This window comes from Streptomyces sp. NPDC111744 (genome assembly GCF_055634995.1).
In genome coordinates, this window is record NZ_JBVKCG010000012.1 from 56,792 (window position 1) to 114,462 (window position 57,671).

A 57,671-nucleotide genomic window follows, 5' to 3' on the forward strand; every position below is an offset into this window, starting at 1 on the left:
CGACTTCTTCCCGAGGAATCGTGCAAAAACGCCCATATCCACTCCATACGTTACTCGTGCGAGCGAAATCCCGCGTGACCCGGTGCGTCCGTCTGCGCCACCCCCGGTCACCGCCTCTCTCAGGCGACAGGAACCTCGCAACGGGCAACGAAGCCGGACACGGACTGTCACGTAACTCGTTCGAGACCCGCCTGCGAGGTTTGCGAGACTGGTGCGGTGAGCAGCGCATCCTTCGCCCCCCGTGTCATCGCCGTCGTCGGCCCCACCGCGGCCGGAAAGTCCGACCTCGGCGTCTTCCTGGCCCAACGGCTCGGCGGCGAGGTCGTCAACGCCGACTCCATGCAGCTGTACCGGGGGATGGACATCGGCACCGCCAAGCTGACGCCCCAGGAGCGCGCCGAGGTCCCGCACCACCTGCTCGACATCTGGGACGTGACCGTCACGGCCTCCGTCGCCGAGTACCAGCGGCTCGCCCGCGCCCGTATCGACGCCCTGCTCGCCGACGGCCGCTGGCCGATCCTGGTCGGCGGCTCCGGGCTCTACATCCGCGGTGCCGTCGACAACCTGGAGTTCCCCGGCACCGACCCCGAGGTCAGGGCCCGCCTGGAGGAGGAACTCGCGCTGCGCGGTTCCGGCGCCCTGCACGCCCGGCTGTGCGCCGCCGACCCCGAGGCCGGACGCGCCATCCTGCCCAGCAACGGACGCCGTATCGTCAGGGCCCTGGAGGTGATAGAGATCACCGGCCAGCCCTTCACCGCCAACCTCCCGGGCCACGACTCCGTCTACGACACCGTCCAGATCGGCGTCGACGTGGGCCGCCCCGAGCTCGACGAGCGCATCGCGCTGCGCGTCGACCGGATGTGGGAGGCCGGGCTCGTCGACGAGGTGCGCGCGCTGGAGGCGCACGGGCTGCGCGAGGGCCGTACGGCGTCGCGTGCGCTCGGCTACCAGCAGGTCCTCGGGGCGCTCGCCGGGGAGTGCACGGAAGCGGAAGCGCGGGCCGAGACCGTCCGTGCCACCAAGCGCTTCGCACGCCGCCAGGATTCATGGTTCAGGCGCGACCCCCGGGTGCACTGGTTGAGTGGGGCCGCGGCGGACCGCGAGGAACTTCCGCGGCTGGCCCTGGCGTTGCTCGAACGACCGGTCACAGCCTGATCACGTCATGGCATCGGGATGCGCCACCGGTCATCGAGGCCTCCGGCGCCGTGCCATCATCGAGCTTCGATCGCAAGTGGAGTCCTAGTTGGGAGGGCGCGTGGCGATGGAGGCCGGCCCTCGCGACACCGCACAAGACACCGAGCACGTCGCCGTGGAACCGGGTGATCCGGAAGACGGCGAGGACCGCCTGACATCGGACGGTCCGGACGACACGGTGGGTGGCGGCGTGACCGCAGACGGCCCCGAGCCGGAAGAGATGTTCACCAGCGGCCCCGAGGTCGAGGTCGAACTCCGCCCGCAGCGCCGCCTGCGCCTGTGGCAGCTGGCCCCGATCGTGGGCCTGGCCGCGGTGGGCTCCCTGATGTTCGCTTTCCCGCTGGCCTTCGACTTCGGCGACAGCGGCGCGGTGATCGCGATGCTGGGTCTGCTGATCTGCTCCTGTGCGGCGGGCTGGGGCATGATGGCGGCCCGTAGGGTGGGCTACACCCTGCCGGGCTTGCCGGCAAAGGGCTCGGGCCGCAGGCCCGACTGGCGGGTCGTGATCGGCTACGTGCTGCTGGTGGCGGTCGTGGTCGTCCTGGCTGTGTGGCGAGTGGCGCGACTGCGCTAGCAGGCGCCGCCGACCGGGGGCGAGGCCGACGCCGAAGGACCACACACCCCTCCTTTACCCTCGAAGAATGAGCATCCCCTTCCTCAAGGGCCACGGCACCGAGAACGACTTCGTGATCGTCCCGGACCCGGACAACGCCCTGGACCTCACCCCGGCCGCCGTAGCCGCCCTCTGCGACCGCCGGGCCGGCCTCGGCGCGGACGGCGTGCTGCACGTCGTCCGGTCCGCGGCGCACCCCGAGGCCAAGGGGATGGCCGCCGACGCGGAGTGGTTCATGGACTACCGCAACGGCGACGGCTCGATCGCCGAGATGTGCGGCAACGGCGTCCGTGTCTTCGCCCGCTACCTCCAGCACGCCGGCCATGTCACGGAGGGCGATCTCGCCGTCGCCACCCGTGGGGGAGTGAAGACCGTCCACATCGCCAAGGACGGCGACATCACGGTCGGTATGGGCAGCGCCCGCCTCCCCGAGGGCGAGGTGACCGTGAGCGTCGGCGACCGCACCTGGCCCGCTCGGAACGTGAACATGGGCAATCCGCACGCCGTCGCCTTCGTCGCGGACCTCGCGCACGCCGGCGACCTCTACAGCCCGCCCCCGTTCAGCCCGCCCTCGGCCTACCCCGAAGGGGTCAACGTCGAGTTCGTCGTCGACCGCGGCCCCCGCCACGTCGCGATGCGCGTGCACGAGCGCGGCTCCGGCGAGACCCGCTCCTGCGGCACCGGCGCCTGCGCGGTCGCCGTGGCCACCGCCCGCCGTGACGGCGCCGACCCCGCCGTCACCGGCACCCCGGCGACGTACACCGTGGACGTGCCCGGCGGACGGCTGGTCATCACCGAACGACCCGGCGGCGAGATCGAGATGACCGGCCCCGCCGTGATCGTGGCCGAGGGCGAGATCGACGCCGAATGGCTGGAAAACGCCGCCCGCTGAACCGGCCGAACGTCGCGAACCGTGGTCCGGGACGCCGTACAACACCCGGATCCGCGGCCCGCGTTGCCCCCGGTGGCGAGAAACGGCGGCCACCCCCCGAACAGGTGGCGCAAAAGCGTAAACCTCCAATTCGTCGCTCGAATGGGTGATCCGTTTCACGCTCGGCGAGAGGCGGTCAGTCGGGCCTGTTGGGCTCGATAGCATCAAGCACCGGCACGGACGGGGGAATGTCACCAATCCCTGAGCCGCGTATGCCCTGGGGCCCCGTCCGCCGGTCCACGAGCCGGAGGTGCCCATGAGTGCGGAGGCCACGAACCCTGCGACGCCCGGACCTGTAGCGCCCACAGCGGCCCGCAGGAAGGCCCGCGCCCGCATCGACCTGCGCCGGCTGGGCCGGGCCGCGCTGCTCGGCAACGCCGCCCGCGGCAGACTCCCCGACGCCATCGGCCATGTCGTGGAGGCGCACCGCGCCCACTACCCCGACGCCGACCTCGAACCCCTGCGCCGCGCCTACGTACTGGCCGAGTCCTCGCACCGCGGCCAGATGCGCAAGAGTGGCGAGCCGTACATCACCCACCCCCTCGCGGTCACCCTGATCCTCGCCGAACTCGGCGCCGAGACCACGACCCTGACGGCCTCTCTGCTCCACGACACCGTCGAGGACACCGACGTGACCCTCGACCAGGTGCGGGAACAGTTCGGCGAGGAGGTCCGTTACCTGGTCGACGGGGTGACGAAACTCGAGAAGGTCGACTACGGGGCCGCCGCCGAACCCGAGACGTTCCGGAAGATGCTCGTCGCCACCGGCAGCGACGTCCGGGTGATGTCGATCAAGCTCGCCGACCGTCTCCACAACATGCGCACCCTCGGCGTGATGCGCCCCGAGAAACAGGAGCGCATCGCCAAGGTCACCCGCGACGTCCTCATCCCGCTCGCCGAACGGCTCGGTGTGCAGGCCCTGAAGACCGAGCTGGAGGACCTGGTCTTCGCGATCCTGCACCCCGAGGAGTACGAGCACACACGGGAGTTGATCGCCGAGAACGCGGCCCGCGCGGACGACCCCCTCGCCGAGATCTCCGACGAGGTGCGCGGGGTGCTGCGCGAGGCCGACATCCCCGCCGAAGTCCTCATCCGGCCACGCCACTTCGTCTCCGTCCACCGCGTCAGCCGCAAACGCGGCGAGCTGCGCGGCGCCGACTTCGGCCGGCTCCTTGTGCTGGTCAACGAGGACGCGGACTGTTACGCCGTCCTCGGCGAACTGCACACCTGTCTGACCCCGGTGGTCTCGGAGTTCAAGGACTTCATCGCCGTACCGAAGTTCAACCTGTACCAGTCGCTCCACACGGCGGTGGCCCGTGCCGACGGGCAGGTCGCCGAAGTCCTCATCCGCACCCACCAGATGCACAAGGTCGCCGAGGCCGGTGTCGTCGCCCTCGGCAACCCCTACGCCCCGGCCGCCGACGCGCCCGTCTCCGACGCCCCGGCCGACGGCGAGCGCGCCGACCCCACCCGCCCCGGCTGGCTCTCCCGCCTCCTCGACTGGCAGAAGGCCGCGCCCGACACCGACACCTTCTGGTCCACCCTCCGGGAGGACCTCGCCCAGGACCGCGAGATCACCGTCTTCCGCCCCGACGGCGGCACCCTCGGCCTCCCCGAGGGCGCCACCTGCGTCGACGCCGCCTACGCCCAGTACGGCGAGGACGCGCACGCCTGCATCGGAGCCCGGGTCAACGGCCGCCTCGCCACCCTCAGTACCGTCCTCAAGGACGGCGACACCGTCCAGCTGCTGATGGGCCAGGACCCGGCCTCAGAACCCTCCCGGGAGTGGCTGGAGCACGCCCACACGCCCGCCGCGCGCATCGCCATCCAGCGCTGGCTCGCCACCCACCCGGACAGCACCGAGGAGCTCCACGCTCCCGTGGCCGTACCCACGCGCCCCGTCCCGGAGCCCCAGGCCCCCACCCCCCGCACCGCCAGCGCCGTGGTCGTCGACCGGCCCGACGCGACCGTACGGCTGGCCGGCTGCTGCACCCCCGTACCGCCCGACGAGGTCACCGGCTTCGCCGTGCGCGGGGGAGTGGTCACCGTGCACCGCGTGGCATGCGCCTCGGTGGCGCACATGAAGGGCACCGGGCGCCCCGAGGTCGCCGTGAACTGGGGCGACAGCACCGCCTGCCGGGTCACCCTGGTCGCCGAATCGTTCGGCCGCCCCCATCTGCTCGCCGACCTCACCGAGGCGATGGCCCTGGAAGGCGCCGAGATCGTCTCGGCGACCGTGGAACCGCCGAGCCAGCAGCGCGTCCGCCACACCTACACCGTCGAGCTCCCCGACGCGGCCCACCTGCCCGCCCTGATGCGCGCGATGCGCAACGTGGCCGGCGTGTACGACGTGGACCGAGCGCAACACCAGTGAGTTACTCGTTCGAGTGGATCGGACGCGCGTCGTCGCCGTGAGCCGGGAACGCGCTGGTAGCGGTGGTCCATGTCGCTCACCCTCCGCGCCCGTCGGCCCAGGCGCCGGCACGCCGCCCTTCTCGCCTCCGCCGTCTCCGTCGCCCTGCTCGGCGCGAGCGCCCCGCCGGTCCCGCTGGGGCTCGGCGACCGGATCTTCCCCTACCTGGGCAACCCGGGGTACGACGTGGCGTCGTACGACCTCTCCTTCACCTATCCCGGCAGCAACGACAAGCCGCTCCAGGCCGTCACCACCATCGACGCCTGGACCACCGCCGACCTGGACCGGGTCAACCTGGACTTCGCGCACGGCAAGGTCGAGTCCGTCGAGGTCGACGGGCGGTCCGCTTCCTTCGACAGCGCCGGTGAGGACCTGGTCGTCACCCCGGACCAGCCGCTGCGGCAGGGCAGCTGGACCCGGATCACCGTGAAGCACACCAGTGACCCGGTGGCCGCCAAGGGCCAGGACGGCGGCTGGGTGCGCACCACCGACGGGCTCGCCATGGCCAACCAGGCCGACGCCGCCCACCTGGTCTTCCCGTGCAACGACCACCCGTCCGACAAGGCGATGTTCACCTTCCACATCACCGCCCCGAACGGCTACGCCGTCGTCGCCAACGGGCTCCCCACCGACTCCGCCCGGGTCGGCCGCCAGACCACCTGGACGTACCGCACCCAGCACCCCATGGCCACCGAGCTCGCCCAGGTCTCCATCGGCCGCTCCGCCGTGCTGCACCGCACCGGACCGCACGGACTGCCCGTCCGGGACGTCGTCCCGAGCGCCGACGCCAAGAAGCTCGAACCCTGGCTGGCCAAGACCCCCGACCAGATCGCCTGGCTGGAGAGCAAGGTCGGGACGTACCCCTTCGAGACGTACGGCGTGCTCATGGCCCAGGCGTCCACCGGCTTCGAACTGGAGACCCAGACCCTCTCCCTCTTCGAGAAGAACCTCTTCACCGAGCCCGCGTACCCCAAGTGGTACCTGGAGTCGATCATGGTGCACGAGCTGTCCCACCAGTGGTTCGGCGACAGCGTCAGCCCGCGCGTCTGGTCGGACGTGTGGCTGAACGAAGGCCACGCCACCTGGTACGAGGCGCTGTACGCGGAGGAGAAGGGCCACAAGCCCATGATCGACCGGATGAAGGCGGCCTACGGCGCCTCCGACCGCTGGCGCGCCGCCGGCGGGCCGCCCGCTCTGCCCAAGGCCCCCGAGCCCGGCCAGAAGATCAGCATCTTCCGCCCCAACATCTACGACGGCGCCGCCCTGGCCCTCTACGCCCTGCGCCAGGAGATCGGCAAGCCCGCCTTCGAGCGCCTGGAGCGGATCTGGGTGCAGCGGCACAAGGACGCCACCGCCACCACCGCCGACTTCGTCCAGCTGGCCTCCGCCATCGCCGGCCGCGACCTCACCGGTTTCTTCGACGCCTGGCTGTACGGCGAGAAGACCCCGCCGATGCCCGGCCACCCGGACTGGAAGCAGGTCCCGGCCCCGGCCAAGCAAGCCAAGAGGTGACGGCGGGGCGGCCCACGGAATAACACGATGCCGGGAAGGGGCGTAGCGTGCGACCATCATGGGGTCGGCGTGGTACGGGTCACGGGGAATCTCCCGGGGTATTCGTACGTTGAGCCAATGAACGCCGATTTTCGGCATCCCATCGACGTAAGGACCCAATGACCTCCTCTTCTTCCCCTTCCCAGGACACCAGGCGCCTCGCGCAGGACTACCCCGACGGTCTTCGGGCCGATGCCCTGATGGAAGAGGACGTCGCCTGGAGCCACGAGATCGACGGAGAGCGGGACGGCGACCAGTTCGACCGCTCCGAGCGCGCGGCCCTGCGCCGCGTGGTGGGCCTCTCCACCGAGCTCGAGGACGTCACCGAGGTCGAGTACCGACAGCTCCGTCTGGAGCGGGTCGTGCTGGTCGGGGTGTGGACCACGGGCACCGTGCAGGACGCGGACAACTCCCTCGCGGAGCTGGCCGCCCTCGCCGAGACGGCGGGCGCGCTGGTGCTCGACGGTGTCATCCAGCGCCGCGACAAGCCCGACGCGGCCACCTACATCGGCTCCGGCAAGGCCCTGGAGCTGCGCGACATCGTCCTCGAAACGGGCGCGGACACCGTCATCTGCGACGGTGAGCTCAGCCCCGGCCAGCTGATCCAGCTGGAGGACGTCGTCAAGGTCAAGGTCATCGACCGCACCGCCCTGATCCTGGACATCTTCGCCCAGCACGCCAAGTCCCGAGAGGGCAAGGCGCAGGTCGCGCTCGCACAGATGCAGTACATGCTGCCGCGACTGCGAGGCTGGGGTCAGTCGCTGTCCCGGCAGATGGGTGGCGGTCGCGGTGGCCTGGCCACACGTGGTCCCGGTGAGACCAAGATCGAGACGGACCGGCGGCGGATCCGCGAGAAGATGGCGAAGATGCGCCGGGAGATCGCGGAGATGAAGACCGGCCGCGAGATCAAGCGCCAGGAGCGCCGCCGCAACAAGGTGCCGTCCGTCGCCATCGCGGGCTACACCAACGCCGGCAAGTCCTCCCTGCTCAACCGCCTCACCGGCGCCGGCGTCCTGGTCGAGAACGCCCTGTTCGCGACCCTGGACCCGACGGTCCGCCGTGCGGAGACCCCGAGCGGCCGTCTGTACACGCTGACGGACACGGTCGGGTTCGTGCGCCATCTGCCGCACCACCTGGTCGAGGCGTTCCGTTCCACCATGGAGGAGGTCGGCGACGCCGACCTGATCCTGCACGTGGTCGACGGCTCGCACCCGACCCCGGAGGAGCAGCTGGCCGCCGTCCGCGAGGTGATCAGGGACGTCGGTGCCACCGACGTACCCGAGATCGTGGTGATCAACAAGGCGGACGCGGCGGACCCGCTGGTCCTCCAGCGCCTGCTGCGCAACGAGAAGCGCTCCCTCGCGGTCTCGGCCCGCACCGGCCAGAGCATCCAGGAACTCCTCGCTCTGATCGACAACGAGCTGCCCCGCCCGTCGGTCGAGATCGAGGCCCTGGTCCCGTACACCCACGGCAAGCTGGTCGCCCGCGCCCACAACGAGGGCGAGGTCCTCTCGGAGGAGCACACCGCCGAGGGCACCCTCCTCAAGGTCCGGGTGCATGAGGAACTGGCGGCGGAACTCGCGCCGTACGTCCCGACTCCGGCTGCCTGACGACTGGTATGTGAAGGCCCGCCCCCTTTTTTTCAAGGGGGCGGGCCTTCACTTGCCCAGGGGCGACCGTCCCTACTGCCCCGCGAACTCCTTACTGACCCCCTCATACACACCCTTTGCCACGTCGCCCAACCGCGGCCCGGCCAGCCACCCCGAACTCACCGGCCCGATCGACGTGTTGGACACCAGCGCCGGCTTGCCGTCGGCGCCCGTCTCCACCCAGCCGCCACCCGACGCCCCACCGGTCATCGTGCAACCGATCCGGTACATTGTCGGCGCCGACGCGTCGACCGACAGCCGCCCCGGCTTGTCGGCGCACTGGTACAGCAGCGACCCGTCATACGGCTTCGCCGCCGGATACCCGGTGGCCGTGATGCTCGACACCTTCGGCACGGCCGGCGCGTCGAAGTTCACCGGAAGCGCCGAGCCGACCGTCTCCTCAAGGGACTTGCCGCCACTGCCCTGCTCCGGCGTCACATGGATCACGGCGTAGTCGTACGACGCACCGTCGCCGCCCGTCTCCCCGCCCTGGTCGATCCACTGCTGCGAGGTCTGCGCCCCGTCACCCCACCAGACGCCGTACGGCGCGACCTGGGAGCGCGTCGCCTGCGTGAGCGCCGTGCCCGTCAGCCCCCGGTCGTTGTACGACGGCACGAACGCGATGTTCCGGTACCAGCCGCCGCTCTTGCCGGCGTGCACACAGTGTCCCGCCGTCCACACCAGGTTGGACCTGCCCGGGTGCGCCGGGTCCTCGACCACCGTCGCCGAGCAGACCATCGTGCCCTCGGGGGAGTCGAAGAACACCTTCCCGGCGGTGGCCGCGTTGGCGTGGTACGCCGGCTGCACAGCCCTCGCCTCGACCGGGTCCGGCGTCGGGTCGGTCACCCCCTGGTCACCGGAGATGTCGTTGGCGTCGACACCCTTGTCCTTGTCCGGGTCGTTGGCGTCCCGCATCCGGTCCGGGTCCCACAGGCCCTTGATGATGGGGTTGACGAAGTCGTTGGCCTCTCGCAGCCAGTCGTCCCTGTCCCAGTTCTTCCAGGCGCCGTTCTTCCACTTGTCGATGTCGATCCCGTGCTCTTTGAGCTTGTTCTTGATGTCGTCCGGGATCTTGATCTTGCCGTCGCCGGTGTCGCCGGTGTCGGCGGTGGCGGACGCGGACGCCGGGCCGGCCGCGTTGTCGTCGCCGGAACTGTCGCAGGCTGTCGCGGTCAGCGCCAGCGCCGAGGCGAGGGCGACGGCCGCCAGCACCCGGGGCGCGCCCCTTCGCAGGGTGAACGACGGCCGGATGGATCGCATGGTGGTGACTCCCCCTGTCGGCAAGGAACTTCAGCGCCACACACTATGCGGTTGCTGTGCGGGACTTCCCGTGGAAGGGCAACGGTTTCGCTACGGGCCGTCCGCCCGGAAAACCCCGCTCAGCTGCCACTTCGGTCACAGCCGTCGTCGGTCTCGTGGGCGAGTTCGAGGAGCAGGGAAAGGGTGTGGCAAGGATCTTGAGGCAACCCGTAACTCCGTGGACGGTCCGGGGTTGGTAGCGGTGGGGGTCCCGCTGCCTGTGCCCGGTGCCGCCGATCAAGTCGCCTCTGGACAGCGGGGAGGACAGCGAGCCGTGGCCGTGACGGAGTCGGTGACCGGGGGGACGTTCGCAGGAGCGCGCGCGGCGCACGAGGGGATCCTCAGACGCCAGTCGGCGCGCGAGTCGCGGGCGCGGACCTACGCCCGCGCCCTCCCCATCGTGCCGGTGCGGGCCCGGGGCCTGACCATCGAGGGCGCCGACGGCCGCCGCTACCTGGACTGTCTCTCCGGCGCCGGCACCCTCGCGCTCGGCCACAACCACCCGGTCGTGCTGGAGGCGATCCGCAAGGTCCTCGACTCCGGCGCCCCGCTCTCCGTCCTCGACCTGGCGACCCCCGTCAAGGACGCCTTCACTACCGAACTGTTCCGCACCCTGCCGCCCGGCCTCGCGGACCGTGCCCGTGTCCAGTTCTGCGGGCCCGCCGGCACGGACGCCGTGGAAGCCGCCTTCAAACTCGTCCGAGCCGCGACCGGCCGCACCGGCATCCTCGCCTTCACCGGCGCCTACCACGGGATGACCAGCGGCGCGCTGGCCGCCTCCGGCGGAGCCGACCACGTCCGGGTCGCCCGGCTGCCCTACCCCCAGGACTACCGCTGCCCGTTCGGTGTCGGCGGCCCAGGCGGCGCCGAACTCGCCGCCCGCTGGACCGAGTCCGTCCTCGACGACCCCAAGTCCGGTGTTCCGCTGCCCGCCGGGATGATCCTCGAACCCGTTCAGGGCGAGGGAGGGGTGATTCCCGCACCGGACGACTGGCTCCGCCGCATGCGCCGACTCACCGCCGACCGGTCCATCCCCCTCATCGCGGACGAGATCCAGACCGGGGTGGGCAGAACCGGTGCCTTCTGGGCCGTCGAACACAGTGGCGTGACCCCCGACGTGATGGTCCTGTCCAAGGCCATCGGCGGCAGCCTCCCCCTTGCCGTCGTCGTCTACCGCGACGACCTCGACGTCTGGGAACCCGGCGCCCACGCCGGCACCTTCCGGGGCAACCAACTAGCCATGGCCGCCGGCACGGCCACCCTCACCCACGTCCGCGAAAACGGCCTCGCCGAACGCGCGGGCTTGCTCGGCTCCCGCATGCTCTCCCGACTGCGCAGACTCCAGGAGGAGTTCGCGTGCGTGGGTGATGTGCGGGGGCGGGGGCTGATGATCGGGGTGGAACTGGTGGACCCGGAGGGAGAGGACGAGGTCGGGAGCTCTGGCGAGGCCGGGGGCTCTGGCGAGGCCGGGGGCTCCGGCGAGGTCCGGGGCTCCGGTAGGGCGGTGGCGATGCAGGTCGGTTCCGTGGGCGCGGGTGACTGGGACGGCGGCGCGAGGAGTGGGTGGGACGGTGGTGCGGTGAGGGGGCGGGACGGTGGTGCGGTGAGCGGGTGGGACGGTGCGGCCCGGCCGCGCCCCGCCGCTCCCGAACTGGCCTCCGCCGTGCAGCGCGCATGCCTGGATCGCGGCCTGATCGTCGAACTCGGCGGCCGCCATGCCGGTGTCGTGCGACTCCTCCCGCCACTGACCATCACCGACGAACAGGCCGACGCCGTCCTGGACCGCCTCGCCGACGCCGTGGCGGCGGTGGCCCGCGACCCGGCCGCCCACGGCGTACGGTGCCGCCGACCCGATGGCCGCAAGGAGCCGGCCGGCTAGCCCACGCATCCGGAACGAGCCGACCAGCCGTCGTGCCCTGGGCGACCCGGCCGGACGGCTCGCCCGGAGGGACCCGCCCCGCCGGACCACCCGAACGGCGCCGCCCACCGGACCGCCGTCAGCAGGTGGTCCGCCCGGTGCCGCCGAGGCGAACCAGTCGGCCGGCGAGCCCGGAGCGGACCGGCCGGCCCGACCGGCCCGTACAGGAAACCCCACATCGTCCACACCTCTCTCATCACGACAGCCAGCACTCAACTCCAGTCCTGTACAGCCGCGTTCGCCGCGCACAAAGGCCAACGGCCAACGGCCAACCCCGCACCGCCCGAGCCCCCGAGGAACCCCCTTGAACGCCACCCCCACCCCCGACGACCACGGAGACCAAGGCCCACAGGGACGTCCCGTTCCGCTCGCCGAGTCGGTTCCCCAGCAACGGGCCCGCACCTTCCAGCCCGAGCGGCCCCGCGACGACACGGGGGATCTTCTGGAACACCCCGACCCGCACATCGCTGCCCAGGCCGCCACCGTGGAGAACCTGCTTCGCTGCTGGGCACGCGAGACGAACCTCCCCGCGCCCGACACCGGCACTCTCCGCATTCCACTGCCCGCGAGTGGTACGGCCCTGATCACTCCGGTCCGCCACTGGTCCCCGACCGGCTGGCACCGCTTCGGCCAACCCCGCCTGGCAGGCACCCCCGACACCGCCCCACCCGTCGACGCGGTCACCCTCGCCGCCCTGCTCACCCGCGAGACGGCCCCAGCGGCAGGGGACGCGGCCGGTCGAGCCGAGGGCAGCATCGTTCACGCCGATGAAAGCGCGGGCCGAGCCGAGCGCACTGCCGGTCACGTCGATACGAGCGTCGGCCCAGTCGACGGCAGCGCCGATCCGGCCAACGGCACCGTCGCCCAGGCCAACGGCACCGCCGCCCACGCCAACGGCACCGCCGCCCACGCCAATGGCGGGCCCGTCCGCGCCGACGGCGGCCCCGTCCGCGCCGACGGCCAACACCGCGTCGCCGAAGGCACCACCCGTGCCCAGGCCGCTCCCGACGCCGGCGACCTCGTGGCTCGGGTCGCCGACTCCCTGCGCCGCACGGTCACCTTTATCGCCGACCGGCGCGCCCACCCCGCCGACGGCCCCGACCGCTTTCTCGCCGCCGAGCAGGCCCTCCTCCTCGGGCATCCGCTGCACCCGACCCCCAAGAGCCGCGAGAGTCTGACCGACTCCGAAGCCCGCCTCTACTCCCCGGAGCTACGCGGCTCCTTCCCCCTGCACTGGATGGCGGTCGCCTCCTCCCTTCTCGCCACCGACTCGGCCTGGACCGAGCGAGGCCGCCCCGTTCCCGCGCCGCACCTCATGGAAAGCCTGGTCGGCACGGCCCTGCCGCTGCCCGACGGCTATGCCGCCGCCCTGCCCCTGCACCCCTGGCAGGCCCGGGAGGTCCGCCACCGCGAGACGACTGCCGCCCTCCTCGACGCCGGACTCCTGCGCGACCTCGGCCCCCTTGGCGCCCCCTGGCATCCCACCTCCTCCGTACGAACCGTTCACCGCACCGGCGCCCCCGCCATGCTCAAGCTGTCGCTGGGCCTGCGCATCACCAACTCCCGCCGGGAGAACCTCCGCAAGGAACTCCACCGAGGCGTCGAGATGCACCGCCTGCTGCGCACCGGCCTCGCCAAGCAGTGGCAGGCCGTCCACCCCGGCTTCGACATCGTGCGCGACCCCGCCTGGCTGGCCGTGGACGGCCAGGACGGCCGACCCGTGCCCGGACTCGACGTGGTGATCCGGCACAACCCGTTCACGCCTACCGACGACGTTTCCTGCGTCGCCGGGCTGGTCGCACCGCGCCCCCTCGACACCCCCGCGGCGAACGGCAGTCCCCGGCCGCACCGGTCCCGGCTGGCCCGGGTGGTCGCCCGGCTCGCCGCACGCACCGGCCGCCCTGTCGGTGCCGTCAGTGCCGAGTGGTTCCTGCGCTACCTGGAGCAGGTCGTCCGCCCGGTGCTCTGGCTCGACGGCGAGGCCGGTATCGCCCTGGAGGCGCACCAGCAGAACACCCTGCTCCTGCTGGACGCCGACGGCTGGCCTGCCGGCGGGCGCTACCGCGACAACCAGGGCTACTACTTCCGTCAGTCCCGGCGGCCCGAACTCGACGCCCGGCTGCGCGGCATCGGCGAGCACAGCGACACCTTCGTCTCCGACGACGTCACCGACGAACGCTTCGCCTACTACCTCGGCATCAACAACGTGCTCGGTCTGATCGGCGCGTTCGGCTCCCAGCGGCTCGCCGACGAGCGCCTGCTGCTCGCGGCCTTCCGCCGGTTCCTCACCGATGCGGCCTTCGGACCAGCCCGGATGCGCACCTCCCTGCCCGGCCGCCTGCTCGACTCACCCGTCCTGCGCTGCAAGGCCAACCTGCTGACCCGGCTGCACGGCCTCGACGAACTCGTCGGCCCGGTCGACACCCAGTCCGTCTACGTCACCATCACCAACCCCCTCCGCTCCTGACCGTCCGACCCAGCCCTGACCACCTTCACCTCCTCCCACCCACCGCCCTTCATTCACCGCCCTTCATTCACCGACCGAGGAACATGACCCACCTCGTCTCCTGAGAGGAGCGCACCATGCCTCCCACCGACGCGAGCGCCGACGCAGGCCCCGTACCGGTCCACCCCGTCCACCCCGTCCACCCCGTCCACCCCGGCCGCTCCGGTCCCGCCGAGGACACCCGGGACTGTGAGGACACCCTGGACCTCCGCCTGCCCGCCGAACTCCTCACCCTCTACGCCGGGAAGGCGACCGGCCCCGATCTCGGTGGGGGACTACCCGCACCGTCCGCCCCGGACGGCACTCGCGCCTCCCGGACCCCCGAGCCCCAGGCCCTCGCACACGGTCATGCACAAGCCGCCGCGCTCGACCATGACCGAGCCGCCGCATCCGGTCATGAACGGCCCACCCCGCTCGGTCACGAACGACCCACCCCGCACGCCCACGTCCGACCGACTCCGCTCCACCACGACCCGATCGAGCCGCTCGGCCCCCTCGACACGCTCGACCTGCTCGATCAGCTGGCCGCCTGGGGCCCCACCGAGACCCCCGTCGGCGCCTTCCACCTCGTGCCCGTCGACGTCGAACGCGACCTGCCGATCATCAGCGGTTGGATGAACGACCCCGCCGTGGCCGCTTTCTGGCAGCTGGCCGGCTCACGGGCGCAGACAGAGGACCATCTGCGCGCCCAGCTCGCCGGAGACGGACGCAGCGTGCCCTGCCTGGGCAGGCTCGACGGCGCCCCGATGAGCTACTGGGAGATCTACCGGGCCGATCTCGACCCACTCGCCCGCCACTATCCGGCCCGCCCGCACGACACCGGAGTCCACCTCCTCATCGGCAACGCCGCCGACCGGGGCCGGGGGCTGGGGTCCGCCCTGCTCAGAGCCGTGGCCGATCTCGTACTCGATCATCGCCCCGCCTGTGCGCGCGTCGTCGCGGAACCCGATCTTCGCAACACCCCCTCCGTGGCCGCTTTCCTCGACGCGGGCTTCCGCTACGCCGCCGAGGTCGACCTGCCTGCCAAACGGGCCGCCCTCATGATCCGAGACCGGTCCCTACGTCACCTGATGTAGCGCTGAGTGATTGCGCGTACACACGTAGTACGAAGCGGCCGCCGATCAGGTTCCCGGCCACTCGGAAGAATTCAGAAGAAACAAGTTCCCGGCCACGCGGATGAAAACGACGCGACCCAACCGCCCGACCTGCCCTTCCCTCTCAGCCTCTCCATAGCCCCCTGTCCAGGAGCACCCGGCGTGATCCCATCCCCCGTCCCCGCCTTGATCGCCCGATTGTCAGTGCCGGGCCGTAGGGTGGTCGGGCTATGACGAAGCCCTCACTCCCTGAACTCCTGCATGCCGCTGTCACAGCTGTCGGCGGTACGGAGCGCCCCGGCCAGGTGACCATGGCCGAATCGGTCGCCGAAGCGATCGACGACGGATCCCATCTGCTGGTCCAGGCCGGCACAGGCACCGGAAAGTCGCTCGGCTATCTGGTGCCCGCGCTGGCCCATGGGGAGCGGGTCGTCGTGGCGACGGCGACCCTCGCCCTGCAGAGACAGCTCGTGGAGCGTGACCTGCCGCGCACCGTCGACGCCCTGCACCCGCTGCTGCGCCGCCGCCCGGAGTTCGCGATGCTCAAGGGCAGGTCGAACTACCTGTGTCTGCACCGGCTGCACGAAGGTGTGCCGCAGGACGAGGAGGAGGGCCTCTTCGACCAGTTCGAGGCGGCCGCGCCGACCAGCAAGCTCGGCCAGGACCTGCTGCGACTGCGGGACTGGGCGGACGAGACCGAGACCGGTGACCGCGACGGCCTCACGCCGGGCGTCTCCGACAAGGCCTGGGCGCAGGTCTCGGTCTCCTCCCGGGAGTGCCTCGGCGCCTCCAAGTGCGCTTACGGCGCCGAGTGCTTCGCCGAGACGGCCCGTGAGCGCGCCAAGCTCGCCGACGTCGTCGTCACCAACCACGCGCTGCTCGCGATCGACGCCATCGAGGGGGCCCCGGTGCTTCCGCAGCACGAGGTGCTGATCGTGGACGAGGCGCACGAACTGGTGTCCCGCGTCACCGGTGTGGCCACCGGCGAGCTCACCCCGGGCCAGGTCAACCGTGCGGTCCGGCGCTCCGCCAAGCTGGTCGACGAGAAGGCCGCCGACCAGCTCCAGACTGCCGCCGAGGGCTTCGAGCGGCTGATGGAGCTGGCCCTGCCGGGCCGTCTGGAAGAGATCCCGGAGGACCTCGGCTACGCCCTGGCGGCCCTCAGGGACGCCGCCCGAACCGTGATCTCCGCGATCGGCGCGACCCGTGACAAGTCGGTCCAGGACGAGGACGCGGTCCGTAAACAGGCGCTGGCCTCGGTGGAGGCCGTGCACGACGTGGCGGAGCGGATCGTGAACGGCTCCGAGTGGGACGTCGTCTGGTACGAACGTCACGAGCGCTTCGGCGCCTCCGTGCGGGTCGCCCCGATGTCCGTCTCCGGCCTGCTCAGGGAGAAGCTCTTCGCTGACCGCTCGGTCACGCTCACCTCCGCGACGCTCAAGCTCGGCGGCGACTTCAACGGCGTGGCCGCGTCCCTGGGCCTGGCCCCCGAGGGCACCGAGGGCGAGGACCTCCCACAGTGGAAGGGCGTGGACGTCGGCTCGCCCTTCGACTACCCGAAGCAGGGCATCCTCTATGTCGCCAAGCACCTGTCACGCCCCGCGCGGGACGGCGACCGCGCCGACATGCTGGACGAACTGACCGAGCTGATCCAGGCCGCCGGCGGCCGTACTCTCGGCCTGTTCTCCTCGATGCGGGCCGCCCAGCAGGCCGCCGAGGAGTTGCGCGTCCGGATCCCCGAGTTCCCGGTACTGCTGCAGGGCGAGGAGACCCTCGGTGAGCTGATCAAGAACTTCGCGGCGGACCCCCAGACCTGTCTCTTCGGCACGCTGTCGCTGTGGCAGGGTGTCGACGTCCCGGGCCCCAGCTGCCAGCTGGTCGTCATGGACAAGATCCCGTTCCCGCGCCCGGACGACCCGCTGATGAGCGCCCGGCAGAAGGCCGTCGAGGACGCAGGCGGCAATGGCTTCATGGCCGTCGCCGCCACCCACGCCGCGCTGCTGATGGCCCAGGGCGCGGGCAGGCTGGTCCGGGCGTCGGGGGACCGGGGTGTGGTCGCCGTACTCGATCAGCGACTGGCCACCGCGCGGTACGGCGGCTACCTGAAGACGTCACTGCCCGACTTCTGGTACACCACGGACCGTAACCAGGTCCGCAAGTCGCTGGCGGCCATCGACGCGGCGGCGCGGCAGGCGGAGGCGCAATGATCGCGGGTTAGCCTGTCCCGGCGCCGGGACAGGCTAACCCGCGATACCAGGACGCGCTCGCCCAGAGCCCGGACAGTGCAGGACCCCGGAACCGGCGCAGGGGTTCCGGGGCCCGATCGGAGGGCGGGCGGGATGGCCGCCCGCCGCAGGCGTCACACGCGCCGCAGTACCGCGACGACCTTGCCCAGGATGGTCGCGTCGTCGCCGGGGATCGGCTCATAGGCCGAGTTGTGGGGGAGGAGCCACACGTGGCCGTCCTCGCGCTTGAAGCGCTTGACGGTGGCCTCGCCGTCGAGCATGGCGGCGACGATGTCGCCGTTCTCGGCGACCGGCTGACGGCGGACGGTGACCCAGTCGCCGTCACAGATCGCGGCCTCGATCATGGAATCACCGACGACCTTCAGCACGAACAGCTCGCCGTCACCGACCAGCTGCCGGGGAAGGGGGAAGACGTCCTCGACCGATTCCTCGGCGAGAATCGGGCCACCGGCGGCGATCCGGCCGACCAGCGGGACGTACGACGCGGCGGGCTTGCCGGCGGTGTCCGTGGGCTGCACGGTCACGGCCTGGTCGGAACCGCGCACCTCGTACGCGCGCGGGCGGTGCGGGTCGCGGCGCAGGAAGCCCTTGCGCTCCAGTGCCATCAGCTGGTGCGCCACCGAGGACGTGCTGGACAGACCGACGGCCTGGCCGATCTCGCGCATCGACGGCGGGTAGCCCCGCCGCTGCACCGAGTCCCTGATCACCTCGATCACTCGGCGCTGCCGGTCGGTCAGCCCCGAGCTGTCCGCCCGGATGCCTGGAGGTCGACCCGGCAGGGAACGCTTGGGTCCCTCGGGATTCACGGCTTCGTTCATGGCATGCACCGGGTCGGGTCGGCCCTGGGAGCGGTCCTGGGCGGTGATGGTGGCACTGTCAGCGGTCGTGGTCACGTCGGCCCCTCTCGATGGTCTCCCTGCTGGACAACGGTAGTTGCTTTCGAAAGGTTGCGCCAAACACACGTTCGAGTGAAAAAACGCGGTTCATCGGACGCGATCACATTTCTGGGTGTATGGCTCACGCGATACCCGTCGGACAAAGGACCCGTTGTTGTACTTTCACCGCCGGGTTGATGGCCTTGTGGGCGGGCCCAGTCTGCCATCCGGACCGCCGCTGACCGGGACGGCCGTCCCCATCTGCGCCGGAGTCGCACGTGACCTCCGTGCGGCGCCCACGGTATCTCCGTATCCGCCGTAGCGGTACGTGTGCGACACGCGCAACCTGGCGATGTATCAGCCAATCACCACATCTAGTGGTTGGATTGCTACAGCAGCCCACAAGTTGTGGTCCCCGGTCTCCGGTGGCTCAGAGATCGCCTATGCTTGGGGCTGCTTCGCGAGGCCCGGGTGGCCCAGCGAGGCTGTTGAGTCTGCTGTGAGGAGGGTTGGAGATCATGCACTGCCCCTTCTGCAGGCACCCCGACAGCCGTGTGGTCGACAGTCGCACGACCGACGACGGCACGTCGATCCGCAGGCGCCGCCAGTGTCCGGACTGCTCCCGTCGTTTCACGACCGTGGAGACGTGCTCGCTCATGGTGGTCAAGCGGTCCGGGGTCACCGAGCCATTCAGCCGTACCAAGGTCATCAACGGCGTGCGCAAGGCGTGCCAGGGACGGCCGGTCACCGAGGATGCGCTCGCCCAGCTCGGCCAGCGGGTCGAGGAGGCGGTGCGGGCCACCGGAAGTGCCGAGCTGACCACCCACGAGGTGGGGCTGGCCATACTCGGTCCGTTGCAGGAGCTCGACCTCGTCGCCTACCTGCGATTCGCCTCCGTCTACCGGGCGTTCGACTCGCTGGAGGACTTCGAGGCGGCGATCGCGGAGCTCAGGCAGGCGGCGCAGGGCCCCGTCGCGGACGACGAAGACGCGGGAACGGGGAGCCAGGAGGACGATCACGGGTCGGGCGGGACCACTCGGGCGCCCGCGCCCGTCCACTTCGCCGGCTGACGGGCGGACCGGAACCGGGCGGAGGACCCGGATCCGGTTGTCGGACGGCGGTCCAGGACTTGTTGCGCGTGGCAGCTGAGGGTGCCCGCGACGTGAGAACAGAACAGCGTGTCACGGGAACATCGTGGCATTTCAGGGCGTTTTAGCCCGTACAGGGAGGCGGCATGACAGAGACGGCGAGCGGTCCGGCACGGAGTTCCCGCGCGAAGGGCGCCAAGGCCACCAAGGGGCTGCGTGTCGAGCGCATCCACACCACCCCCGGCGTACACCCGTACGACGAGGTGAGCTGGGAGCGCCGTGACGTCGTCATGACCAACTGGCGCGACGGCTCGGTCAACTTCGAGCAGCGTGGCGTCGAGTTCCCCGACTTCTGGTCGGTGAACGCGGTCAACATCGTCACCAGCAAGTACTTCCGCGGTGCCGTCGGCACCCCGCAGCGCGAGACCAGCCTCAAGCAGCTGATCGACCGCATCGTGAAGTCGTACCGGAAGGCCGGCGAGGACCACAAGTACTTCGCCTCGCCCGCCGACGCCGAGATCTTCGAGCACGAGCTGGCCTACGCCCTCCTGCACCAGATCTTCAGCTTCAACAGCCCCGTGTGGTTCAACGTGGGCACTCCGCAGCCCCAGCAGGTCTCCGCCTGCTTCATCCTGTCCGTCGACGACTCCATGGAGTCGATCCTCGACTGGTACAAGGAAGAGGGCATGATCTTCAAGGGCGGCTCCGGCGCCGGCCTGAACCTCTCCCGGATCCGCTCCTCCAAGGAGCTGCTCTCCTCCGGCGGCAATGCCTCCGGCCCGGTCTCCTTCATGCGCGGTGCCGACGCCTCCGCCGGCACCATCAAGTCGGGCGGTGCCACCCGCCGCGCCGCCAAGATGGTCATCCTGGACGTCGACCACCCCGACATCGAGGACTTTATCCAGACCAAGGTCAAGGAAGAGGAGAAGATCCGCGCCCTGCGCGACGCGGGCTTCGACATGGACCTGGGCGGTGACGACATCACCTCCGTCCAGTACCAGAACGCCAACAACTCGGTCCGCGTGAACGACGAGTTCATGAAGGCGGTCGAGCAGGGCGGACAGTTCGGTCTGCGCGCCCGGATGACCGGCGAGGTCATCGAGGAGGTCCAGGCCAAGGACCTGTTCCGCAAGATGGCGGAGGCCGCCTGGGCCTGCGCCGACCCGGGCATCCAGTACGACGACACGATCAACCACTGGCACACCTGCCCGGAGTCCGGCCGGATCAACGGCTCGAACCCCTGCAGCGAGTACATGCACCTGGACAACACGTCCTGCAACCTCGCCTCGCTGAACCTGATGAAGTTCCTGAAGGACGACAGCCGGGGCCACCAGTCCTTCGAGGTCGAGCGCTTCACCAAGGTCGTCGAGCTGGTCATCACGGCGATGGACATCTCCATCTGCTTCGCCGACTTCCCGACCCAGAAGATCGGCGAGAACACCCGCGCCTTCCGCCAGCTCGGCATCGGTTACGCCAACCTCGGCGCCCTGCTGATGGCGACCGGCCACGCCTACGACTCCGACGGCGGCCGCGCGCTGGCCGGTGCCATCACCTCCCTGATGACCGGCACGGCGTACAAGCGCTCCGCCGAGCTGGCCGCGGTCGTCGGCCCGTACGACGGTTACGCCCGCAACGCCGACGCCCACAACCGCGTCATGAAGCAGCACGCCGACGCCAACACCGTGGCCGTCCGCATGGACGACCTGGACACCCCGGTGTGGGCCGCCGCCACCGAGGCCTGGCAGGACGTGGTGCGCCTTGGTGAGAAGAACGGTTTCCGTAACTCTCAGGCGTCCGTCCTCGCCCCGACCGGCACCATCGGTCTCGCGATGTCCTGCGACACCACCGGCGTCGAGCCCGACCTGGCCCTCGTGAAGTTCAAGAAGCTGGTCGGCGGCGGCTCGATGCAGATCGTCAACGGCACCGTGCCGCAGGCCCTGCGCCGCCTGGGCTACCAGGAGGAGCAGATCGAGGCGATCGTCGCCCACATCGCCGAGAACGGCAATGTGATCGACGCCCCCGGCCTCAAGCACGAGCACTACGAGGTCTTCGACTGCGCCATGGGCGAGCGCGCCATCTCCCCGATGGGCCACGTCCGCATGATGGCCGCGATCCAGCCGTGGATCTCCGGCGCCATCTCCAAGACGGTCAACATGCCGGAGACGGCGACCGTCGAGGAGGTCGAGGAGATCTACTACGAGGCCTGGAAGCTCGGCGTCAAGGCGCTCGCGATCTACCGCGACAACTGCAAGGTCGGCCAGCCGCTCTCCGCCAAGACCAAGGAGAAGGAGAAGTCCCCGGCCGACGCTGTCACCGAGAAGGCCGAGGCGACCATCCGCGAGACGGTCGAGAAGGTCATCGAGTACCGCCCGGTCCGCAAGCGCCTTCCGAAGGGCCGCCCCGGCATCACCACGTCCTTCACCGTCGGTGGCGCCGAGGGCTACATGACGGCCAACTCCTACCCGGACGACGGCCTGGGCGAGGTCTTCCTGAAGATGTCCAAGCAGGGCTCTACCCTCGCGGGCATGATGGACGCCTTCTCCATCGCGGTCTCCGTCGGCCTTCAGTACGGCGTCCCGCTGGAGACGTACGTCTCGAAGTTCACCAACATGCGCTTCGAGCCGGCCGGTATGACGGACGACCCGGACGTGCGGATGGCGCAGTCGATCGTCGACTACATCTTCCGCCGCCTGGCGCTGGACTTCCTGCCGTTCGAGACGCGCTCCGCGCTCGGCATCCACTCCGCCGAGGAGCGTCAGCGCCACCTGGAGACCGGTTCGTACGAGTCGGCCGACGACGAGGTGGACGTCGAGGGCCTGGCCCAGTCCGCGCCGCGCGCCCAGGAGCTGAAGGCTGTCGCCTCCCCGAAGGCCGAGGCCGGGCCGGCCAAGCCGGCCCCGCAGCAGGCCCACACCAGCGCCGAACTGGTGGAGATGCAGCTGGGCATCCAGGCCGACGCCCCCCTCTGCTTCTCGTGCGGTACGAAGATGCAGCGGGCCGGTTCCTGCTACATCTGCGAGGGCTGCGGCTCGACCAGCGGCTGCAGCTGACGAGTTGATGTGAAGTGAGGTAAGGGGCGTCGGCCATGGCCGACGCCCCTTACCGCTGCTCCTGGTCGTTCGCCGTCACGGCCGGCCGAGGCCGCCCATGGCACGTGTGAAGACCACGGGGTCGTCCTCGAAGCCGTGCAGGCCGGGCCGGAAGCTCCAGTCGCCGGACTCGTCGCGCACGAACTCCGCGACAGCGGCCGCCGTCGCCCCGAGGACCGAGCCGAAGTCGTCCTCGGCCAGCACGTTGTAACCCTCCCGGACACGCACCTCCGGGTTCAGGACGTTCACGAACGTCCGCTGCGCTGACCGCTGTTGGATGACGACTCCGACCACCACGCGCGTGTACCTGCCGTCGAGCCGGTCGAGTTCGAGGGTCATCACCTCGTCCCAGCCGAAACCCTTGCCGTCCTGGCTGTCCCGGTTGAGGAAGATGGTGCCGTCGGGCGAGCGGCTGTCGAAGTGCACCAGATAGGCCGCAGTCCCGTACGGGTCACCCGCCGTGTAGGTACCGGCAATGATGTCCAGATCGGTGGGCGGCTGCCCGGCCGGGCTGGGATCCCACTTCACCGCGACCTCGACCTTGCGGAGCGCCTTGCTGAAACCGCTCATCACGCGTCCCCTTCCCCCCTGGAGATCCCTGCCCCAACTGATGGGCTGCCGAGGCTCTTTGTCCATCGTGCCACGCGCGCGGGGGTGCATGCGCGGGTGATCTCCGCCGGAGCGTGACCGACGCCACGTCCTATGGCCTTACGATGGCGCGGTGCTGGTCAAGTGGATTCGCTGCACCGTGGTGGACCGCCGCGGGTTCGAGCGGGGGCAGCGGAAATGGGCGGGGCTTCCGGGGGAGCCGGGATTTCGCGGACAGGGCGGGGGCTGGAGTCGGCAGCGGCCGGGAGTGGCGCACACCTTCGCCTTCTGGGAAAGCCGTGCCTTCTACGACTCCTTCATGGCGCGCTCGCACGACCGTCTGGCCGCGTCCCAGTCCGGCACGTACAAGGATCAGCAGGTCAAGTTGTTCGAGTACCGGTTCGATGTGAAGACCGGCTTCGAACCGCGGTTCACGGACTCCGACCTGATCCGGGTGGCCCTCTGTCGGGTGCACGAGGAGCGCGTGGAGCACTTCACGCTGATGCAGGAGAAGGTCTGGAATCCGGCCATGGCCGGCTCGCCCGGCATGATCCGCGGCATGTTCGCGGAGGCCCCGGCGCACGAGTTCATGATCCTTTCGATGTGGCGGTCGGCCGCCGAGCACGGCAAGTACCGCACCGAGCGGGTGGAACGGCTGGCGCTGCGCGCCCAGACGGAGGCCGACATCGCGGCCCTCTCGGGCGACATCGTGGAGCTCGAACCGAGCTGGATCGTATGAATCTCCAACCCTCGATTTGTGTGACCTACGCTGTATAGAGCCCATCCGAGTGCTCGACTTTCCGCCACTCGATCTAGGGTTTTGGCATGGCACGACCACGGCGCATCGTCCTTGTCCGGCACGGCGAGTCAACCGGCAATGTCGACGACTCCGTGTACGAGCGGGAACCCGACCACTCGCTGGCCCTGACCGACCGGGGCCGGCGACAGGCCGAGGAGACCGGGAAGCGCATCCGGGAGATCTTCGGCCAGGAGCGCGTCAGCGTGTACGTCTCCCCGTACCGGCGCACGCACGAGACCCTCCGCGCCTTCCACCTCGACCCGGACTTCGTACGCGTGCGCGAGGAGCCCCGGCTGCGCGAGCAGGACTGGGGAAACTGGCAGGACCGTGACGACGTACGACTGCAGAAGACGTACCGGGACGCGTACGGGCACTTCTTCTTCCGCTTCCCCCAGGGCGAGTCCGGGGCAGACGTGTACGACCGGGTCGGCGGCTTCCTGGAGAGCCTGTTCCGCAGCTTCGAGGCGCCGGACCATCCGCCCAACGTGCTCCTGGTGACCCATGGCCTGGCGATGCGGCTGTTCTGCATGCGCTGGTTCCACTGGACGGTCGCGGACTTCGAGTCGCTCTGCAACCCCGGGAACGCCGAGATGCGGATGCTCGTTCTGGGGGACGACGGCAAGTACACGCTCGACCGGCCCTTTGACCGCTGGCGGGACCCGGAGCCCTACTGGATGAGCGGCTAGGCTGGCCGAGATGACCTCTCCCTCCGACACTTCGAACGCCGGGCGCCTGGAACGCGCCCTGGCCAGCCTGCGCGGACTCGCGACCGGCGACGCCCTGGGCTCGCAGTTCTTCGTTCCGGTGAACTACCCGCTGCTGCGGCGGCGCGAACTGCCGCCGGGCCCCTGGCAGTGGACCGACGACACGGAGATGGCCTGCTCGGTCGTCGCCGTCCTCGCCGCCCACCATCGCATCGACCAGGACGCTCTGGCCCACTCATTCGCCGCGCACCACGACTTCGACCGGGGCTACGGCCCCGCCGTCAACCGGCTGCTCCGCCTCGTCAGGGAGGGCGGGGACTGGCGCGAACTGGCTGCCGCGCTCTTCAACGGGCGGGGCTCGTGGGGCAACGGCGCGGCGATGCGGATCGCGCCCCTGGGTGCCTGGTACGCGGACGATCCCGAGCAGGCCACCCACCAGGCCGAGATCTCGGCCTACCCCACGCACCAGCACCGCGAGGCGGTGGTCGGTGCCATGGCGGTCGCCGCGGCAGCGGCACTGGCGGGGGCGCCCGGGGGTCTGCCGAGCCCAGAGGCGCTCCTCGACGGGGTTGTCGCGCTGGTCCCCAAGAGCGCTGTCGGCCAGGGCCTGCGGCGCGCCCGCGACATGCTCGACTACGCCGACGCCGGCACCGTCGCGGCCGTCCTGGGCTGCGGACGGCGTACGAGCGCCCATGACACCGTCCCCTTCGCCCTGTGGTCGGCGGCGCGTGCCCTCGGCGACTACGAGACGGCGTTCTGGGCGACCGCCCAGGTGGGCGGCGATGTGGACACCACCTGCGCCATCGTCGGCGGCGTGCTCGCGGCCGGCCAGGCGGGAGCGCCCCCGGCCGCATGGACGGAGCGGACGGAGGCGCTGCCGGAGTGGGTGCCGACGAGGACGGGGACCGCTGTCGGCGGGTGACCACCGGCGCACCGCGACGCCCGAGTCGGGGCTCTCTTGGTCTGTGCGACCTGAGACTGTGGTGGTCCTGTGGGCCTTGGGTCGTCCCGGGCACGATCGAAACTCTCTGTGCCCAATGGGAACTCTCCGTGACCGTCAGCCGTTTTCCCGGCATCCGCTCCGCGCTCCGTCCGAGTGTGGACGGCGGAGAAGGAAGCGGAGTCGCCGGGGGAGGGGTGGCGCTGGTGTGGGTCGGAGTGGTTCTTCTGATGGTGTGGGCGGCCATGCCGGCCGTGGTGCGGATGGACGGACCTCTGCCCCTGCCGTCCGTCCCCTGGCGGCCGTCCGGCCATCCGCGGCTCCGCGCGGACCCGGGGGGCTCAGCCCAGTCCAGGGCCGGCCGTGCCGGCGAGGGCTTCGAGGTCGCTCTTGCGGACCTTGATCACCAACCACGCGGTGAGCAGGCCGAGCGCGGCCATGACGGCGGCGGGGACGAACGCTGTCGAGATTCCGTGTGCGAGCACCTCGTGTCCCCAGGGCGCGGGCAGTTGGTGGGACTTGGCGAACGCCGCCTTCTGTTCCGGCGAACCGTCGGTGAGGAACTTCGGCAACTGCTTCTTCCCCTCGTCCTTGCTGGCCGAGCCGAAGACCGTGGTCAGGATCGACAGGCCCAGCGAACCCCCAACCTGCTGCATGGCGTTGAGCAGTCCGGAAGCCGCTCCCGCCTCGTGCTGGGCGACCCCGGAGACCGCGGTGACGGTCGCCGTCACGAAGTTCAGGCCCATACCGAAGCCGAAGATCAGCATGGGGCCCAGGATCCCGCCGAGATACGAGCTGTCGGGCTTGATGAACGTCTGCCAGGTGAGGCCGACGACCACGAGCGCGGAGCCGGTCATCATGAACGGCTTGGGGCCCAGGGTGGGCAGGAACCGCTGCGACAGCCCGGCCCCGACGGCGATCGCCACCGTCACGGGCAGGAAGGCCAGACCGGCCTGGATCGGGCTGTAGCCCAGCACGTTCTGCACGAACAGCACGATGTAGAAGAACATGCCGAACATCGCGGCGGCCAGGCTCAGCATGATCACGTAGGTGCCGGACCGGTTGCGGTCGGCGAACATACGCAGCGGGGTGATGGGTTCCTTCGCCCGGGTCTCGATGGAGACGAAAGCCAGCAGAAGCACCACCGCGGCCCCGAAGGAGCCGAGGGTCAGACTGTCCCGCCAGCCCTCCTCCGAGGCCCGGATGAAGCCGTACACAAGGGAGACCATGCCCAGTGTGGAGGTCAGCGCGCCCGCGATGTCGAACCGTCCGGGATGCCGTTCGGACTCGCTGATGTACTGCGGGGTGAGGGCGACGATCAGCAGTCCGATCGGCACATTGACGAAGAGCACCCAGCGCCAGTCCAGCCAGTCGGTGAGCATGCCGCCGGCCAGCAGGCCGATGGCACCACCGCCCGCGGAGACGGCGGCGAAGACACCGAACGCCCGGTTGCGCTCCGGGCCCTCCGGGAAGGTGGTGGTGATGAGCGCCAGGGAGGTCGGCGAGGCGATCGCGCCACCCATGCCCTGGAGGGCGCGGGCCGCCAGCAGCTGCCAGGGCTCCTGGGCCAGACCGCCGAGGAGAGAGGCGAAGGTGAACAGCAGGATGCCGGTCATGAACACCCGGCGCCGGCCGAGGATGTCACCGGCCCGCGCACCGAGCAGCAGCAGACCGCCGAAGGTGAGCGTGTAGGCGCTGACCACCCAGGTGAGATCCGTGGTGCTGAACTTGAGCGCGTCTTGAATGTGCGGGAGCGCGATGTTCACAATCGTCGCGTCAAGTACGACCATGAGCTGGCAGGCGGCAATCACGGTGAGCGCGATGCCGGGGCGCCCCTGCCGACGTGCCGCCCCTGGGCTCTGATCAGGTATCAGTTGAGAGGTTGTCACTATGGGTCCCCCACGAAGGTTTTAGTGAACGCTCGCGTTCACTGTCGCGTCAACGGTAGTGAGTCCTCGGTAGTGAACGCAAGCGTTCACTTAACTGTGCGTCGCGTGCCGCGTCCCCCTTTGCCGTCGTGCGCCGCGCCTCATCCCGCTCCGGAATCCCCGCTCCCTCTCGCTCGCTGGAGAAACTCAGATGGTTACCTCGCGCTGGACTGCCGCTCCTCCTCAGGCGGCCTCCCCTCGTCGGCGCGGTGCGGTCCTTGAACGCGCGATCCTGGACGCCGCCTTGGAGCAGCTCAGCACCGTCGGATGGAACGGCCTCACCATGGAGGGTGTCGCCGCAGGTGCGCAGACCGGCAAGGCGGCCGTGTATCGGCGCTGGCCCTCCAAGGAGGATCTGGTCGCCGACGCGTTGCAGGCCGGTCTGCCACGTTTGGAGGAGGCCCCCGACCTCGGAAGTGTGCGCGAAGATCTGCTGGCCCTGTGCCGGCAGGCCCGGGACGCGATGTTCTCGCGCCCCGGCTTCGCACTGCGATCGGTGATTCACGAATGCGATCCGACGCAGGTCGAGCGGTTCCATTGCGTGATCTTCGACGGCGTCGTAGGGCCGACCACCAAGCTGATCGGTGACATCGTCGCCCGTGGCATAGAGCGGGGGGAGGTGCGCGCCGACGCGGCCAACGACTATGTCCTCGACGCCATTCCGGCGATGATGATGTATCGCAACAAGATTTCTGGAAGCGAATGGAACGACCAGGAGGTCGAGCAGATGATCGACCACTACATGCTTCCGCTGTTGCTGTCGCACCGAGCCTGATCCACCGCTCCGGCGGCCCACGGTTCCGTCGGGGAGGCCGGGGTGTCGTCCGGGGATCGGTGCGGCGTACCCTAAGTGCGCCATGCCGTACGAACCGCCTACTCACACCGTCGAGCGCTCTCTCCGCGCCACGACCGGAGCGAAGGTCATTGCCGGTGTCGACGAAGTGGGGCGCGGTGCCTGGGCCGGCCCTGTCACCGTCTGCGCCGCGGTCACCGGCCTTCGCCGGCCGCCCGAGGGCCTCACCGACTCCAAGCTGCTGACCGTCAAGCGGCGTACGGAACTTGCCGCGGCGCTGCGGACGTGGGTCACGGCCTACGCCCTGGGTCATGCCTCGCCGGAGGAGATCGACAGCCTCGGGATGACGGCCGCGCTGCGGCTCGCCGCGGTCCGTGCCCTGGAGGCACTCCCGGTCCGTCCCGACGCGATCATCCTCGACGGGAAGCACAACTACCTCGGCGCCCCGTGGCAGGTGCGCACGGTCATCAAGGGTGACCGATTGTGCGTGGCCGTCGCCGCAGCCTCGGTGATCGCCAAAGTTCAGCGCGACAAAATGATGGCCGAACTGGGTATCGACCATGCAGACTTCGGATTTGCGGACAACGCCGGGTATCCGTCGCCCGTGCACAAGGCCGCACTGGAGGAGCGGGGGCCCACCCCGTACCACCGGTTGTCGTGGGCGTATCTTGATGCGCTGCCCCAGTGGCAGCACCTCAAGAAGGTCCGCAGCTGGGCGGAGGGAAGCGTTCCGGAGATCGAGGGTCAGCTCGGCTTCGACTTCTGACGTTCCAGTCGCACTGTTGTGCCACCCAGTTCACCTGACCTGCACCAACGTTTGATAAATATCAGCTCATGCCTCTCATTCCCGAGGAGCCTCAGATTCACGAGAGTGCCCAGGGTCCCCGCGCCACTCCGGCCAGCGGCCGTACCGCGCCGACCCCTCGTCCCGTACCCGGCCCCCGCCCCGCGGCACCGTCGCGTCCCGGTCGTCCCGGCCCTCTGCGGCCCACGCCGCCGGTGCAGCGCACGCCGCGTGAGGTGGCCAAGCCAGGCCTGTCCAGCCCGGCCGTCCCCGCCGCGGCAGCGGCGGCCCCGCAGATCCAGCTGATCCCGGCATCGGTCGAGAACGCTCTCGACTCGGCCGAGGAGGCAGTGGACCTGCTTCTCGACTCGGGCCGTGCCCCCGGTGACGTGCTGGTGATCACCACCGGCGCGCAGCATCCGTGGGCCGACCACGAGTTGTCCTTCGGTGAAGCCTCCTACTGGGCGCAGCACGACGCGGGCGACGACGTCTTCTATGCGGACGCCGCCGTCGCTTCCCGTGCCGCGACCCGCCCCGTGGTCGTGGTCGCCCTCAACGGCGGTTCCGACACCGTCGCCGCCACCGCCCTGCCGCTGGCCCTCTCCCGGGCCGGCGCCCTGCTGATCGTCTGCGGCGACCCGCAGCGGATCAACTCGGTGCTGGGCGCAGGCGTCTGAGCCACCTCCGGTGCCTCTGGGACTCCGGAAGTACCGAAGGTGCCGCGGTGGCGGACTCGCACGGTGGTGCCTTCGGCATGCCCGGACGTCGGGCGATGGGCACTGACCGTCGTGGAGCGGCCGTTCGGCGGACGGCGGATCCGGAGCTGGCAACGGGCCGGACCTACCCGAGTGACGGCACGACGGGACGAAGGGCCGTCCTCGGCGGCGCGGAGCACGTCGAGCGACCCGCTGAGCAGGTCGGGCGGCATGACACGCGCGGGTGCCGTGCCCGGCGGTGCGGGCTCGGCCGGTGCCCCCGGCGGGGGCGGGCTTCAGCGGGCGGCCGCGCGGCGCAGTACCTCGGAGGCCGCGCCTCCGGTGCGCGGTGGCAGGGGCGCGGCCTCGGACAGCGCGAAGGGTTCAGGAGGCGAGTCGGCGTTCGGACGCCTTCCGCCGCGGCCCTCGCCGAGCACCTGCCAGCCGTCGTGGGTCAGCGTGATGTAGGCCCCGCAGCGCAGCCCGTGCAGGGTGCAGGCGTCCCGTAGCCCCCACATCCAGGCACCGTCCTCCTCCGTCCAACGCGCGTCCCCCTCGCGGCAGTAGAGCAGTACGGCAGTCCGTACCGGCGTACGGCGGCGCAGGTCGTGCGGGATGACCCGGCGCAGCTGGGCCAGCAGCGCGTTGCGGAACATCCAGCCGTCGGCCTGGTCCGAGAGCCGGGTGAACGAGGCGCTGGCGCACAGCCGTTCCTCCGGGTCGAGGACGGCCACGACCGCCGTCCCCGGCTTGGGGCGGTGCCGGGCGTGCAGCCCGCTGACGACCTCACGAGGGTTCCGGAGCAGCGGTATTCCGGCATCGGCCCACTCCGCGGGCTCGAGCAGACGGCTGGCGGAAGCGGCGGACGCGGACGTCGACAACGATGCCGCCGAGGACGGAGCGAATCCGAAGGTCACGTTCCTCCCTTCGGCTACGCGCCCACACAGCGGGCGAGATCGGATTGGGGAGCGCGCACCGCAGTAAGGCCCAACCGGATCACGGACGAGCCGTGCGGGGAGCGGACCTCAATTCTTCCTGTCGAACTTGAATGCGGCAACGAGCAAATGGGGCCACCGACTGTTATCTGATGGTGCGTGGCTTATATCCCTACCCAGTGAGGCACCGGAGGAGCCCTGGGACGTTCGAGTACGGCACATGCGTACGTCGCACCCGGTGCCGTATTCGAACAGCACCTGGCCGATCAGCCCTGAACGGCCAGGACCAGCGGCAACACCCCGCGCGCCCCGGACTTCCGCAGCATGCGCGCCGCTACCGCCAGCGTCCAGCCGGTCTCGGTGAAGTCGTCCACCAGTAGCACCGGGCCCTGGGCCGCGGAGAGCGCGGCGGCGAGGGCGGACGGCACGGTCAGCGCACCGTCGAGGGCCTTCAGACGCTGGGCACTGTTGCTGCGCGAGACGCGTGGCGCCTCGCCCGCGTATTCCACGGAACCCAGCAGCGGCAGTCTGCCGATCTCCGCGATGCGGGCGCCCAGGGATTCGATCAGCCGGGGCCTGGAGCGCGAGGCGACCGTGACGACACCCACCGGCCGTGGCTGCGCGTCGGCCACGCCCGGGGCCCATCCGCCCGGGCCCTTCGCCCAGTCGGCCAGCACCTCCACCACCGCACGAGCGACATCGTCCGGGACGGCCGTGTCCGGCGCCTGGGGCGCGAGCAGCGGCCGTAGCCGATTGCCCCAGCCGATGTCCGACAACCGCCCCAGGGCCCGCCCCGTCGAGGCCTGTTCACCGGCCGGGATGCGTCCCTTGAGATCGATGCCGATGGTCGGCAGGCCGGTCGGCCACATCCGGCGGGGCTCCACCTCGACGCCCGCGCGGCCGAGGTCGACCCGTGCGGCGTCCAGCGCGGACGTGGAGGTGTCCGCCGTGAACCGCGGCCGCGCGCAGTTGTCGCAGCGGCCGCAGGGTTTCGCGCCCTCGTCGTCGAGTTGGCGCTGCAGGAACTCCATCCGGCAGTCGGTGGTGGCCGCGTACTCGCGCATCGCCTGCTGCTCGGCCGCGCGCTGCCGCGCCACCCAGTCGTAGCGCTCCGCGTCGTACGCCCACGGCTGCCCGGTCGCGACCCAGCCGCCCTTGACCCGCTTGACCGCGCCGTCCACGTCGAGAACCTTCAGCATGGTCTCCAGCCGGGAGCGGCGCAGCTCCACCAGCGGCTCCAGCGCGGGCAGCGACACGGGGCCACCGGCGTGCGAGAGGACGTCCAGGGTGCGGCGTACCAGGTCCTCCGACGGGAAGGCGAGCGAGGCGAAGTAGTCCCAGATCGCCTCGTCCTCCCTGCCCGGCAGCAGCAGTACCTCGGCGTGCTCGACACCGCGCCCCGCGCGGCCCACCTGCTGGTAGTAGGCGATGGGGGAGGAGGGCGAGCCCAGGTGCACCACGAACCCGAGGTCGGGCTTGTCGAAGCCCATACCGAGGGCCGAGGTGGCGATCAACGCCTTGACCCGGTTGCCGATCAGGTCGTCCTCGGCCTGCTGCCGGTCGGCGTTCTCCGTCTTCCCCGTGTACGACGCCACAGCGTGCCCGCGCTGCCGCAGGAAGGCGGTGACCTCTTCGGCGGCGGCCACGGTGAGCGTGTAGACGATGCCGGAACCCGGCAGCTCGTCCAGGTGATCCGCGAGCCACGCCATCCGGTGTGCGGCGTCCGGCAGCCGCAGCACACCCAGGCTCAGGCTCTCCCGGTCCAGCGGACCGCGCAGCACCAGCGCGTCCGAGCCGCCACCGGTGCCGAGCTGCTCGGCGACATCGGCGGTCACACGCGCGTTGGCCGTGGCGGTGGTCGCCAGCACCGGTACACCCGGCGGCAGGTCGGCGAGCATGGTGCGCAGCCGCCGGTAGTCCGGCCGGAAGTCATGGCCCCAGTCGCTGATGCAATGGGCCTCGTCCACGACGAGCAGACCGGTCGCCGCGGCGAGCTTGGGCAGGACCTGGTCGCGGAAGTCGGGGTTGTTGAGGCGCTCGGGGGACACGAGGAGGACGTCGACGCCGCCGGCCGCGATCTCCGCCTGGATGGCCTCCCAGTCCTCGGTGTTCGAGGAGTTGATGGTGCGGGCGTGGATGCCGGCCCGGGCCGCGGCACCCACCTGGTTGCGCATGAGCGCGAGCAGCGGGGAGACGATGACCGTCGGGCCGCTGCCCGCGGCCCGTAGTAGCGAGGTCGCCACGAAATACACCGCGGACTTGCCCCAGCCGGTGCGCTGGACGACCAGGGCCCGGCGCCGGTCGGCGACCAGTGCCTCGATCGCCCGCCACTGGTCCTCGCGCAACCGGGCCGTGCCCGTGTCGTCGCCGACGAGACGGGCGAGGACGGCGTCCGCCCGCGTCCGGAGTTCCGCGTTGTTCGTGTGCTCCATGCGCCCCATACAACAGGACGGGACCGACAACCGGGCGGGCTGTGGACGAGCGAGATGGCTTTGTCGTGTCCCTGATTCGACTTATCCACAGGTCAACCGGAACCCCAAAATCCGCGAGATCGTCGCGGCATGACGAATCACAGCGAAACCACTGGACCATCCGAAAACGGCGACATCACAGGAGGTGCGGCGCCCATCGGCCGATCCGTCCACGACACCCAGATCACCCTGCGCACCCCGGCCGAACTGGCCGACGCGCTGCCCTATCTGCTCGGGTACCGCCCCGAGGACAGCATGGTGCTGGTGGCCCTGCACGACCGTGGCGGCCGCGGCCGCTTCGGCGGCCGGGCCCGGCTCGGCATCCCCGCGAACAAGGACGACTGGGAATCGGCCGCACGCCAGCTGGCCCAGGGCCTGATGACGGGCAGCGAGCGCCGCGGAACGCGCCCCGAGCAGATGGTCGCCTACGTCTGCCAGGAACCCGCGCCCGGTGAGACCGGCAGGGACGTCATGCGCCGGCTCGCACCACTGGCCCACCTGCTGCGCACCGAATGCGGTCGGCTCGACGTGCCGGTGATCGAGGCGCTGTGCGTCTCGGAAGGCCGCTTCTGGTCGTACTGCTGCCCGGCGGATGAGTGCTGTCCCCCCGAGGGCGCCCCCATGGGCCTGCCCGGCACCTCCGTGCTCGCCGCCGCCGCCACCTACGCCGGGATCCAGGTACGAGGCACCCTGCGCGAGCTGCAGGCCAGGCTGCAGCCCCGGGAGACCGGTGCCGCGCTGGAACAGGAGATCGCCCTGGACAAGGCCGGAATGGCACTGGTGCCCCGCATCCTCGACGACGCATCGCGCGCGGAGGTGGCCGAGGAGACGCTCGCCCTCGCCGAGCGGATCATGAGCCGGTATGCCGCCGCCACCCCGGTGTCCGGCATCCACCAGGCGGACCTCCGTGACGACGCCATGCTCGCCCACGACGAGGCCGCGGTGCTGATCCTCGGACTGCAGGACCGCACGACCCGCGACCGAGCGGCCGCCTGGATGGAGGGCGACGAGGCCGGACCCGCTCTGCGCCTGTGGCGAGCCCTTGCCCGCCGCTGCGTCGGCCCGTACGGCGAACACGCTGCCGCCCCCTTGACGCTGGCCGGCTGGGTCGCCTGGTCGACCGGCGACGACCTGGAGGCGCGGGAGGCCCTGGCGATGGCACTGGGTGCGGATGTCGACTACCTCTTCGCCCGCCTGTTGCACCAGGCCTGCAACGAGGGCCTTGACCCGGAGTCGATCCGCCGCTGCCTGCGTACGGAACGCGCGGGGCGCGAGCCGGCGGACAGCACGGCAGCGGCCGCCGACACCGCCCTGGTCGATCCGGCCGCCGACACCGCTCTGGTCGATCCGGGCGCCGACTCCGCTCCGGTCGATCCGGGCGCCGACCAAGAGCCGATCGACGCCTCCGAAACCCGACGTCGTCGCCACCGTCCGCGCACCGGGGACGGTCCCGAGGTGCCGCGGCCACGGCCGGAGGGCGCCCGTCCGCGACAGACGGGCGCAGGTCGCACCCGCACTCGCCCCGGTTCGTCCGGGCCGGGTGAAGGCGCCCGCAGCCGCGCGGCGGAGAAGAGGGACACCCGAGGTGGCCGGGCCGCGCGGGAGGGCACGCGCACGGGGAAGGGCCGTGGCGAGGGGGACGAATGAATGGGGGCCGGCCGTGGGTGGCACACGGACGGGCGTGGGTCGGCCTCCGCCGTTGGGCACGGAACCTCATCGGACTGGAGCGGCGCCGTGACTGCCCGCCCGTCGGCCGACGCGGTGGCGGCCCGTCGGTCTTCGACCTCCGGAAGTGCAGGCCGACCGGCCCGAACGACGTCTCCGCACACCGTCGCCCGTTGGGGTTCCGCGGGCGAAGGCGTGACCAGGAGGAGCCCTCCCCCGTTCACCTGAGTGGCGGAACGCCTGGACGGGCCGTGCCGTCGCCCGTCCCCTCTCCCTCCGGAGCCCTCCGTCCGGCGCCTGGCACGTCCCAGGCGCACAGAGCGCAGAAGGAGCCTCCCCATGCATCAGTCGACTCCGTCCTCCTCCACAACCAACGACAACCGCCGACTCCGGGACAGCCCGCCGTGGCTCCCGCCGGCGGAGGGCGTCTCGGGACAGCCACGCAACCGCAGAACCCGGCCCACGCCCCCGCGGCCGGCTCCCGGTGCCCAGGGCCCGGCACAGGCCGGCGGGTTGCCGCCCACGCACACCGCCCTGATCTGCATCGCGCTGCCCGGCCTCGCTGTCTCCACGGAGCAGGGCCAGCTGGCCGGTCGCGGCCTGGAGGGGTTCTACCGGGCGGGCCGACGGGTGCTCGCGCGCTGCCAGGTCCGTGTCGCCGGCCGCGAACCGCTCCCCGTGCAGGCCCGGATGGCGGGGGCGGACTCCGCCCGCTTCGTGGGCACGCTGCGGGCCTCCCCGGCGGCCGGCCCGGATCCGGACGTCGTCGTGGAGCGGATTCGTCACGCCGAGGGCACCGAGCGCATCACCCTGCACAACTCGGCCCGGCACCCCCTGCGCCTGCCGCTCGAGGTGGCCCTCGGTACCGACCTCGCGGAGCTGAGTGCCATCGCCTCCGGCAGTCCCGGCCCCGAAATCCCGGCCAGCGTCCACGATTCCGGCCTGCGCTGGGCCACCCCCACCGGCAGCTCGGCGGTCACGGCGGACCCACCACCCGCCGACGCGCTGGCCTCCGCTGGACTGCTGCGCTGGGAGTTCGAACTGCCACCGGGCGGAACGGTGAGCGTGGAACTGCGGGTGCGCTCGGACGGCGCGGGCCCCCTGCGTGCCGTGGGGCGCGCCGCCACGAGCCCAGTGGCGCCGGCCAGGGCCGCGGGCGACGACCCGAGGGCCGGGGCGCTGCTCAGGACCAGCATCGAGGACCTCCAGGCGCTGCTGCTCCGCGACCCGGCGCATCCCTCCGACACCTACCTCGCGGCCGGGGCTCCCTGGCGCTGTGGTCTGGCCCCCGCCGAGGCGCTGGCAGCCGCGCGGATGACCCTGCCCCTCGGCACCCGCCTCGCCGCAGGCACCCTGCGCACTCTGGCCCGCACCCAACTCCGCGGCCCGGGACCGCGGTCCGGCATGATCCCCGGCCCCCGCCGCGACGCCGGGGCACATCTGCCACCGGGCTGCACGGGTACGGAGGCGACCCTGCTCTTCCCCGTCCTGCTGGCGGAGGCCCGCCGCTGGGGGCTCCCGGACCAGGAGACGCGAGAGCTGCTGCCCGCCGCCGAGCACTGCCTGACCTGGCTGCGCACCACGGTGGGCGACCACACCTACCTCTGCGACCCGCAGCCCGGCGGCCCCGCACGCAGCGAGACGCAGGCCCACGCCCACCGGGCCGCACTGCTCGGCGCCGATCTCCTCGACGCGTATGACCGGCCCGGCGGCGCCGCACTGCGGCATTGGGCAGGGGAGCTGAGGAAGGCGTTCCAGACGGACTTCTGGGCCGATGACAGAGGCGGCGGCCGTCCGGCGGCGGCGCGGACCCCGGACGGCCGCACCCTGACCCACCTCGGTTCCGCCGTCGTCCACCTGCTCGACACCGGCCTGCTCGGCGCGGGCAGACCGGCCGTCGGCCTGCTCGACAAGGTGCAGACCGAGCAGCTCGCCCGGCTGCTCGGCGGTCCGGCCATGGACTCGGGGTGGGGGCTGCGCGGACTGGGGGCCAAGGAGACGGGACACAATCCGTTCGGTCACCGGGCCGGGGCCGTCCGGGTCCACGAGACGGCACTCGCCGTCGCCGGGCTCGCTGCCGCGGGCTACGAGAAGGAGGCGGGCGGGCTGCTGCGCGGCCTGCTGGCGGCGGCCGAGCACTTCGGCCACCGGCTGCCCGAGATGTTCGCCGGTGAGCAGCGTACCGACGGGGGCGTCCCCCTTCCGCACCCCGCGGCCTGTCGTCCGGCGGCCACGGCGGCCGCCTCCGGGGTGCTGCTCCTCACCACGCTCGCCGGCATCCGCCCCGACGCCCCGGCCGGGACCGTCACCCTCCGGCCTGTCCACAGCGCACCCCTGGGCGAGCTCGGCCTGACCGGCCTGCGGGTGGCCGGCGCGCCCTTCTCGGTACGGGTCAGCAGACTCGGCCTGGCCATGGTGGAGGAGGCCGCGGACGGCCTGCAGTTGGGGGTGTGACCCCTTGGGCAACCTTGCGTGACGTGCCCGTCATGACGAACGGGTGGCCGGACGCCAAACGCCCTGCCGGAACGAACCGAGGGCGCATACCGGAGCGAAGTGGATCAGCCGTCGAAGCGGGTGACGAAGGGAGTGTTTATCGTCAGGCAGACGACTATGATCACGGCATGCCCTACGACCCGTCAGCCTTTCCGCCCTTCGCCGTCACCGTGGACCTGGTCGTGCTGACTGTGCGCCGCCATGCACTGTGCGCGCTGGCGGTACGCAGAGGCGAGCAGCCGTTCCAGGGGCGCTGGGCGCTGCCGGGCGGCTTCGTGCGGGCCGATGAGGATCTCGCGCAGGCGGCGGCGCGGGAACTCGCGGAGGAGACCGGGCTGCGCGCTCACGACCCCGACGCCCCCGCCCAGGGCGGCGGAGCCCACCTGGAGCAGCTGGCGACCTACGGTGACCCCAAGCGCGACCCCCGGATGCGCGTGGTCAGCGTCGCCCACCTCGCCCTGGCCCCCGACCTTCCCGCGCCCCGCGCGGGCGGCGACGCCAGCAACGCGCGCTGGGCACCGGTCGAGGAACTGCTCGCGCAGGGCGGCTACGGCCGGGACGGCGAGCCCGTCGCGCCGCTCGCCTTCGACCATGCGCAGATTCTGTCCGACGGGGTGGAGCGCGCCCGCTCCAAGATCGAATACTCGTCCCTGGCCACCGCGTTCTGCACGCCCGAGTTCACGGTCGGTGAGCTGCGCCGGGTCTATGAGGCAGTGTGGGGCGTGGCCCTCGACCCGCGCAACTTCCATCGCAAGGTGACCGGAACCCCCGGCTTCCTCGTCCCCACCGGCGGTACGACCACTCGTCAGGGCGGGCGTCCGGCCCAGCTCTTCCGCGCCGGTGGCGCCACTCTGCTCAACCCGCCGATGCTGCGACCCGAGGTCTGAACCGCCCGACAGTGCGAACCATGCCGGGTTAAACCCTTCTATACCTGGAAAAACGGTCATTCCGCGCTATCTTCCCTAAGGTGATCGAGGCCTTCGGACTGACCAGCAATCCCCGCAAGGCGCACCCGCCCGCCGTCGACGACGTGACCTTCGAAGCGTGCGCGGGGCGCGTCACCGCGCTCCTGGGCGAGGCAGGCGCGGGCAAGACCACGGCGCTCAGACTGATGCTCGAACTCCAACCGGGCCGTGGAATTACCTACTTCAGGGGTCGCCCCCTGCATCGCATCGCCCACCCGGCGCGTGAGGTCGGCGTGCTCCTCGGTGACGTCCCCGGTCACCCGGCCCGCTCCGTCCGCGGCCATCTGCGCATGTTGTGCGCGGCGACCGGAGTCCCGGTCCGGCGTGCCGACGAAGTGCTCGAAGCGGTCGGGCTCGTCAGCCTGCGCGAGGAGCGCCTGGGCACGCTGTCACGCGGCGTGGACCGCCGGCTGGGCCTGGCCTGCGCCCTGCTCCCCGACCCCCACACTCTCGTCCTGGACGAACCCGCGCACGGTCTCTCCGCCCGTGAGGGCCGCTGGCTGCACCGCATGCTCCAGGCGCACGCCGCGCAGGGTGGCACGGTCCTGTTCACCACCTCAGACCCCAAGGAGGCGGCCCGCGCCGCGGACCGGGTGGTCACCCTGGAGGCCGGCAGGCTCGTCGCGGACCAGGAGGCCACCGACTTCGCCCGCACCCGGCTGCGCCCACGTGTGGCCGTCCGAAGCCCCCACGCCGTCCGGCTCGCCGCCCTTCTCACCAAGGAGGCCCGCGCGGCCCACCGCTCCGTGGAGGTCGTAAGCGAAGGGGGCAACCGTCTGTCGGTGTACGGCAGCACCACGGCCGAGGTCGGCGAGACCGCGTTCCGCCACGGCATCCTCGTGCACCAACTCGCCGACGAGGTCGGCGACATGGGAGCGGGCGCCGGAACGGAGCCGTCGACGCATGCCGTACCAGAGGCCGTACGACGGCACCGGAGCGTAAGCGAGCCGGCTGCGGCGGACGGGGCTCGGACGGCGGACGAATGCCGGATGGCGGACGAGGCGCCGACCACTGAGCGGTGGGACATGCCCGGCGCCGATCGACGCCAGGACGCGGGAGGTTCTTCGGTCACCCCACAGCCACGGGTGTCGGCCGCCCAGAGTCCCGTGAGCCAGGCGCGCGCCACCGGCAAGGAGTCCGGCCCGGATCGGCCTTCGAACGCGGTGGAGCCGTCCGTCACGGCTGAAGAGCAGCCGCCCGCGCCCACCGGGGCGCTCGCCGACGGCCCGGCGGTCGCGCCAAGGTCTTCGCACGCGGAGCCGCCTGGAGTCGCCCTTGCCACCGAGGCCCCGACCGCCGCGGTCTCGGCCCAATCGACAGGCGCCTCCGCAACTACCCGGCCGTCGGCCACCGCCACGTCTTCACAGCCTCAGGCCCCGGCCACATCACCCGAACCGCCGGCCCACGCAACACCTCCGGACCCGGTTTCCGCCACCGTCCCGGCTCAGCCACCGTCCGCATCCGATTCCGCCCAGCCCTCGGCCGCTGCCGCCTCCGCCCGCCCGACAGCCGCCACCGCCTCCGCCAGGCCATCGGCAGGCGCCGCCTCCGCTCACCCCTCGGGCGCTGCCGCCTCCACGCAACCCTCGGGCGCTGCCGCCTCCGCCCGCCCGACAGGTGCCACGGCCTCGGCCCGGCAGCCGGCCTCCGCCGTAGTCGACCGACCGCGGGTCCCCGCCGTATCCCCCCAGTCACCGACCCGCTCCCTTCCAGGCGATTCCTCCGCCCTCGTTGCCTCTCCGCAGTCGCCGACCGGCGCCGTGCCCGACGAAGCCCCCGCTGCCCAGCAGCCGCGGCCACAGCCTGGCGAAGCCGCCACTGCCCCGCACCCTGCCAACCAGCCGCAGTCGCAACCCGGCGAGGCCCCCACCACCACCCACCTCCCGGCCAAACAGCCGCAGCCGAAGCCACGACCCGGCGAAACCCCGACAGTCGGCGATGACCCCGCCCCGACCCCGGTCGGGCCCGCGCGGCGGGGCGAAGCCGTCGCTCCGGACGACCCGTCCCCGCTCCCACCCGCCATCTCCGTCCGCCCCGCCCCAAGCCCCCTCCGCCCCCTGCGCTACGAGCTCCGACGGGCCGCCGGGGTCGGTACCGGCTTTGTCACCTGCGGTGCGGTCCTGGTGGTGTCCGCCCTCATCGCCGTCCTGCTCGCCCGGCTCGGGCACACCCCGCAGGCCCGGCTGTTCGCCGCCTGGCCGCGGGAGCTGCCGCTGCCCCCCGCGGCGCTCGGCTCGGGGCTGCTCGGGGCGCTGGCCTTCGGAGACGAGTTTCGCCACCCCGCGCTTGCGGCGGACCGCGGCACCGTGCCCCGCCGGCTGGGGCTGCTCACCGCGAAGCTGGTGGTCTCGGGAGCCACCGCGGTGCTGCTCTCGTTCCTCACCCTGGGCTGCGACGCCGAAATGCTCTATCTCGTCTACGGCCGGGAACTCGCGAAGGTTCCCGCCGACTGGCTTCCGATGACCGCGAGTTGGTTCGGACTGGTACTCGGCTGTGCCTGGGCCGGTGTGCTGGCCGCGGGCGTCTTCCGGTCCACCACGGCCGGTCTCGCCGCGGTGCTCGCCGTACCCGTGCTCGTCGTGCCCGTCGTACACAAGGTGCTGCAGGGACCGGGTGTGCGGATGGCCGCCGGACTCCCGATGCGGATGCGGGAGACGTTCCTGCTGCAGTGGCCCTTCGGGGGCGAGCGCTATCTCGTCGCTGCCATCCGGGTACTCGCCCAACCCGTGGGCGGAGCATTGGCGTTGTCGCTGACGGCGCTGCTCTGCGCGTACCTGTTCACCACCCTGCGAGCCAGACTCCGATGACCACGGACCGGGCGCTTCCGATCCCGCCGTGCGCACAACTCCCAGAAAAAAGGGCATTTCTTTCCGATAAGGCGTCAATTGCGATGGGGTGAGCGATCACCCTTTCGTGTGCTTTTCACCAAAGACCTCAAGGGAGTTGGAGGCAGCGCCGACAAAGGATCCGTGAGTACCCTTGCGCACACCATGATGACCGCCGCCCGCTCCGCAGACTCTGGTCTGGTCGGCCCGGGCGAACTCGACCGCTACCCCTACGCGGACGCCCCCTCCCCCGATCGTGTCGGGGCACCCTCCTGGGAGGGCCCGGATCCGGAGCTGGGCCGTGTGGGCCGACGTGCCGCGGGCAGCCGCGGCCGCGGACTGCACGGTCAACTCGTCCAACAGCTGGGTCAGATGATCGTCTCCGGCGACCTGGGCGCGGACCGCCCGCTGGTGCCCGAGGAGATCGGCCAGCGTTTCGAGGTCTCCCGCACCGTAGTCCGTGAGTCCCTCCGGGTCCTGGAGGCCAAGGGCCTGGTCAGCGCCCGCCCGAACGTCGGCACGCGCGTGCGTCCCGTCAGCGACTGGAACCTCCTCGACCCCGACATCATCGAGTGGCGGGCCTTCGGGCCGCAGCGCGACGACCAGCGCCGTGAGCTCAGCGAGCTGCGCTGGACGATCGAACCGCTCGCCGCCCGGCTCGCCGCCGGGCACGGGCGCGAGGACGTCCAGCAGCGTCTGTCCGACATGGTCGAGATCATGAGCCACGCGATGGCGCAGGGCGACGCGCTGACGTTCTCGCGCGCGGACGCCGAGTTCCACTCGATGCTCATCCAGATCGCGGGCAACCGCATGCTGGAGCACCTCTCCGGCATCGTGACGGCGGCCCTCCAGGTCTCCGGCGGCCCGTTCACCGGCTGTGAGCGGCCGAACGAGACGTCCCTGGCCCAGCACGCGCGGATCGTCGACGCGCTCGGCACCGGCGACGGCACGGCGGCAGAGTCGGCCATGCGTCAACTGCTCACCGTCCACCCCGAGGTCGAGCGCGTGGTGCCTGCCCCGCGTGAGCACGGCCCTTCTGCGAGAGGGGTGGTCTGGGTGGGTTCTGCTCCTTGGGGGCGAGGCCGTTCTGACACCCCCCTCCCCCCAACCCCCCCGGGACCCCCGGGGCCCCCGCCGAGGTCCGGCGGCGGGGCGGGCGTACAGCGGTCGTATGACAGGCACCGCAACGGTCGAGCGTGACAGGCACCGCAACGGTCGAGCGGTGTATGTCAGGCCCGCCGCGGTCGTACGGCGAACCCGCTGCCGTCCGGAACAGTGCTGAAAGATCGTTGGCGACAACCTCTGCCCATGTCTGACCGTTTTTGAGCGCTTACGGGGTGTGACTCGGGCCACGTAGATTGGGCGTAACGCTCTTGCGAACAGCGCGATGACCTAAGAGGTGACAGTCGCGGAGGGAATACGGACGCCATTCATGGCGCTGTGTATCTTCCCGGCCCCCGCCCGCGCCGTCGGCCCATCCCCAAGCCGGCGGTCGGCTCCGGTCCGTCCAGGACGGGGCCGGAAGCCGTTTTCCAACGTTCCGAGAGGTTGTTCGTGTCGGCCAGCACATCCCGTACGCTCCCGCCGGAGATCGCCGAGTCCGTCTCTGTCATGGCTCTCATTGAGCGGGGAAAGGCTGAGGGGCAGATCGCCGGCGACGATGTGCGTCGGGCCTTCGAAGCTGACCAGATTCCGGCCACTCAGTGGAAGAACGTACTGCGCAGCCTCAACCAGATCCTTGAGGAAGAGGGTGTGACGCTGATGGTCAGTGCCGCGGAGCCCAAGCGCACCCGAAAGAGCGTCGCAGCGAAGAGTCCGGCCAAGCGCACCGCCACCAAGACGGTCGCGGCGAAGACGGTGACCGCCCGGAAGGCCACCGCCACGGCCGCCCCTGCCGTACCCGCCGGAACCGACGATCCGGCCGAGGAGGCGGCGCCCATGAAGAAGGCCGCTGCCGCCAAGAAGGCCGCCCCCACCGCCAAGAAGGCGGCCGCGAAGAAGACCGCGACCGCCGCGAAGAAGACGGTGCCGGCGAAGAAGACCACCGCCAAGAAGGACGACGCCGAGATTCTTGAGGAAGAGGTCCTCGAGGAGCCCAAGGCGGGAGCCGAGGAGCCCGAGGCCACCGAGAGCGCGGGCTTCGTCCTGTCCGACGAGGACGAGGACGACGCGCCGGCGCAGCAGGTAGCCGCGGCCGGCGCCACCGCCGACCCGGTCAAGGACTACCTCAAGCAGATCGGCAAGGTCCCGCTGCTCAACGCAGAGCAGGAGGTCGAGCTCGCCAAGCGCATCGAGGCCGGTCTGTTCGCCGAGGACAAGCTGGCCAACGCCGACAAGCTGGCGCCGAAGCTCAAGCGCGAGCTGGAGATCATCGCCGAGGACGGCCGCCGCGCCAAGAACCACCTCCTCGAGGCCAACCTCCGTCTGGTGGTCTCCCTGGCCAAGCGGTACACCGGCCGCGGCATGCTCTTCCTGGACCTCATCCAGGAGGGCAACCTGGGTCTGATCCGCGCGGTCGAGAAGTTCGACTACACCAAGGGCTACAAGTTCTCCACGTACGCCACCTGGTGGATCCGTCAGGCGATCACCCGCGCCATGGCCGACCAGGCCCGCACCATCCGTATTCCGGTGCACATGGTCGAGGTCATCAACAAGCTCGCGCGTGTGCAGCGCCAGATGCTCCAGGACCTGGGCCGTGAGCCCACTCCGGAGGAGCTGGCCAAGGAGCTCGACATGACCCCCGAAAAGGTCATCGAGGTCCAGAAGTACGGCCGTGAGCCCATCTCCCTGCACACTCCGCTGGGTGAGGACGGTGACAGCGAGTTCGGTGACCTCATCGAGGACTCCGAGGCCGTCGTCCCCGCCGACGCCGTCAGCTTCACGCTCCTCCAGGAGCAGCTGCACTCGGTGCTGGACACCCTGTCCGAGCGCGAGGCCGGTGTCGTCTCCATGCGGTTCGGTCTCACCGACGGTCAGCCGAAGACCCTCGACGAGATCGGCAAGGTCTACGGCGTCACGCGTGAGCGCATCCGCCAGATCGAGTCCAAGACCATGTCGAAGCTGCGCCACCCGTCCCGTTCCCAGGTGCTGCGCGACTACCTCGACTAGGTCGCGGACGTACGACGTCGAAGGCCCGGCTCCCCACGGGGGAGCCGGGCCTTCGGGCTGCGGGTCGCGATGCACTGGATGACTCTGGGTGTCCCGGTACCACCCAGAGTGAGGAGTGTGCATGCGCCGTCCCTTTACCCCGGTCCTGATCCAACCGCTGATCCTGGCGGCCGTCGCCGCCGTAATACCGCTGGCCGGGCCGCCTCCGGCAGCTGCTGACAGCGTTGTCGTCGGCGGGTTTCCCGTCGATGTCTCCCGGACTCCCTGGACGGTCGCGCTGTCCAGCCGTGACCGGTTCGGGGGTACGCGGGCCGGTCAGTTCTGCGGCGGAGTGGCGATCGGCCGGACCACGGTGCTCACCGCCGCCCACTGCCTGGCCGACGACGTGATCGGAGGGCCCTCCGACCGGGTGCGCGATCTCACGGTCATCGCGGGCCGTACGGATCTGCTCTCGGTGCAGGGCCAGGAGATCCCGGTGACCGTCGCCCGGGTCAATCCGCGCTACGACGCCGATGAGAACACCGGCGACTTCGCCGTGCTCACCCTCGCCCAGCCCCTGTCGGCCGACGCCGTCGTCGCGATGGCCGCCAAGGGCGACGCCGCCTACCGGCCCGGCACCGGTGCCCTGGTCACCGGGTGGGGCGACATCACGGGCGGCGGTGACTACACGCGCCGGCTGTATGCGGCGCAGGTCCATGTGCTGCCCGACAAGACGTGCGAGCGGGCCTATCCCGGCGGCCCCGACGGCACCTACCGGGCGGATTCCATGGTGTGCGCCGGGGAGGCCCTGGGGGGTCCAGACGCCTGCCAGGGGGACAGCGGGGGACCGCTGGTCGCCGAGGGACGGCTGATCGGACTCGTGTCGTGGGGCAGCGGCTGTGGGCGCCCGGGAAGCCCCGGCGTCTATACGCGCGTCTCCGAGGTCGTGGGAGCACTGGGGTGGGACGGCGCCCGCAGTGGCTCAGGGCAACCCCACAAGCCCTTCTGAGGGCCGCTGCGGGGAACATGACGACGGGCGGCCGTTCCCCGAGGGAGCGGCCGCCCGTTCACCGGTCTGGGCCGGAGCTGGCTCGTCGTGTGTGCGAGAGGTCAGCGCTCATCTTCGGAGTCGTTGTTCGGAACGGACGTCAGCCGCTCCGTCTCGTCCTGTATTTCAGCGGCGATCTTCTTGAGTTCCGGCTCGAACTTGCGACCGTGGTGGGCGCAGAAGAGCAGTTCTCCGCCGCTGAGCAGCACGACGCGCAGGTATGCCTGGGCGCCGCAGCGGTCGCAGCGATCGGCGGCCGTCAGGTGGCTCGCGGGGGTCAGAACAGTAGTCACGTCGCCTCTTCTCTAGCTCGACGAGCTGTCGTACCAGGGTCAACATCCAACCAGCCCGAAAACGTTCCCGCTCGGGGCTTCTCCTCGAAAAAAATCTTTCGAGGTGGCCGTCTGCTGCCGGTTGGCGGCGAATGTGCCGTATTGCGTCGTCTTCGGTGCTTACGGGTTCGCGCGGTTCATCGGTCTCATCCTCCCGGCCGGGTTGCCGGTTGTTTGTGAGGACGTGCCCGGAGCCTAAATGGTTCATGCCTCGAAGGGAACGTGATATGTACTTCACTCCATCGAGGGATCGAACACGCATGCGACCCTGGACTAGTGTGAGTCCCCGACGAGGGTGGCGTTACAACGGCTCTACCAGGCCTCGGTACCCTCTGAACGGCGACCGAAGCCGGCCCCTTACCCAAAAGGGGCTCCATTGAAATTCAGCGAGGAGCGAACCGCGTGACCGCCGATACCTCCGTGCCGTCCACAGCGCTGCTGGCAGGAGCAGACCGGGACGGCTCCAACTACACCGCGCGGCACCTGCTCGTCCTCGAGGGCCTCGAAGCAGTGCGCAAGCGCCCGGGTATGTACATCGGCTCGACCGACAGTCGCGGTCTGATGCACTGCCTGTGGGAGATCATCGACAACGCCGTGGACGAGGCCCTGGGCGGCTACGGCGACCACATCGAGGTCATCCTCCACGACGACGGCTCCGTCGAGGTCCGGGACAACGGCCGCGGCATCCCCGTGGACGTCGAGCCCAAGACCGGCCTGTCCGGCGTCGAGGTCGTCATGACCAAGCTGCACGCCGGCGGCAAGTTCGGCGGCGGCTCCTACGCGGCCTCCGGCGGTCTGCACGGCGTCGGCGCCTCCGTGGTCAACGCGCTCTCCGCGCGGCTCGACGTCGAGGTGGACCGCGGCGGCCATGTGCACGCGATCAGCTTCCGCCGCGGTGCCCCGGGCGCCTTCGCCGGTGACGGCCCGGACGCGAAGTTCGAGGCCAAGAGCGGACTGCGCAAGACCAAGAAGATCCCCAAGACGCGCAGCGGCACGCGCGTGCGTTACTGGGCCGACCGCCAGATCTTCCTCAAGGACGCCAAGCTCACTCTGGAGATCCTCCACCAGCGCGCCCGGCAGACCGCGTTCCTGGTGCCCGGCCTGACGATCGTCGTCCGTGACGAGTACGGCCTCGGCGCGGACGGCAGCAAGGGCGAGGAGTCCTTCCGCTTCGACGGCGGCATCAGCGAGTTCTGCGAGTACCTGGCCACCGACAAGCCGGTCTGCGACGTCCTCCGCTTCTCCGGGCAGGGCACCTTCAAGGAGACCGTCCCGGTCCTGGACGACCACGGCCAGATGACCCCCACCGAGGTCACCCGCGAACTCGGCGTCGACGTGGCGCTGCGCTGGGGCACCGGTTACGACACGACCCTGAGGTCGTTCGTCAACATCATCGCCACGCCCAAGGGCGGTACCCACATGGCCGGCTTCGAGCAGGCCGTCCGAGAGACCCTCAACGAGGTGTTGCGCGCCAAGAAACTGCTGCGCGTCGCAGAGGACGACATCGTCAAGGACGACGCCCTGGAGGGCCTCACCGCCGTCGTCACCGTCCGCCTTGCCGAGCCGCAGTTCGAGGGCCAGACCAAGGAGGTCCTCGGCACCTCGGCCGCCCGCCGGATCGTGAACAACGTGGTCACCAAGGAACTGAAGGCGTTCCTCACCTCCACCAAGCGTGACGCGGCCGCCCAGGCCCGCGTGGTCCTGGAGAAGGTGGTCGCCGCCGCGCGGACCCGCATCGCCGCGCGCCAGCACAAGGACGCGCAGCGCCGGAAGACGGCCCTGGAGTCCTCGTCCCTGCCGGCCAAGCTCGCCGACTGCCGCAGCGACGACGTCGAGCGCAGCGAGCTCTTCATCGTCGAGGGGGACTCCGCGCTCGGTACGGCGAAGCTGGCCCGGAACTCGGAGTTCCAGGCGCTGCTGCCGATCCGGGGCAAGATCCTCAACGTTCAGCGGTCCTCGGTGACGGACATGCTCAAGAACGCCGAGTGCGGCGCGATCATTCAGGTCATAGGGGCAGGCTCCGGCCGTACCTTCGACATCGACGCGGCCCGCTACGGCAAGATCATCATGATGACCGACGCCGATGTCGACGGCTCGCACATCCGCTGCCTGCTGCTGACGCTGTTCCAGCGCTACATGCGGCCCATGGTGGAGGCAGGCCGGGTCTTCGCGGCGGTGCCACCGCTGCACCGCGTCGAGATCGTCCAGCCGAAGAAGGGCCAGGACAAGTACCTCTACACGTACTCGGACCGTGAGCTGCGCGACAAGCTCATGGAGTTCCAGAGCAAGGGCATTCGGTACAAGGACTCCATCCAGCGCTACAAGGGTCTCGGCGAGATGGACGCCGACCAGCTGGCCGAGACAACCATGGACCCGCGTCATCGCACCCTGCGGCGGATCAACCTCTCCGACCTCGAAGCGGCCGAGCAGGTCTTCGACCTGCTGATGGGCAACGACGTGGCTCCCCGGAAGGAGTTCATCTCCGGCTCGGCGGCGACGCTGGACCGGTCGCGGATCGACGCGTAGCCGCTGCGCCGGGCTTTGGCCGAAGGGGCGGTGGGCTGGCGTCGGTAGGTCGGGCGGGGCGGGCGCGGGCTGGGCGGCGGTGGGCCGTGGCGGGGTGGGTCGCGCGGTGGTGATGGCGGGCGGCGGCGGGGCCGGGCGGTGGTGGAGACTGGGCGGTGGCGAGCATGCGTGCTGACCGGCTGCAACGGGGGCTCGCCCGATTTCCACGCTCGTGTTCCAGTGACTGGCCGATGGGGGCGCCCACGGACCCCGGGCCCTTGGGCAAGGGCCCCGTCGGCCTGACCCGGGAGACGTCCGCCGACCGTCCCACGAGTCACCAACCGGCCTATCCCACGAGACACCCGCCGCTCGGTTTGTCCCTCGCCTGCCGCTCGGTTTGTCCCTCGCCTGCCGCTCGTCGGCATCCGCCCGCCGTCCCGTCACGCGTTCGCCGTCCCGTCACGCGTTCGCCGTCCCGCCGCGCGTCCGCCGTCCCCCACGTACCCGCCCCGTGTGCCCGCCGCCCGTCCGTCGCCCCCCACGTACCTGTCCCGTGTGCCCGCCGCCCCATTTGCCCGCCGCCCCCATGTGCCCGCCGTCCGCCACGCGTCAGCTGTGCCCGCCGTCCGCCGCCCGTCTGCCGTCCCCGCGGCCCTCCGCATGGTTCTCCACCCCTGGGTGGAGAGATCCCGCTCGTCGGATTCCACCCGTGATCCACCCGTGCTCCGATCTGCTGACCTGCGCGTTTCCGTAGCTTCGGAAGGTGTCGGCAGCTCCCGCTCCCGACACGGCCCCTTCCCGCTCACGGAGGCTCTGATGTCCGGGCTCGTCAACGCGTTGCTGATCGTGGCAGTCATCGTCGTGGTGATCGTGCGCCAGTTCCGTGCCCGCCCGATCAACACCGGTCGGCGCTGGTGGCTGCTGCCCGTGGTCCTCGCGGTCGTCGCGCTGCGCGAACCCGGCATACTCGACGCCCATCACCGCGCGGAATCCGCCCTGCTGCTCGGTATGGAGTTGCTGGTGGGACTGGTCATGGGTGCCGCCTGGGCCTGGACCACCCGGGTGTGGACGGAGCCCGACGGGGTCGTATGGACCAAGAGCACCAAGGCCGGCGCCGTCGTCTGGTTCGTCGGGATAGCCGTGCGCGTCGGTCTCGTCGGCCTCGGCGCCCTCGCCGGCATCCATCAGGACAGCTCGGCGCTCATGCTCGGACTGGCGGTCACTCTGCTGGTTCGCGCCGGCATCCTCGTCTGGCGTGCGCAGTCGCTCCCCTCCGGGCCGTCCGCGGGCGGCCCCGCCCGGGCTTACGGTGGCGGCATGGCACGGGTCACCAGGAAGGAAGGCGTGTGACGGAGAACGTCTGGACGCGCTGGCCCTCGCGCGAAGCGCTTAGCCGCGCGGGTATCTCCCTGCCCCGGCGCATGCTCGCCTGGGCCGTGCGGCTGGTGATCCTCGCCCTCCTGCTGTGGAGCGCTTTCAACCAGTCGCACATCCACGGCTGGGACGTAGCCGCGCCCGTGGCGGGTGTCGTCGTGACCGCCGTGGCCTCCTGGGGCTTCTACCGGACCACCTACGCCCACTGGCTCGTGCCCTCCCTGGTCCTCATCGGTGTCCTTCTGGCCGCCGCGGTCGCTGCGGAGGCCAACGGGTTCCGGGGACCGGCCCTCGTGATCTGGTGCGGCTGCGGCATCGCCGCCCTGGAGCGGCTGCCGATCGCGATCGCGGTGCCCGTCGCGTCCGTGGCCCTGGCTTCGTACTCCGCGTTCAACAACGACGTGTGGCTGACCACCGCGGCCACCGTCGTCGGAATGGCTCTCGCCGGCTACGTGATGAGACTCGACGCCGAGGCCCGGGGCCACGCACAGCGACTGCTGACCCAGGAACGTGCGGCGAGAGCGGCCGAGGCGGAGTCGGCGGCGCTCGCGGAGCGGGCCAGGATCGCGCGGGAGATCCACGATGTGCTGGCCCACAGCCTCTCGGCCCAGATGGTGCACCTGGAGGCGGCGCGGCTGCTGATCGAGCGCGGAGCCGACCGGGAGCAGATTCTCGAACGGGTCGTGGCCGCCCGGGGAATGGCCCGGGACGGACTCGCCGAGACCCGGCAGGCGCTGTCCGCTCTGCGCGGCGAGCTGACCCCGCTGGAGGAGTTCCTCACGGAGATCGTCGGTTCCACCGACGGCGCCGAGGTCACCGTCACAGGTGAACGCAGGACCCTGCCCGCAGAGGCGTCGCAGACCGTACGACGCGTCGCTCAGGAGGCGCTGACGAACGTCCGCAAGCACGCCTACGGCGCCAAGGTGGAGGTGCGGCTGGACTACCAGGAGCACGAAGTGACCCTGAACGTAAGGGACTCGGGCGGCCGTCCCGGCGAACTGACCGGCGCCGGCAGCGGGTACGGTCTGCTGGGTATGCGGGAGCGGGCCGAGTTGCTGGGCGGGTCGCTGGAGGCAGGGCGTGACGACGAGGGGTTCGAGGTGACGTTGAGGGTGCCCGTATGACGGAGGGGGAGAAGAAGCCCGCGCGGGTCGTGGTCGCCGATGACCAGACCGTGGTCAGGGAGGGCATCGTGATGCTCCTCGGTCTGCTGCCCGGCGTGGAGGTCGTGGGAGCGGCGGGCGACGGGGAGGAGGCGGTGCGGCTGGTCGCCGAACTCGCCCCGGACGTGGTGCTGATGGACCTGCGGATGCCGCGCTGCGACGGTGTGGAGGCGACCCGGCGGATCAGGTCCGAGTACCCCGGGACCCAGGTCGTGGTGCTCACCACGTTCGCGGACGACGACTCGTTGTTCCCGGCGCTGAAGGCAGGCGCGCGTGGCTACCTCACCAAGGATGCGGGGGGCGACGAGATCGTGCGGGCGGTGGAGAGCGTGCTCTCGGGGGAGGCGGGGCTGTCGCCGAGCATCCAACGGCGGCTGCTGGAAAGGCTGTCGCAGCCCGAGCCGGCGCCCGTGGCCGCCGAGGCGCCCGACGGGCTGACCGCGCGGGAGACCGAGGTCCTGGTGCTGATCGCCGACGGGCTCACCAACCAGGAGATCGCCCGCAGGCTGCACGTGTCCACCGCGACCGTGAAGACACACATCAACAACCTGTTCGCGAAGACGGGCCTCAAGGACCGGGCCCAGGCGGTGCGTTACGCCTATGGGAAGGGATTGGTGCGGCCACCAGCGGATTGAGTCACCTGATGGGGTGAAGAGCCAGGGGAAGAAGTGTCGGGGATCTTCCCGGTCTGTCCATCCTTGGGCATGCAGTCAAGCAACGGGCGTCACCGCGACGGCGGGGGCGGTCCCGAGAGTTCGGCCGAGAAGCACGAGGACCAGGGCGAGTACGGCACGGCCTCCCGAGAAGTCAGGTATGAGGACCCCTGGTACGACGCACTGGCCTCCGGCTGGGGCGAGCTGGACGGCACCGGGGTACCGGCTCCCGCCGTACCGGCCGCGCGGACGGAGCGGGAGGGGGCGGCCGTTCGCACCCGTGACGTGTATCTGGAGGTGCAGCGCAGCGCGGCCTTCCAGGAGGTTCGCAGCCGCTACCGGAGGTTCGTGGTGCCGGGCGTCACCGTCTTCCTCACCTGGTACGTCGGATATGTGGTGACCGCGACGACCGCGCCGGGGCTGATGGCCAGGCCCGTCGCAGGGGCGGTGAACGTGGCGATGGTCGCGGGCCTCGGGCAGTTCCTGACCACGTTCCTGCTCACCTGGGCCTACGCCCGGCACGCGCGGTTGCGCAGGGACCGTGCCGCGTTGGAGCTGCGCTGGGACACCCAGGAGCTGACCCGGGGGGCCAGGGGTGGTGAGTCATGACGGAGCATCATCAGACGCTGGCCTTGCTGCTGTTCAGCGCGTTTGTCGCGGTGACGCTCGGGATCACGACGTGGGTGAGCCGGAGGCGGCACGGTTCGGCGGAGGAGTTCTACGCCGGTGGGCGGCTCTTCTCCCCGATGGAGAATGGTTTTGCCATCGCGGGCGACTACATGTCGGCGGCCTCCTTCCTCGGCGTGACCGGACTCATCGCGCTCTTCGGCTATGACGGGCTGCTGTACGTGGTGGGCTTTCTGGTCGCATGGCTGGTTGTGCTGTTCCTGGTGGCCGAACTGGTGCGCAACTGCGGGCGGTTCACGCTCGCCGATGTGATCGCGGCACGGATGCGGGAGCGGCCGGCGCGGATCGCGGCGGGAACTTCCTCGATCACCGTCTCCGTTCTCTATTTGGTGGCGCAAATGGTCGGCGCGGGCAGTCTGGTGGCGCTGCTGCTGGGGCGGACGAGCCAGCCCGCGCAGGCGTGGACGGTCATCGGGGTCGGCGCGCTGATGGTGATCTATGTGTCGTTGGGAGGGATGCGGGCGACCACCTGGATCCAGATCGTCAAGGCGGTCCTGCTGCTCAGCGGGACGGTGGTGCTGACCGTGCTCGTGCTGTTGCGGTTCCACGGCGACATCGACCGCCTGCTGCTCACGGCCGCCGACCGCAGTGGGCACGGGCGGGCGTTCCTGGCGCCGGGCCTCAAGTACGGCGGCAGCTGGAGCGCCCGGCTGGACTTCATCAGCCTGGGGCTGGCGCTGGTGCTGGGCACGGCGGGGCTGCCGCACATCCTGTCCCGGTTCTACACGGTGCCCACGGCTCGGGCGGCCCGGCGTTCGGCGGTCTGGTCGATCGGGCTGATCGGTGGCTTCTACCTGATGACGATCGTGCTCGGCTTCGGGGCGGCGGCCCTCGTCGGACCGGACGCGGTGCGCGCGTCGAACGCGTCGGGGAACACGGCCGTTCCGCTGCTGGCGCTCGACCTGGGCGGCGGCGCGGGCTCCACAGGCGGAACGGTTCTGTTCGCGGTGGTCGCTGCCGTCGCCTTCGCGACGATCCTCGCGGTGGTCGCCGGGATCACCCTGGCCTCCTCGGCTTCCGTCGCCCATGACCTGTATGCCTCGCTGCGCAGGCCGCACGCCAAGCAGCGCAGCGAGGTGGCGGTGGCGCGCACGGCCGCGGTCGGCATCGGGATGGTGGCGATCGCCCTCGGCCTGCTGGCCCGCGACATGAACGTCGCCTTCCTGGTGGGGCTGGCCTTCGCGGTGGCAGCCTCGGCGAACCTGCCCGCACTGCTGTACTCGCTGTTCTGGCGGGATTTCACGACCCGCGGCGCGGTGTGGGCCGTATACGGCGGGCTCGTCCCGGCCCTGGGGCTGGTCGTGCTGTCTCCGGTGGTGTCGGGGAGCCCGGGAGCGCTGTTCCCGGGCGTCGACTTCCAGTACTTCCCGTTGCAGAACCCGGGGATCGTCTCCATCCCGCTCGGTTTCCTCGCCGGGTGGCTCGGCACGGTCACCTCGGAGGAGGTGCCGGACGAGGCCAAGCACGCGGAGACCGAGGTGCGGTCGCTGACCGGGGCGGGGGCCGTGTGACCCGTTGAGAGCCGCTACGGCGCCACCCAGGCGTACCGGTGCTCCGGGCGGCCCGTGTCGCCGTACTTCAAGGAGAGACGGAGTCGGCCCGCCTGTTCCAGGTGTCGGAGATAGCGCTGGGCGGTGGATCGGCTGAGGCCGGTCTCGGCGGCGACCTCGTGGGCGGAGAGCGGGTGGTCGGCACGGTGCAGGACGCCGCAGATGAGGTCGGTGGTGGGTTCGGAGTGGCCGCTGGGCAGCCCGGGCGCGGACGGCGCAGGTGAGGTGCGCAGCGCGCCGAAGATCCGGTCGACCTGCTCCTGCCCGGTCAGACCCCGGCCGCCGACCCGGTCGACGGTGCGGCGCAGGGCCGCGTAGGAGTCGAGGCGGGTGCGCAGGGCGGCGAAGGTGAACGGCTTGACCAGGTAGTGCAGGGCGCCCATGCGCATCGCCTTCTGAACGGTGGTCACGTCGCTGGCGGCCGTGATCATGATGACGTCGGTCCCATGGCCCTGTTCCCGCATCCGGTGGACGAGTTCGAGGCCGGTCCGGTCCGGCAGATAGTGGTCCAGCAGGACCAGGTCGATGGTGCCGCGTTCCACGGCGGCCAGGGCCTGGGCGGCGCTGTGCGCGCGGGCGGCCACCCGGAAGCCGGGAACCTTCCCCACGTACTTGGCGTTTATCTCGGCGACGCGGAAATCGTCGTCGACCACCAGGACGTCAATCATCAGGCCTCTCCTTCAAGGCCGGCGAGCGTTAAGCCCGTGTTTCGTCTGCGCAGTTGTAGCGCGAGCAAAACGAGCACAACAGGTGCTTGCGAGCAAAAGAACGGCTTGCGCCCAGAAGACTGCTGCTGTGGTCCGGGCCACACATACCGTCCCGGCCCATGAGCGCAGACACCAGCCCCGCCATCGAACTGCGGGGCGCGAGCAAGATCTTCAAGACCCCGTCGGGGGGTCTGCACACGGCCGTCCGCGGCCTCGACCTCACCGTGGGGCGCGGCGAGTTCGTGGCCGTCGTAGGGCCGACGGGTTGTGGCAAGTCCACCACGCTGACGCTGGTCAGCGGGTTGGAGGAGCCCAGCGAGGGCGATGTGCTGGTGGCCGGTGAGCCGGTGGCCGGTGTCGGCGACAAGGTCGGCTTCGTCTTCCAGCAGGACGCCACCTTCCCCTGGCGGACCGTGCTGTCCAATGTGATGGCAGGCCCCCGCTTCCGGGGCGTGCCCAAGGCGGAGGCGAGGGAGAAGGCCCGCGCATGGCTGGCCCGGGTCGGCCTCGCCGCCTTCGAGGACCGTTATCCGCATCAACTCTCCGGCGGCCAGCGCAAGCGTGTGGCGCTCGCCGCCACCTTCGTCAACGACCCCGAGATCCTGCTCATGGACGAGCCGTTCTCGGCGCTCGACGTCCAGACCCGGGCCCTGATGTCGGACGAACTGCTGGAACTGTGGGAGGGCACGGGCGCCTCGGTCGTCTTCGTCACCCACGACCTGGAGGAGTCCATCGCGCTGGCCGACAAGGTCGTCGTCATGACCGCCGGGCCCGCGACCGTCAAGCAGGTCTTCGACATCGACCTGCCCCGCCCCCGCAAGGTCGAGTCGGTGCGTCTGGAGCCGCGGTTCATCGAGATCTACCGCGAGATCTGGGAGTCCCTCGGCGAAGAGGTCCGCATCACCCGCGAGAGGGGTGCCGCTCATGTCGCCTGAGGTGCTCAGCACACCGGTCGTCGACACCGTCAAGCAGACCCCGGACCGCGCCCGGTCGCGCGCCCAGGCCGCCCGCAGACGCAAGGCGATCGTCCTCGCCGTGCGCGTACTGCTTCTGGTGGCCGTGCTCGGTCTCTGGGAGGTCCTCTCCCGGGCCGAGGTCATCGACCCGTTCAACTTCTCCATGCCGTCGAAGATCTGGGACCAGATCTGGACCTGGGTGACCCACGGCACCGCCCTCGGCTCCCTGGGCGAACAGATCTGGTACACGCTCTACGAGGCATTGCTCGGCTGGGTCATCGGTGTCATCGCCGGTGTGGTCTGCGGTATCGCCCTGGGGCGGATCACCTTCCTCGCCGATGTCCTTGGTCCATACATCAAGGTGCTCAACTCGATTCCCAGGATCGTGCTCGCCCCGATCTTCGTGATCTGGTTCGGGCTCGGTGCCTCTTCCAAGGTCGCGTCCGCCGTCGTACTGGTGTTCTTCCCGGTGTTCTTCAACGCCTTCCAGGGCGCCCGCGAGGTCGACCGCAACCTGGTCGCCAACGCCCGCATCCTCGGCGCCAGCGACCGCAGGGTGACGCTTCAGGTCGTCATCCCGTCCGCCACCTCCTGGATCTTCACCAGCCTCCACGTCAGCTTTGGCTTCGCCCTGATCGGCGCCATCGTCGGCGAGTACATCGGCGCCACCAAGGGCATCGGCCTGCTCGTCGCGCAGTCGCAGGGCACCTTCAACGCCGCCGGTGTGTACGCCGCGATGGTCATCCTCGCCGTCGTCGCGCTCGTCGCCGAAGGGCTGCTCACCTTCGTCGAGCGCCGCATCTTCCGCTGGAAGCCGTCGGACTCCGACAGCTGACCGGCCCCCCTCGACTCCTCCCCGCACAGCCCTCTCACAAGGACGTGAAACGTCATGCGCAAGTCCGCCAGATACTCCACCCTGGCCGCCGCCGGCCTGCTCGCCCTCTCCTCCCTCACCGCCTGTGCCAACGACGCGGCGAGCACGGCCTCCACCGGTGACGGCAAGGGTACGAAGGTCAAGATCATGGTCGGCGGCCTGGACAAGGTCATCTACATGCCCGCCATGCTCACCCAGCGGCTCGGCTACTTCGACGCCGAGGGCCTCGACGTGGAGCTGCTGACCGAGCCGGCCGGCGTTCAGGCCGAGACCGCGCTCGTCGCCGGGCAGGTCCAGGGGACGGTCGGCTTCTACGACCACACACTGGACCTCCAGACCAAGCACAAGGCGGTGGAGTCCGTCGTGCAGTTCTCGCGGGCGCCCGGTGAGGTGGAGGTCGTCTCCATCAAGGCGGCCGGCGACATCACCTCGCCCAAGGACTTCAAGGGCAAGAAGCTCGGCGTCACCAGCCTCGGGTCGTCGACCGACTTCCTCACCAAGTACCTCGCCGTCAAGAACGGGGTGAAGGTCAGCGACTTCTCGCCGGTCGCTGTCGGAGCGGGTGCGACCTTCATCTCGGCGCTCCAGCAGGGCTCCATCGACGGCGGCATGACGACGGATCCGACCGTCGCGACCATCCTGGACAAGAAGGCGGGCAAGGTCCTGCTGGACATGCGCACGCCGCAAGGTTCCCAGGAGGCGCTCGGCGGCCCGTACCCGTCGTCAAGCCTGTACATGCAGACGGACTGGGTCAACGGTCACAAGGACACCGTCCAGAAGTTGGTCAATGCATTCGTCAAGACGCTCAAGTGGATGTCCACGCACAGTGCTGCCGAGATCGCGGCCAAGATGCCCGCCGACTACGCGCAGGGCGACAAGGCTCTCTACACGCAGTCCATCAAGAGCACGCTGCCGATGTTCACCGACGACGGTGTGATGCCGAAGAACGGCCCGGAGACCGTGGAGAAGGTGCTCAAGGCGTTCAACACGAACATCCAGAACACCGATGTCGACCTCAGCAAGACGTACACGACCGAGTTCGTCGAGGCCGCCAAGTAGCGGCGGAGCCGACGGCGTTCAGCCGCGGGTCGCCCACACGTAACGGTGTTCCGGGCGGCCCGCGTCGCCGTATTTGAGGGTCAGTCTGGCCCGTCCCGTGCGCTCCAGGAGCTTCAGATAGCGCTGGGCGGTCTGGCGGCTCACCCCCGTCCGCTCGGCGATCTCCTGGGCCGACAGCGGACCCTCGGCGTTCATCAGGGACTGGCGCACCAGTTCGGCCGTGGTGGGGGAGTGCCCTTTGGGCAGGTCCGGCTCGGACGTCGTGGACAGGGCGCCGAAGATGCGGTCCACCTGGGCCTGTTCGGCCTCGCCGCCGCCGTCCAGGGTGCGTCGCAGCTCGGCGTACGCCTCCAGCTTGGCGCGCAGTCCCGCGAACGCGAACGGTTTGACCAGGTACTGCAGGGCGCCGTGACGCATCGCCGCCTGCACGGTCGACACGTCCCGGGCCGCCGTCACCATGATCACGTCTGTCTGGAGGCCGCGCCGGCGCATCTCCTGGACCACCGCGAGGCCGGTGTCGTCGGGCAGATAGTGGTCCATGAGGACCAGGTCGAGACGGGGCAGCACCTCCACCTGACGCAGCGCCTCGGCCGCGTTGTGGGCCTCGCCGGCCACATGGAAGCCC

Annotated in this window: 43 protein-coding genes and 1 pseudogene (2 of these 44 running past the window's edge); 34 read left to right on the forward strand and 10 right to left on the reverse strand. The window is 70.6% G+C overall.

All coding sequences use genetic code 11. The features are described from left to right. On the reverse strand, positions 1-36 hold the start of the coding sequence (locus tag ACZ7OO_RS25480) for a hypothetical protein (protein ID WP_471507963.1). 297 nt of this gene lie to the left of the window's left edge; only the first 36 of its 333 coding nucleotides appear in the window; it begins with the start codon at positions 34-36; its stop codon lies beyond the left edge, outside the window. Positions 37-216: 180 nt separating this feature from the next. Between ACZ7OO_RS25480 and miaA the strand changes: the two genes are divergently transcribed. From miaA to hflX, 6 genes are all read left to right on the forward strand, one after another. After that, positions 217-1,155, forward strand: a complete 939-nt coding sequence (gene miaA, locus ACZ7OO_RS25485) for a tRNA (adenosine(37)-N6)-dimethylallyltransferase MiaA (protein WP_471507965.1) — start codon at positions 217-219, stop codon at positions 1,153-1,155. A 106-nt stretch (positions 1,156-1,261) separates the two neighbouring features. Then, positions 1,262-1,768 (forward strand): hypothetical protein, encoded by a 507-nt coding sequence (locus ACZ7OO_RS25490; RefSeq protein WP_471508274.1) that lies wholly within the window; start codon positions 1,262-1,264, stop codon positions 1,766-1,768. A 67-nt stretch (positions 1,769-1,835) separates the two neighbouring features. After that, positions 1,836-2,699, forward strand: a complete 864-nt coding sequence (gene dapF, locus ACZ7OO_RS25495) for a diaminopimelate epimerase (protein ID WP_471507967.1) — start codon at positions 1,836-1,838, stop codon at positions 2,697-2,699. A gap of 295 nt (positions 2,700-2,994) precedes the next feature. Continuing rightward, the gene (locus ACZ7OO_RS25500; protein ID WP_471507969.1) at positions 2,995-5,112 is read left to right on the forward strand and encodes a RelA/SpoT family protein; all 2,118 of its coding nucleotides are present in this window, start codon (positions 2,995-2,997) and stop codon (positions 5,110-5,112) included. A 69-nt stretch (positions 5,113-5,181) separates the two neighbouring features. Beyond that, entirely contained in the window at positions 5,182-6,663 is a 1,482-nt protein-coding gene (locus ACZ7OO_RS25505) for a M1 family metallopeptidase (RefSeq protein ID WP_471507971.1), read from the forward strand. Positions 6,664-6,821: 158 nt separating this feature from the next. Continuing rightward, positions 6,822-8,312, forward strand: coding sequence for a GTPase HflX (gene hflX / locus ACZ7OO_RS25510; RefSeq protein ID WP_471507973.1), 1,491 nt, complete (start codon positions 6,822-6,824; stop codon positions 8,310-8,312). Positions 8,313-8,384: 72 nt separating this feature from the next. Here the strand turns inward: hflX and ACZ7OO_RS25515 are convergent, their stop codons facing one another. Then, on the reverse strand, positions 8,385-9,611 hold the full coding sequence (locus ACZ7OO_RS25515) for a trypsin-like serine peptidase (protein ID WP_471507975.1): 1,227 nt from the start codon (positions 9,609-9,611) through the stop codon (positions 8,385-8,387). Between the two features lie 313 nt (positions 9,612-9,924). Between ACZ7OO_RS25515 and ACZ7OO_RS25520 the strand changes: the two genes are divergently transcribed. The 4 genes from ACZ7OO_RS25520 (at position 9,925) to ACZ7OO_RS25535 (ending at position 17,375) form a co-directional block, all read left to right on the forward strand. Further along, a complete protein-coding gene (locus ACZ7OO_RS25520) occupies positions 9,925-11,529 on the forward strand; it encodes a diaminobutyrate--2-oxoglutarate transaminase family protein (protein ID WP_471507977.1) in 1,605 nt (534 codons plus the stop codon). A gap of 343 nt (positions 11,530-11,872) precedes the next feature. Next, positions 11,873-14,035, forward strand: coding sequence for an IucA/IucC family protein (locus ACZ7OO_RS25525; RefSeq protein WP_471507979.1), 2,163 nt, complete (start codon positions 11,873-11,875; stop codon positions 14,033-14,035). A 116-nt stretch (positions 14,036-14,151) separates the two neighbouring features. Beyond that, positions 14,152-15,150, forward strand: coding sequence for a GNAT family N-acetyltransferase (locus ACZ7OO_RS25530; protein WP_471507981.1), 999 nt, complete (start codon positions 14,152-14,154; stop codon positions 15,148-15,150). A gap of 248 nt (positions 15,151-15,398) precedes the next feature. Further along, complete coding sequence (locus tag ACZ7OO_RS25535) at positions 15,399-17,375, forward strand: ATP-dependent DNA helicase (protein ID WP_471507983.1); 1,977 nt, start codon at positions 15,399-15,401, stop codon at positions 17,373-17,375. A gap of 152 nt (positions 17,376-17,527) precedes the next feature. Here the strand turns inward: ACZ7OO_RS25535 and lexA are convergent, their stop codons facing one another. After that, complete coding sequence (gene lexA / locus ACZ7OO_RS25540) at positions 17,528-18,307, reverse strand: transcriptional repressor LexA (protein ID WP_471507985.1); 780 nt, start codon at positions 18,305-18,307, stop codon at positions 17,528-17,530. 500 nt (positions 18,308-18,807) lie between these two features. Between lexA and nrdR the strand changes: the two genes are divergently transcribed. Beyond that, entirely contained in the window at positions 18,808-19,359 is a 552-nt protein-coding gene (nrdR, locus tag ACZ7OO_RS25545; RefSeq protein WP_471507987.1) for a transcriptional regulator NrdR, read from the forward strand. A gap of 164 nt (positions 19,360-19,523) precedes the next feature. Further along, entirely contained in the window at positions 19,524-22,427 is a 2,904-nt protein-coding gene (locus tag ACZ7OO_RS25550) for a vitamin B12-dependent ribonucleotide reductase (RefSeq protein WP_471507989.1), read from the forward strand. 75 nt (positions 22,428-22,502) lie between these two features. On the opposite strand, the gene ACZ7OO_RS25555 is transcribed toward ACZ7OO_RS25550, so the two are convergent. Further along, entirely contained in the window at positions 22,503-23,036 is a 534-nt protein-coding gene (locus tag ACZ7OO_RS25555; RefSeq protein ID WP_471507991.1) for a TerD family protein, read from the reverse strand. Between the two features lie 151 nt (positions 23,037-23,187). Between ACZ7OO_RS25555 and ACZ7OO_RS25560 the strand changes: the two genes are divergently transcribed. The 3 genes from ACZ7OO_RS25560 to ACZ7OO_RS25570 all read left to right on the forward strand — a co-directional run bounded on the left by ACZ7OO_RS25560 (position 23,188) and on the right by ACZ7OO_RS25570 (position 25,479). Further along, positions 23,188-23,793, forward strand: coding sequence for a YdbC family protein (locus ACZ7OO_RS25560; RefSeq protein ID WP_471507992.1), 606 nt, complete (start codon positions 23,188-23,190; stop codon positions 23,791-23,793). Between the two features lie 86 nt (positions 23,794-23,879). Then, positions 23,880-24,539, forward strand: coding sequence for a histidine phosphatase family protein (locus ACZ7OO_RS25565; RefSeq protein ID WP_471507994.1), 660 nt, complete (start codon positions 23,880-23,882; stop codon positions 24,537-24,539). A gap of 10 nt (positions 24,540-24,549) precedes the next feature. Next, the gene (locus tag ACZ7OO_RS25570; protein ID WP_471507996.1) at positions 24,550-25,479 is read left to right on the forward strand and encodes an ADP-ribosylglycohydrolase family protein; all 930 of its coding nucleotides are present in this window, start codon (positions 24,550-24,552) and stop codon (positions 25,477-25,479) included. A 359-nt stretch (positions 25,480-25,838) separates the two neighbouring features. Here the strand turns inward: ACZ7OO_RS25570 and ACZ7OO_RS25575 are convergent, their stop codons facing one another. Then, positions 25,839-27,386: an MFS transporter gene (locus ACZ7OO_RS25575; RefSeq protein WP_471507998.1), complete on the reverse strand. Its 1,548-nt coding sequence runs from the start codon at positions 27,384-27,386 to the stop codon at positions 25,839-25,841. A 190-nt stretch (positions 27,387-27,576) separates the two neighbouring features. Here ACZ7OO_RS25575 and ACZ7OO_RS25580 point away from each other — a divergent pair, with 190 nt between their 5' ends. From ACZ7OO_RS25580 to ACZ7OO_RS25590, 3 genes are all read left to right on the forward strand, one after another. After that, positions 27,577-28,200 (forward strand): TetR/AcrR family transcriptional regulator, encoded by a 624-nt coding sequence (locus ACZ7OO_RS25580; RefSeq protein ID WP_352224465.1) that lies wholly within the window; start codon positions 27,577-27,579, stop codon positions 28,198-28,200. 82 nt (positions 28,201-28,282) lie between these two features. Then, positions 28,283-28,984, forward strand: coding sequence for a ribonuclease HII (locus ACZ7OO_RS25585; protein WP_471508000.1), 702 nt, complete (start codon positions 28,283-28,285; stop codon positions 28,982-28,984). 68 nt (positions 28,985-29,052) lie between these two features. Beyond that, positions 29,053-29,679 (forward strand): hypothetical protein, encoded by a 627-nt coding sequence (locus tag ACZ7OO_RS25590; RefSeq protein ID WP_471508002.1) that lies wholly within the window; start codon positions 29,053-29,055, stop codon positions 29,677-29,679. A 314-nt stretch (positions 29,680-29,993) separates the two neighbouring features. Here ACZ7OO_RS25590 and ACZ7OO_RS25595 read toward each other — a convergent pair whose 3' ends face one another. Both ACZ7OO_RS25595 and ACZ7OO_RS25600 read right to left on the reverse strand, forming a co-directional pair. After that, the gene (locus tag ACZ7OO_RS25595) at positions 29,994-30,614 is read right to left on the reverse strand and encodes a hypothetical protein (protein ID WP_471508004.1); all 621 of its coding nucleotides are present in this window, start codon (positions 30,612-30,614) and stop codon (positions 29,994-29,996) included. A gap of 284 nt (positions 30,615-30,898) precedes the next feature. Next, entirely contained in the window at positions 30,899-33,064 is a 2,166-nt protein-coding gene (locus ACZ7OO_RS25600; protein ID WP_471508006.1) for a RecQ family ATP-dependent DNA helicase, read from the reverse strand. Between the two features lie 129 nt (positions 33,065-33,193). Here ACZ7OO_RS25600 and ACZ7OO_RS25605 point away from each other — a divergent pair, with 129 nt between their 5' ends. The 7 genes and pseudogenes from ACZ7OO_RS25605 (at position 33,194) to ACZ7OO_RS25635 (ending at position 45,147) form a co-directional block, all read left to right on the forward strand. Next, entirely contained in the window at positions 33,194-34,750 is a 1,557-nt protein-coding gene (locus tag ACZ7OO_RS25605) for a DUF4192 domain-containing protein (protein ID WP_471508007.1), read from the forward strand. Between the two features lie 357 nt (positions 34,751-35,107). After that, positions 35,108-37,222, forward strand: a complete 2,115-nt coding sequence (locus ACZ7OO_RS25610; protein ID WP_471508008.1) for a glycogen debranching N-terminal domain-containing protein — start codon at positions 35,108-35,110, stop codon at positions 37,220-37,222. Positions 37,223-37,389: 167 nt separating this feature from the next. Next, positions 37,390-38,148, forward strand: coding sequence for an NUDIX hydrolase (locus ACZ7OO_RS25615; protein ID WP_471508009.1), 759 nt, complete (start codon positions 37,390-37,392; stop codon positions 38,146-38,148). Between the two features lie 80 nt (positions 38,149-38,228). After that, positions 38,229-41,033 (forward strand): ABC transporter ATP-binding protein, encoded by a 2,805-nt coding sequence (locus ACZ7OO_RS25620; protein WP_471508010.1) that lies wholly within the window; start codon positions 38,229-38,231, stop codon positions 41,031-41,033. Between the two features lie 162 nt (positions 41,034-41,195). Further along, positions 41,196-42,080 (forward strand): annotated as a pseudogene (locus tag ACZ7OO_RS25625) (FadR/GntR family transcriptional regulator); the annotation flags it as partial. A 525-nt stretch (positions 42,081-42,605) separates the two neighbouring features. Beyond that, a complete protein-coding gene (locus ACZ7OO_RS25630; RefSeq protein ID WP_471508011.1) occupies positions 42,606-44,159 on the forward strand; it encodes an RNA polymerase sigma factor in 1,554 nt (517 codons plus the stop codon). Positions 44,160-44,280: 121 nt separating this feature from the next. Continuing rightward, positions 44,281-45,147, forward strand: a complete 867-nt coding sequence (locus ACZ7OO_RS25635; protein ID WP_471508013.1) for a serine protease — start codon at positions 44,281-44,283, stop codon at positions 45,145-45,147. Positions 45,148-45,248: 101 nt separating this feature from the next. Here ACZ7OO_RS25635 and ACZ7OO_RS25640 read toward each other — a convergent pair whose 3' ends face one another. Next, positions 45,249-45,479: a DUF7455 domain-containing protein gene (locus ACZ7OO_RS25640; protein WP_352224453.1), complete on the reverse strand. Its 231-nt coding sequence runs from the start codon at positions 45,477-45,479 to the stop codon at positions 45,249-45,251. 441 nt (positions 45,480-45,920) lie between these two features. Between ACZ7OO_RS25640 and ACZ7OO_RS25645 the strand changes: the two genes are divergently transcribed. The 6 genes from ACZ7OO_RS25645 (at position 45,921) to ACZ7OO_RS25670 (ending at position 53,411) form a co-directional block, all read left to right on the forward strand. After that, on the forward strand, positions 45,921-48,044 hold the full coding sequence (locus ACZ7OO_RS25645) for a DNA gyrase/topoisomerase IV subunit B (protein ID WP_471508015.1): 2,124 nt from the start codon (positions 45,921-45,923) through the stop codon (positions 48,042-48,044). A gap of 795 nt (positions 48,045-48,839) precedes the next feature. Continuing rightward, on the forward strand, positions 48,840-49,373 hold the full coding sequence (locus tag ACZ7OO_RS25650; RefSeq protein ID WP_471508017.1) for a DUF1453 domain-containing protein: 534 nt from the start codon (positions 48,840-48,842) through the stop codon (positions 49,371-49,373). Continuing rightward, positions 49,370-50,521 carry a sensor histidine kinase gene (locus ACZ7OO_RS25655; RefSeq protein WP_471508019.1) on the forward strand — a complete coding sequence of 384 codons (1,152 nt, stop codon included), beginning with the start codon at positions 49,370-49,372 and terminating at the stop codon, positions 50,519-50,521. The genes ACZ7OO_RS25650 and ACZ7OO_RS25655 overlap by 4 nt, the downstream gene beginning before the upstream one ends. Continuing rightward, positions 50,518-51,195, forward strand: coding sequence for a response regulator transcription factor (locus ACZ7OO_RS25660; protein ID WP_352224449.1), 678 nt, complete (start codon positions 50,518-50,520; stop codon positions 51,193-51,195). Before ACZ7OO_RS25655 ends, ACZ7OO_RS25660 begins: the two co-directional genes overlap by 4 nt. A gap of 69 nt (positions 51,196-51,264) precedes the next feature. After that, entirely contained in the window at positions 51,265-51,822 is a 558-nt protein-coding gene (locus ACZ7OO_RS25665) for a DUF485 domain-containing protein (protein WP_471508021.1), read from the forward strand. Then, a complete protein-coding gene (locus ACZ7OO_RS25670) occupies positions 51,819-53,411 on the forward strand; it encodes a solute symporter family protein (RefSeq protein ID WP_471508023.1) in 1,593 nt (530 codons plus the stop codon). Before ACZ7OO_RS25665 ends, ACZ7OO_RS25670 begins: the two co-directional genes overlap by 4 nt. Positions 53,412-53,425: 14 nt before the next feature. Here the strand turns inward: ACZ7OO_RS25670 and ACZ7OO_RS25675 are convergent, their stop codons facing one another. Continuing rightward, positions 53,426-54,118: a response regulator gene (locus ACZ7OO_RS25675; protein WP_471508025.1), complete on the reverse strand. Its 693-nt coding sequence runs from the start codon at positions 54,116-54,118 to the stop codon at positions 53,426-53,428. A gap of 158 nt (positions 54,119-54,276) precedes the next feature. Between ACZ7OO_RS25675 and ACZ7OO_RS25680 the strand changes: the two genes are divergently transcribed. The 3 genes from ACZ7OO_RS25680 to ACZ7OO_RS25690 are packed head-to-tail and all read left to right on the forward strand — an operon-like array spanning position 54,277 to position 57,046. Next, positions 54,277-55,092: an ABC transporter ATP-binding protein gene (locus tag ACZ7OO_RS25680; RefSeq protein WP_471508027.1), complete on the forward strand. Its 816-nt coding sequence runs from the start codon at positions 54,277-54,279 to the stop codon at positions 55,090-55,092. After that, entirely contained in the window at positions 55,082-55,948 is an 867-nt protein-coding gene (locus ACZ7OO_RS25685) for an ABC transporter permease (protein ID WP_471508029.1), read from the forward strand. Before ACZ7OO_RS25680 ends, ACZ7OO_RS25685 begins: the two co-directional genes overlap by 11 nt. Positions 55,949-56,002: 54 nt before the next feature. Further along, complete coding sequence (locus tag ACZ7OO_RS25690; protein WP_471508031.1) at positions 56,003-57,046, forward strand: ABC transporter substrate-binding protein; 1,044 nt, start codon at positions 56,003-56,005, stop codon at positions 57,044-57,046. A gap of 18 nt (positions 57,047-57,064) precedes the next feature. Here the strand turns inward: ACZ7OO_RS25690 and ACZ7OO_RS25695 are convergent, their stop codons facing one another. Beyond that, positions 57,065-57,671: the 3' portion of a response regulator gene (locus tag ACZ7OO_RS25695; RefSeq protein WP_471508033.1), read on the reverse strand. The gene runs 74 nt beyond the window's last position; only the last 607 of its 681 coding nucleotides appear in the window; its start codon lies off the right edge, out of view; its stop codon occupies positions 57,065-57,067.

Coding starts and splice junctions, on each gene's coding strand:
- ACZ7OO_RS25605 (WP_471508007.1), top strand. CDS start 33,194: ATGACGAATCACAGCGAAACCACTGGACCATCCGAAAACGGCGACATC.
- ACZ7OO_RS25565 (WP_471507994.1), top strand. CDS start 23,880: ATGGCACGACCACGGCGCATCGTCCTTGTCCGGCACGGCGAGTCAACC.
- dapF (WP_471507967.1), top strand. CDS start 1,836: ATGAGCATCCCCTTCCTCAAGGGCCACGGCACCGAGAACGACTTCGTG.
- ACZ7OO_RS25690 (WP_471508031.1), top strand. CDS start 56,003: ATGCGCAAGTCCGCCAGATACTCCACCCTGGCCGCCGCCGGCCTGCTC.
- ACZ7OO_RS25650 (WP_471508017.1), top strand. CDS start 48,840: ATGTCCGGGCTCGTCAACGCGTTGCTGATCGTGGCAGTCATCGTCGTG.
- ACZ7OO_RS25635 (WP_471508013.1), top strand. CDS start 44,281: ATGCGCCGTCCCTTTACCCCGGTCCTGATCCAACCGCTGATCCTGGCG.
- ACZ7OO_RS25535 (WP_471507983.1), top strand. CDS start 15,399: ATGACGAAGCCCTCACTCCCTGAACTCCTGCATGCCGCTGTCACAGCT.
- ACZ7OO_RS25610 (WP_471508008.1), top strand. CDS start 35,108: ATGCATCAGTCGACTCCGTCCTCCTCCACAACCAACGACAACCGCCGA.
- ACZ7OO_RS25515 (WP_471507975.1), bottom strand. CDS start 9,611: ATGCGATCCATCCGGCCGTCGTTCACCCTGCGAAGGGGCGCGCCCCGG.
- ACZ7OO_RS25670 (WP_471508023.1), top strand. CDS start 51,819: ATGACGGAGCATCATCAGACGCTGGCCTTGCTGCTGTTCAGCGCGTTT.
- ACZ7OO_RS25550 (WP_471507989.1), top strand. CDS start 19,524: ATGACAGAGACGGCGAGCGGTCCGGCACGGAGTTCCCGCGCGAAGGGC.
- ACZ7OO_RS25675 (WP_471508025.1), bottom strand. CDS start 54,118: ATGATTGACGTCCTGGTGGTCGACGACGATTTCCGCGTCGCCGAGATA.
- ACZ7OO_RS25500 (WP_471507969.1), top strand. CDS start 2,995: ATGAGTGCGGAGGCCACGAACCCTGCGACGCCCGGACCTGTAGCGCCC.
- ACZ7OO_RS25665 (WP_471508021.1), top strand. CDS start 51,265: ATGCAGTCAAGCAACGGGCGTCACCGCGACGGCGGGGGCGGTCCCGAG.
- ACZ7OO_RS25615 (WP_471508009.1), top strand. CDS start 37,390: ATGCCCTACGACCCGTCAGCCTTTCCGCCCTTCGCCGTCACCGTGGAC.
- ACZ7OO_RS25685 (WP_471508029.1), top strand. CDS start 55,082: ATGTCGCCTGAGGTGCTCAGCACACCGGTCGTCGACACCGTCAAGCAG.
- ACZ7OO_RS25505 (WP_471507971.1), top strand. CDS start 5,182: ATGTCGCTCACCCTCCGCGCCCGTCGGCCCAGGCGCCGGCACGCCGCC.
- ACZ7OO_RS25490 (WP_471508274.1), top strand. CDS start 1,262: ATGGAGGCCGGCCCTCGCGACACCGCACAAGACACCGAGCACGTCGCC.
- ACZ7OO_RS25580 (WP_352224465.1), top strand. CDS start 27,577: ATGGTTACCTCGCGCTGGACTGCCGCTCCTCCTCAGGCGGCCTCCCCT.
- ACZ7OO_RS25600 (WP_471508006.1), bottom strand. CDS start 33,064: ATGGAGCACACGAACAACGCGGAACTCCGGACGCGGGCGGACGCCGTC.
- ACZ7OO_RS25590 (WP_471508002.1), top strand. CDS start 29,053: ATGCCTCTCATTCCCGAGGAGCCTCAGATTCACGAGAGTGCCCAGGGT.
- nrdR (WP_471507987.1), top strand. CDS start 18,808: ATGCACTGCCCCTTCTGCAGGCACCCCGACAGCCGTGTGGTCGACAGT.
- ACZ7OO_RS25530 (WP_471507981.1), top strand. CDS start 14,152: ATGCCTCCCACCGACGCGAGCGCCGACGCAGGCCCCGTACCGGTCCAC.
- hflX (WP_471507973.1), top strand. CDS start 6,822: ATGACCTCCTCTTCTTCCCCTTCCCAGGACACCAGGCGCCTCGCGCAG.
- ACZ7OO_RS25660 (WP_352224449.1), top strand. CDS start 50,518: ATGACGGAGGGGGAGAAGAAGCCCGCGCGGGTCGTGGTCGCCGATGAC.
- ACZ7OO_RS25570 (WP_471507996.1), top strand. CDS start 24,550: ATGACCTCTCCCTCCGACACTTCGAACGCCGGGCGCCTGGAACGCGCC.
- ACZ7OO_RS25555 (WP_471507991.1), bottom strand. CDS start 23,036: ATGAGCGGTTTCAGCAAGGCGCTCCGCAAGGTCGAGGTCGCGGTGAAG.
- ACZ7OO_RS25680 (WP_471508027.1), top strand. CDS start 54,277: ATGAGCGCAGACACCAGCCCCGCCATCGAACTGCGGGGCGCGAGCAAG.
- ACZ7OO_RS25585 (WP_471508000.1), top strand. CDS start 28,283: ATGCCGTACGAACCGCCTACTCACACCGTCGAGCGCTCTCTCCGCGCC.